The sequence below is a fragment of the Pseudomonas sp. USHLN015 genome (assembly GCF_037153275.1).
Classification (GTDB): Bacteria; Pseudomonadota; Gammaproteobacteria; order Pseudomonadales; family Pseudomonadaceae; genus Metapseudomonas; species Metapseudomonas tohonis.
In genome coordinates this window covers 1-56,974 of record NZ_JBBCKP010000005.1, presented here as the reverse complement: position 1 = coordinate 56,974, position 56,974 = coordinate 1, and the positions used below count along the sequence as shown (strand labels likewise).

Sequence of the window (56,974 nt, the reverse complement as noted above, 5' to 3'; positions counted from 1 at the left end):
GCCCTTCGACCCCACCTTCAACCACGCCCTGGCGCCGCGCCCGCACGACCCGCAGCGTGCCCGCGAACTGCTGCGCGAAGCCGGGCACGAAAACCTCGAAGTGGAACTGGTCACCACCGCCGGCCCCGGCCTCGCCTCGGCCCTGGTGCTGGCCGAACAGGCCAAGCGCGTCGGCATCACCCTCAAGGTGCGCCAGGTCGACCTCGCCACCTTCCAGGGACCGCAGCGCACCGAGTGGGCGCTGAGCACCGGCGGCAGCATCGGCGCGCCCTTCCTCGCCAGCGGCATGCACAGCGACGCCCCCTTCGCCGTGGCCAACAAGACCAACTTCAACGACGCGGAGTTCTCCGAGCTGTTCCTCCAGGCCATGGCCCAGCCCGACCTGGAGCAACGCAAGGCCCTGGTCCATCGCGCCCAGCAGGTCCAGTACGATCGCGGCGGCCTGCTCATCTGGGGCTACGCCGACCTGCTCGACGGCTTCTCCACCCGTGTCGGTGGTGCCCGGGAAGAACAGACCCTGTTCAGCACCTGGCGCTTCGAGAGCCTCTGGTTGAACGGCACCGCCTGAGCCCGTCCGGAGTGCTGCGAGATCAGCACTCCGGCAACAACCGGCTGCGTATCCCCCAGCAACTTTCCTGCGGTATCCGGCGCCACGCGAGCACCCTGTTCGCGGGCCTTTTATCGCCTGTCGAAACTTCGCCGACCCACTGAATAAATCCTTTATTTATCAAATGGATGGATAAATTACAGATTAATTCCGAACACCTGCACCCGGCTGGCACGGGCCGTGCTGTATCCACCTCGACACATTCAATTATTAGAACCACCCGAACCCGCGACGGCGGCTTTCGACAGCAATTACCGGACCTGCGCGTCCGGGCTTTTCAGCCCCTGCCTGAAACCCATCAGCCCACTGGCACGTGCGCATGGCATCCCCATGCGCGCTGGAAAGTCACAGCCCGGAGAATCGCCCAGCATGTTCAGCCTCGCCCCACCGCCTGCCGTCGCCCTGCGCCGCAACACCCTGTCCCTGGCCATCCTGGCCCTGCTCTCCGCCACCGCCCTGGCCGAGGAAAAGCCCGCCGATCCCGAGGCCGAATCCACCCGGGAACAGGCGCAGCAGAAAAAGACCGACGCGCCCGTGCTCGACGTCGTGCAGGTACAGGGCAAGCGCCTCGACGCCGCCACCTCGGTGGTGCCCGTACGCCCGCCCAGCTCGGTGTACGGCGGCACCGCCGCCAGCGTGCTCGACACCCCGCGCTCGGTCACCCAGGTCAACGCCGAACAGCTCGCCAACGACCCCATCCGCAGCTCCGACGACCTGGTCAAGTACGCCCCCGGCATCACCCGTGGCGGCGGCCAGAACGCCGGCATCGCCCCGCAGTTCCGCGCGCAGAACTCCGAAGTGTTCCAGGACGGCCAGCGTGCCTACGCCGTGCGCCACCCGGCCAACTTCAACGCCATCGAAGGCGCCGACATCGTCGCCGGCCCCTCCTCGGTGGTGTACGGCTCGGTCAGCGGCAGCGGCGGCTACGTCAACTACCTGAGCAAGAAGCCCGACTTCGACCAGTTCCGCACCCGCCTCAGCGGCCAGCTCGGCACCTGGGTGCCCGACGGCGAATCGCGCGACTCCACCCGCTTCACCGTCGACAACACCGGCCCCATCAGCGACGACCTCGCCTACCGCGTCAGCATCACCCGCCAGCGCCAGGAGGATTACTACGACAACGTCGAGAACAACTTCGACGCCTTCTATGGCGCCTTCGCCTGGCGCGGCGACGGCATCCGCGTGGACTGGAACGCCGCCTACGACGACTACTTCGACTGGAACATCGCCCACGGCTGGAACCGCGCCACCCAGCAACTGGCCGACAGCGGCAAGTACCATGCCGGCCGTGCCACACCGATCATCCAGAACGGCGGCACCCTGTGGTCGCCGGTGTTCGAATCCGGCGCCGCCGACTCCGCCGTGCTCGGCTGGGTGCGCCGCCAGCGCAACGCCCAGGGCCAGTACGCGGTGGTCAACAACAGCTTCCAGGCCGCCTCCCCCAACACCCAGGCCAGCCCCGGCACCCTGCGCGGCTGGGTCTACGACCCCAGCCTGGCCGGCAACGGCCTGGTCTCCCTCGACCCGCAGAAAGGCCACCGCGCCGAAGACAAGAGCACCTCCACCCGCTTCACCACCCAGCTGCGCGCCGAGCTCGACCTCAGCCCCGGCATCACCCTGGCCAACAGCGCCTTCTACCAGCGCTCCGAAGACACGGTCGACGCGGTCGGCGCCTTCCAGGTGCAATCGAAAGACAACATCTTCGACAACCGCTTCGAATTCCGCTCGCGCAACGAAACCAGCCTGTTCGGCCAGGTGCTGCGCGACGAGAGCAACAGCGGGCTGATCTACCGGCGCGAGAGCAACCAGTCGATCGCCGCCAACAACAGCTTCGGCTCCACCATCAACGCCTACGACCTGACCCAGGACCCCTCCACCAAGAACCCCGGCGACCTGCTCGGCTTGACCGGCGCCAACCCGGCCGGCGGCAACGGCGCCTGGATCGGCCAGCCCGGCGTGCCGCAGTTCTCCAGCTACTACGGCTGGCTCAACCTCGCCGCCATGTACCCGGCCGGGCATGGCCTGTACGCCGAATCCCTGGCGCCCTACACCGCCGAAAGCGTGTGGACCACCAAGACCCTGTTCACCCAGCACAACCTGCGCTTCGCCGAGCGCTACGGCCTCAACGTCGGCGCCAGCCGCAGCTGGATCGACGCGCGCATCGAGAACCCCTTCGTCCTGCGCGCCGGCACCGAGCGCCAGGACAGCGACAGCTACCGCCTGTTCTCCGTGCAGGTCAGCCCCTACATCAAGCCCACCGAGAACAGCACCCTCTACTACACCTTCGACCGCTCCCTGGCGGTCAACACCGGCTTCTTCTCCAACGGCATCGGCTGGGGCAGCGGTGCCGGCGCCAACCTGCTCAACCCGCTGTCGTTCGAAAGCCTCAGCGTGCTCCACGAAGTGGGCCTCAAGGTCGACGCCATCCCCGACCGCCTGTTCCTCTCCCTCGCCGCCTTCAAGCAGGCGCGTGACCAGTCGCCGGACAGCAACAACAACATCGCCCGCCTGATCATCAAGGGCGTCGAGGCCACCGCGCGCTACCAGCCCGACGAACACCTGCGCAGCGGGCTCAACCTCACCCGCCTCACGGCCTACAACGAATTCACCACCCAGACCGGTTTCGCCTCCGCCGGCTTCATCGCCGACAACGGCACCGTGTTCGGCGACAACAACGCCCTCAACCAGCGGCCCTCCGGGCGCTACGACGCCGTGCAGATCCCCGAGTACAGCGTCAGCGGCTTCCTCGACTACAGCTTCGACTCCGGCTTCGGCGCCGAGCTCTCCGGCTGGTGGACCAGCAACTGGTACCTGAACCTCAGCAAGACGGTGAAGGTGCCCGACGAATACAACCTCGACCTCGCCCTCTACTACCGCCAGCCGCAGTGGAGCGCCACGGTGCGCGTGCTCAACCTCACCGACGAGCTGAACTTCGTCAGCGGCCTCGCCGGCTCCACCAACACCTTCCTGCAGCCCATGCCCGGCCGCAGCCTCATGGCCCAGGTGGACTACCAGTTCTGACCCCGCGCGGGCCTGGCCCGCGCAACCCTCAACCCGCAACACAGCCCTCAACCCGCAACGCAATCAAGGAGTGGACGATGTCCATCGAATTCGTCGGCATGATCTTCCCCCGCCAGTGGTCCGAAACACGCGGCCCGCGCACCGGGGACTTCGACCTGGAGTTTCTCCGCAACCACGCCCGCGCCCATGAGCACGCCGGCTTCGACCGGGTGCTCATCGCCAGCGGCCCGGGTAGCGCCGACAGCCTGCAGATCGCCGCCTACGCCGCCGCGCAGACCGAGCGCCTGGGCTTCATGATCGCCCACCGCCCGGCCCTCACCGCGCCCACCGTCGCCGCCCGCGCCTTCGCCACCCTCGACCACACCACCGGTGGCGGGCGCATCCGCCTGCACGCCATCACCGGCATCACCGCCGAGCCCCAGGAAGGCGACACCCTGCTGGACAAGACCGAACGCTACAAACGCACCGACGAATACCTGGAGATCGTCCGCCGCACCTGGACGGCCGAAGAACCCTTCGACTTCGACGGCCAGTACTTCCAGATCAAGGGCGCCTTCAGCCCGGTCAAGCCGCTGCAGCAGCCGCACATCCCCATCTCCTTCGGCGGCTCCTCCGACATCGCCTACCAGATCGCCGTCAAGCACGCCGACCTCTACGCCCTCTGGGGCGAGCCCCTCGGCGGCGTCGCCGAGCAGATCGCCAAGCTCAAGGCCGCCGCCAGGGCCGCTGGCGTCGCCGCGCCCCGGGTCAGCCTCTCGGTGCGGCTGATCCTCGGCGCCACCGAAGAACTGGCCTGGCAGCGTGCCGAACAGATCCTCGCGCAGATCAAGGCCAACCCGCAGTTCGCCGAAGGCAGCCCCTGGCAGAAACGCATCAAGGGCACCGGCTCCGAACGCCTGCTCGCCGCAGCCGCTGCCGGCGACCGCCACGACCGCGCCCTGTGGATGCCCACCGCCACCGCCGTCGGCGCCTACGGCGACACCACCGCCCTGGTCGGCACCCCGGAAACCGTCGCCCAGGCCCTGCTCGACTACGTCGACCTCGGCATCACCACCTTCCTCAACCGCGGCTACGACCCCTACTTCGACACCGTCGACTACGGCCGCTGGATCATCCCCGCCGTCCGCGAAGAAGCCCGCCGCCGCGAACTGCAACGCCAGGCGGCAAGCGCATAACAAGGGAACAGAAAGGGTTGCAGGGCGACCTCGGTCTCGCCCGAAATGTAGGGTGGACCACGCTCCATCGGTCCACCATTCGAGGTCATGCCGAACACCGCTGGTGGATGAAAAAAGCGCCATCCACCCTACCGACCGTGCCACCGCAAACCCCGGCGATGATGGCTGCCCCGTGGGAGCGAATTCATTCGCGATGCTTTATCACCAGCCACCTCGGACTCACCCGAAATGTAGGGTGGACCCCGCTCCACCGGTCCCCCCTTCGGAGTCATGCCGAGCACCGCTGGTGGATGAAAAAAGCGCCATCCACCGACCGTGCCACCGCAAACCCCGGCACCGGGAATGGTTGTAGGGGCGAATTCATTCGCCCGCTTTTACCGTCAGCCCGGAAATACCCCCAGGGCATGGCAGCCTTGCGGGCTGCTTGGCGATTGAAATCGCCCCTACATATCTCCCGGCAACACCCCGCCACCGACAACTCGGTGCGCCAGGGTGGTTGGATGACGCTCTTCTCATCCACCCTGGGCGCCGAGCCAGACGCCGTCGCCCCCATCGCGGATGAATCCGTTCCTACAGTGTGTAGCCCGGGCTTCAGCCCGGGGTGCGGTACATCCACAATTCCGGGAGCACGGCCTGGGTGACCCAGCGTCGCAGGTTGCGATTCTCCGGGTGGTAGCAGTAGTTGAAGAGCAGCGCATGCAGGCCGGATTCGCTGACCACGGTTTCCTCCTCGAAGCCGCCGTTGGCGGTGCGCAGGTGCACGCGCTGGCGCTGGTCGTCGCAGAGGTTGGCGAGCAGGCGTTCGTGGAGGTCGGTGTTGAGCAGGCGGCGCAGGTCGCGGGTGGAGAACCAGGCCTCGTGGCCGATGAGGAAGGCGCGCAGCTGGCGGCGGTAGCGCAGGAAGTGGCGCGGCGTGATCTGGGGAAGCGTCATGGCAATGCTCCGTCCTTAGGGCTGGGGAGCCGCCACCGAATCCGTGAAGGGTGGCGGACCGTGCGAGTGTGGAAGTACCGGGATGTTCCCAAGACCGGTCGGGCCGAAACCCGCTCGCACGGTCCGCCATAGACCGCCGACGCATACACGTCGCTATGGCGGGGGAACATCATCTGTTCGGGCTTCCACACCCGGTTATGCCCCGAGGGGCACAACGGCGGGAACCCTAGCCAAGCCCCTTGTAGGCCGGCAATGCAGTTGCCACGTAGGAATTTTCAGGCTCGCCCGAGATGTGGGTGGACCGCGCTCCATCGGTCCACCATCCGAGGTCATGCCGAGCCCCGCCGGTGGATGAAAAAAGCACCATCCCCCCTACAAAGGCGCCACCGAAAGACACCGAGGATAGGGATGGTGTAGGGGCGAATTCATTCGCCTGCTCTACCCACCGCCCCTCCAACACCCCAGGCCTCAATCCCGCGACAACAGGCTCGGCGAATGCGCCACGAGGTCGCGGGTGTACGCGGTGCGCGGCTGGTCGAGCACCGCGTCCACCGTGCCCTCCTCGATCACCCGCCCCCGGTGCAACACCACCACGCGGTCGGCGATGGCGCGGACGACGCCCAGGTCATGGGTGACGAACAGCAGCGTCAGCCCCTCGGCCTGCAGCTCGCGCAGCAAGGCGAGGATCGAGGCCTGCACCGACACGTCCAGTGCCGAGGTGATCTCGTCGCAGATCAGCAGCTCCGGCTGGCACACCAGCGCACGGGCGATGGCCACGCGCTGGCGCTCGCCACCGGACAGGCTGTGGGGATACAGGTCGGCCACCGAAGCCGGCAGCGACACCCGCGCCAGCACCGCCTCGATGCGCGCACGGCAGGCCTCGCCGCGCAGGCCGAAGAAATGCTCCAGGGGCGCGGCCAGGCTCTGGGCCACGGTGTGCCGAGGGTTCAGCGCGCGGTAAGGGTTCTGGAAGATGTACTGCACCTGGTGGCGCAGCGCCTTGGAGCGGTTGCGCGCGCGCAGGTCCAGCGGCTCGCCGGCATAGCGCACCTCGCCCTGGGCGTTCTCGCCGAGGCCCGCCAGGGCGCGGGCCAGGCTGGTCTTGCCGGAGCCGGATTCGCCCACCAGCGCCAGGCACTCGCCCCGCGCCAGTTGCAGCGACACATCGAACAGCACCTGGCGGTCATAGGCCACGTTCAGCTCGCGCACCGCCAGCAGCAACGGTTGTGCATCCAGCGCACCCGCCGCCAGCGGCGCCTCGGCGACCAGCGCCAAGGGCTCGCGATGGGGCTCCAGGCAGGCCACCCGCTGTTGCCCATCGAGGCTACGCAACGGCGGTTCGGCCAGCTCGCAGGCACTGTGCCGGCGCGGGCAGCGCGCGGCGAAGGCACACCCCTGGGGTCGCTGCCCCGGTGCCGGCGCATGGCCGGGAATGGCCCGCAGCGCCAGGCGCCGGGCGACATCCGGGATCGCCGCCAGCAGCCCCAGGCTGTAGGGGTGCGCCGGCCGCTCGAACAGCCGCTCGCGGGGCGCCGACTCGACGATGCGCCCGGCGTACATCACCACCACGCGGTCCACCAGGTCCTTGATCACCGCCAGGTCGTGGGAGACGTACACCGCCGCCACGCCCTGGCGTTTGCACAGCCCTCGCAAGGTGTCGAGGATGTGCGCCTGGGTGGCCACGTCCAGCGCCGTGGTCGGCTCGTCGAGCACCACCAGCTTCGGCCGCAGCACGAAGGCCAGCGCCAGCAACACCCGCTGCTGCTGGCCACCGGAGAGTTGATGGGGGAAGCGCCGGAGGAACTCCGCATCATCCGGCAGGCCCACGTCGCGCAGCGTCTCGACCAGCCGCTGGCGCTGCGCATCCGCCGGCAAGCGCTCGTGGGCGGCCAGGGTCTCGCCCAGCAGCGCGCCGAGGCGCAGTGCCGGGTTCAGCGCCGTGGCCGGGTCCTGGGGCACGTAGCCGATCAGCCCGCCACGGGCGCGGCGCAGGTCCTCGCCACGCAGCTCCAGCAGCGAGCGCCCGTCCACCTCCACCCGCCCGGACGCGATGCGCGCCCCCCGCCGGGCATGGCCCAGCAGCGCGGTGGCCAGGGTGGTCTTGCCGGAGCCGGACTCGCCCACCAGGCCGAGGATCTCCCCCGGCGCCAGGCTGAAGGAAATGCCATCCACCACATCGGCACCGCCGGCCAGCTCCACCCGCAGCTCGCTGACCCGCAGCGCCGGCGCCAGCGGCGCCCCCTGGGGCAGCAGCGCGTCCACCTGCAGTTCGGCCAGGGCGCTCATGGCTGCTTCTCGCCGATCTGCGCACTGCTGCGGCCGATGCCCTCGGCGAGGATGTTGGTGCCATAGGCGAACACCGCGATCAGCAGCGCCGGCACCAGCACCGCCCAGGGCTGGATCAGCAGGCCCGCCTGGTTCTCGTTGATCATCAGCCCCCAGTCGGCGGCCGGTGGCGCCACGCCGTAGCCGAGGAAGCTGAGGCCGGAAAGGATGCCCACGCCCCAGGTCAGCATGTTGCCGAAGTGCACCAGCAGCGGCGTGAGGATGTTCGGCAGGATCTCGCGGAAGAGGATGCGCGAGCGCGGGTAGCCCATCATCTCCGCCGCCTCGACGAACTCCTGCCCCGCCACTGCCACCGTGCTGCCCCGGGCCAGGCGCACCACGCTGGGAATGAAGGCGATGGCCACGGTGATCACGATCAGCCAGCTCTGGCGGCCGAGCATGGAGACGATCAGCAGCACCAGGATCAGGTCCGGGAAGGCCAGCGCCACATCGGTGGCCCACATGATCGCCTGGTCCAGCCGGCGCCGGGAAAAGCCCGCCAGCAGCCCCAGCGCGCTGCCCACCGCCAGGGCCAGGAAGGCCGCCGCGAGGGACATCCACAGCACCGAGAGACCGCCGGCCAGCAAGCGCGAGAGCACGTCATGGCCGAGGAAGTCATGGCCCAGCGGCGCGGCGGCACTGGGCGCGCCGTATACCGGGCCGACCATGTCGGTGGGCGCATGGGGCGCCAGCAGCGGGCCGAGCAGCGCCAGGGCGAACACCAGCGCCGTCACCACCGCGCCCTTGCGGGTCTGGGGTTCGCGCAGCAGCCGGCGCCAGGAGGAAGAAGTCGCGGTCATGGAAGGGTCCTCAGGGCGCCTTGGCCGGTTGCCGCCGCCACCAGGGCAGGATGCCGCGGCGGTTGCGCTGGATCATCCGCACACGGCGTGCGGTACGGAGCTTCGGGGTGAGCAGGACGGTGAGCAGGTCGGCCAGCAGGTTGATCAGCACCACGCCCAGGGTGGTGACCAGGACGATGGCCTGGATCAGCGGCAGGTCGCGCATCTGGATCGCCGAGTTGAGCGTGGTGCCGATGCCGGGGTAGCTGAAGATCACCTCCGCCAGCAGCGCGCCGCCCACCAGCACGCGCAGGGTCAGGGCCACGCCCTGGATCGCCGGCACCAGCGCATTGGGCAGCGTGTGGCGCCAGACGATGCGCCGCTCGGGGATGCCGCGCAGGCGCGCGGCGATCACGTAGTCGGACTCCAGCGCCTCGATCATCGAGGCACGCACCATGCGCGCCAGGTACGGCAGGGCCGACAGGCCCAGGGCGAGCACCGGCAGCACCAGGTACTCCAGCTGCGCCAGCAGCGGCCGCTCCGGGTCGAGGATCGACACCGCCGGCAGCAGGTCCACCTGGGGCATGGAGAACAGCAGCACCAGGCCGATGGCGAGGAGGAAGCCCGGCGTCGCCTTGAGCAGGATCAGCGCCGACAGGCCCCAGCGGTCCAGCCGGCTGTCGCGGCGCAGCGCCAGGGTCACGCCCAGCAGCAAGGCCAGCGGCACCACCCAGGCGAACACCCCGGCGATCAGCGCCAGGGTATTGCCGAAGCGCGCCCCGAGGATTTCGCTCACCGGCGCGCTGGAGTCCAGCGAGCGGCCCAGGTCGCCTTGCAGGGCATTGCCCAGCCAGCGCAGGTACTGCTCCAGGATCGGCCGGTCCAGCCCCAGCTGGCGCTGCAGGGTGAGGATGCTCTCCAGGGGCGCGTCGGGGCCGAGGATCACCCGTGCCGGGTCCGACGGCAGCGCCTGGGTGGCGATGAACACCACCAGGGTGATCACCCAGGCGGTGAGCAGGCCGGCACCGAGGCGGCCGACGAACCACGACAGCCAGGCCGGCGCGCGACGGCGCTGCTGGCGCGGGGGGCAAGGGATGCGGGGCTCAGACATCGGCGAGCCACAGGTTGTCGAAGCGCCAGGAGGCGAAGGTGGTCTGCTCCGGCACCAGGCCGCCGACGCGCACCGAAGCGGCGTCGAGCACATCGCTGAAACCCCAGATCAGCAGGCCGCCGCGCTCGTGCTGGATGGCCTGGGCCTCGTGCACCAGCGCCTTGCGCTTTTCCAGGTCCGGCTGCGCCAGGGCCTGCAGGAACAGCTCGCTGAAGCGTGGGTCGCGGAAGTTGCTGCGGTTGTAGATGGCCGTCGGCGCGTCGTTGTGCAACGCCGAGGCGAGAAAGCCACGGGCCGGCGTCGAACCCGGCGACAGCTGCCAGTTCTCCCGCTGCGGGCCGTTGAATACCGAGCCGTCCACCTGGGTCACCTTGACCTCCACCCCGGCCTTGCGCGCCTGCTGGGCGAACACCAGCGCGGCGCTGGCCCCGGCGCCCGGGGTGGTGGTCAGCTCCACCTGGAGGTTCTCGTGGCCGGCCTGGCGCAGCAGCGAGCGCGCCAGGTCGGGGTCGTGGGGGCGCTGGGGGATGCCGTGGTTGTAGGTCGGGTCGTGGGGCGAATAGAGGTCGTTGGCCACCCGGCCGAAACCGTTCAGCGCGCGCGCCACCAGTTCCTCGCGGTCGGCCAGCAGGCGCAACGCCTGGCGCACCCGGACATCGTCGAACGGAGCCTTGGCGACATTGATGTTGAAGCCGGTGAAGGCCGTGCTCGGCGAGGCGACCAGCTGCAGGCGCGGGTCGGCCTTGAGCAGCGCGCTGTGCTCGGCCTGTACCCCGCTGGCGAGGTCGATCTGGCCGGCACGCAGAGCCGCCGCGCGGGATACCTGGTCCTTGAACTCGATGATCTCCAGCTCGTCGGCATAGGGCTGGCCGGGCTTGTAGTAGTTCTCGAAGCGCGTGTAGAGCGAGCGCTGCCCGGGCACGAAGGACTTCAGCCTGTAGGGGCCTGCACCCACCGGGTTGGTCACCGGATCGTAGTCGGTGGGGACGATGCCGCCGAAGCTGATCAGCGTCTCGTCCAGGGGGAAGAAGCTCTGGCCCTCCTTGAAGCGGATCTCGATGGTGCGGGCGTCCAGCTTGCGCACCGCGTTGCGGTCGATGGCGCCGACCAGCCCGGCGAAGGGCGAGGCCAGCGCCGGGTCGGTGAGGCGCAGGATGGAGAAGACCATGTCATCCGCGCCAATGGTCTTGCCATGGTGGAACTCCAGGCCCGGCTGGATGCGGATGGTCCAGGCGCTGGCGTCGGCGTTGGGCTCGGCGAACTCGGCCAGGGCCAGGCGCGTGCTGACGTCGGGGTTCCATTCCCAGAACTTGGCGTACAGCGCCCAGCCCCGGATGATCCCGCCGCCCACCGGCTTGTGCGCATCGAGGTTGCCGGCCTGGTCGCCATCGATGATGCCGACCCGCAGGCGCCCGCCATGCACCGGCTTGCCGGGCACCACCCGAGCCGCCGAGGTGGCCGGCGCCCCGCCATCGCAGCCGGCGAGCAACCCGCCCCCCAGCAGCAGGCCGCCGCCCAGGGCCGCACTGCCGCCCAGGAAATGCCGACGGGACAGTTCACGCTTGATCCAGGATTCCATTGCTCGTTGCACTCCGCTTGTCGCTTGCTACCCGTTGCCGGTTCAGCGGCCCACGCGTTGTGCGGGGCCGCCAGGTTCCATCAGGCCAAGGCCGCCTTCGGCGCCCGTGTGGTCACCCCCAGCTGCGGCACCTCGAAGCCGTGGTCCAGGTCCAGCAGCGGGAACAGCAGGTCGGCGACGCGCTGGGCCTCGTCGATCAGCGGGAAGCCCGAGAGGATGAAGGCCGAGGTGCCGTGGCGCTCGTACTCGCGGATGCGCTCGGCCACCTGCTCGGCGCTGCCCACCAGGTAGGTGCCGGCGGCCGGGCCGAGGATGTTGAAACCGAACAGGCTCGGGCCCACCCACACGTTGGGGTAGATCTCCAGGTCGCGGGCCTTGGGCAGGCGCCCGGCGCGGATGGCCTCCAGGTTGCGCTGGATCTGCGGGTCGTCGCTGACGAAGCTCTCAAGGGTCTCGCCCGGTGGCAACTGGCGCTGGATGGCGTTGCGCGCGGTCTCGATGGAGGTGCGCTGCAAGAGCTTCTCGGCGTGGGCCCAGGCTTCTTCCTCGGTCTCGCGGACGATCACCTGCAGGCGCGTGCCGAAGGTCAGCTCGCGGCCGATCTTCGCCGCCTCGGCCGCCACCCTGGCGAACTTCTCGCCCAGCTTGGGCGGGGTGTTGGCGAAGCTCAGGTAGACGTCCAGCAACTGCACCGAATGGGCCACGCCCGGGCCCGAGGTGCCGGCACCCCACAGCGGGATGCCCGGCTTCTGCTTCGGCGGGTGCCAGCCGCCCAGCGGGTGGCTCGCGGCCGCCGCCTGGCGCGGTGCGAGCTTGACGTAGCGGCCGTCGTAGCCGCCGGTCTCGCCGGCGTAGATGCTCTGGAAGGCGCGCCAGTACTCCAGGCTGAAGTCGTAGCGCTCGTCATGCCCGTAGTGGATGCCGTAGGTGGCCAGGCTGGCGTCGTTGCCGTTGACCACGTTGAACAGCAGGCGGCCGTTGGAGAACTGGTCGAAGGTCAGCGCCCACTTCGCCAGCACCGCCGGCGACAGCTCGCCCGGGTGCTGGGCGACGAGGAAGCGCAGGCGCTCGGTGGCGTCGATCAGCGCGGCGGAAACCGCCAGGCTCTCGTTGGGGCTGGAACCCAGCAGGGAGCCGTAGTAGCCCAGGCGGTCGGCGGTCACGGCGATCTGCTTGAGGTGTTGGAAGTCGGTCTTCCAGCGGCCTTCCGCCTCCCAGGGATAGGGGCCGTCGGGGGTGGTGAGGTACCAGAGAATCTTCACAGCCATGTTCGGTGTCCTTGATCGGATGAGGGTGTCGCACGCGTCGGCAGGCGCTTGAACGGGCACTCTGACGGAGCCCTGGAACGGCTCAGCGGCGGTCGATGGCGGGCACCAGGCCCAGTTCGGTGGCCTTCTCGTACAGGCCGCTCATCTTCCATTGCTGGGTCAGCACGCCCGGCCCGTAGGCACGGGAGCCGCCGATGGCTTCGGCGAGCAGCTGCAGCTGCGCGCCCTCCTCCAGCAGCAGGATGAATTCGGCGGTGGCGCGCAGGCCCTGCTTGCCCCACACGGTGGAGCCGCCGTTGGCTTCCAGGATCGCCGGGGTGTAGGGGTTCTCGGCGATGCGCTCGAGGATGAAGTCCACTTCCTGCTGGCGGCGGTCGATGTACACCGGCAGCTCGCGGGCCAGCTGGTAGCGCTGCACCGGCACGTAGTGGAACGGCAGGCTGCGCTGGGTCTGCGCCCAGGCGCCGAGGTAGGGCGAATGCACGTGGGACACGGTGGTGATGTCGGCGTGCTGCTGGAACAGCTTGGTGTAGCGCCCGGCACCACCACGACCGTGGCCGTAGACGACATTGCCGGCGAAATCGGTGACCACCGCCTGCAGGGGCTTGCGGTGATTCCAGGGGCCCGGGTAGTTCACCGAGACCAGCAGCTCCTGCCCCGGCACCCGCTCGATGAAGCCGACGGTGCCGTTGGCGGTGATGGTGCCGGTCTCGCGGTAAACGGCGAAGGCTTCGCCGGCTTCGAGGATGACGTTGTCGACGAAGGCGCGCAGTTCGTCGCTGATGTGCTGTTCGTTGACGAGGATGGTCATGTTCGTGTCTCCGGTTCAGGCGCGGCGCTGGGCCAGCAGGTCATGGGCGGCTTGCAGCGGGCGGGCATCGACCCAGTCGGCGATGTCGAAGTCCCGCTCGAGGAAGCCATGCAGGTTGAGGAAGGTCTTCTGCACGCCGAGGAATTCCAGGCGCTGGGCGGACAGGTCCGGCGCCAGGGTGGTGTGGAAGTCGCCGCGATAGGCCTCGGCCACGCCCTCGCGGCCGGCACGGGTCTCCACCTCGAGGATGGCGTGCAGGTCGTCGCGGTTCTCCGCGGCCCACTCGGCGGCGCGCAGGGTCTGGGCGAGGAAGCGCACCACCAGGTCGAAGTGATCGTCGAGCAGGTTCTGGTGAACGGTGATGGGACGGGGCGTGCCGTTGTTGACGCGATGGCGCGGGTCCACCAGGTCCAGGTCCACCCCCACCACCAGGCCCAGGCGGCGGGCGGCGTCGGCAGCGGCGGCGCCCTTCACGTAGACGGCGTCCAGCTCGCCACGGGCCAGGGGTTCGAGCCCCGACCAGAGGCGCTGCAGGCCCTCCTCCGGGGTGCGCGCGGCGGCCTGGTCCAGCAGCGGCACCTCCACCAGCTGCACGTCGTCGAAGCCCAGCCCGGCCAGCGCCAGGGCGCCCTTGTAGCCGTGCAGGCTCATGGCCCGGGCGATGCTGCCGGGGCGGCTGTCACCCCAGGCCGGCAGGGCCAGGCGCTTGCCCTTGAGGTCGGCCGGGCTGCGGATGCCGGAGTCCGGGCGCACGAGGATGGTCTGCCATTCCTCGATCCAGGTCAGGCCGATCAGCCGGCTCGGCGCACCGGCGGCGCGGGCGGCCAGGGCCGGCACGTTGCCGCCTTCGCGAAAGAGCCCGGGCAGCTCGTGGTCGTAGTGATGGCGGCCGAGCTGGCGGGCCTCCTGCAGGGTGGAAACCGGCAGGCCGTCGGCGGCGAACTCCTCGGCCAGCCAGCCGAGCTTGTAGGCGATGCCGGAGGCGGTGGGCACCGGGCAACGGGTGAACCAGATCTGATCCAGCGGGGCCTTTTCGGCGGAGATCGACGGGGCGGTGGCGGCTAGGGTCATGGGGCGCTCCATTGAGAGAGTCAGGGCGGCCTACACGGGCCGTTTGCCCGGCTATCGCAATGCCCGTGCCAATGCGCAGAGCCCGCTCTCCACGGGGCCTGCAGCGGATCGACCGGAAAAACCAGGGCCCGACCTGCTGGCCAGCCAACAGGGTTGCGCGGCGATTGCTGCCTGCCGAGCAACCGCCTCGCGGCGCTGCTTCCCCAGCAGCAACGCGGCCCCGGGCCGTGCTCGCCGGGCCACCCCGCGAGCCGCGCCACGCAAGGCCTCGACAGCCTTCGCCGGGCCTCTGGCATAGAACCTGCTCAAGCCCCGCCAAGCACCCGGCACAGGCCCGGGACGGAACCGATCGAATCGACAGAGGTGCAAGCATGAGTACGGCCGAACGCAATTTCGCCACGGAGCAGCCCCACGTGGCGGCGAACATCCTGCGCAGCGAGGCGGACGCCATCGCGGTGGCGAAGGAAGTGGCCAGGGAGATCGCCGAGATCGCCGCCGACAGTTCGCAGAACCGCGAGCTGCCGCGTCGCCAGGCGCAACTGTTGTCCGACAGCGGCCTCACCGCCATCGGCGTGCCCAAGGCCTTCGGTGGCCTGGGCGCCTCGGTGGAGACCATCGTCGAGACGGTGCGCATCATCTCCGTGGCCGACGGCGGCGTCGGCCAGTTGCTGCAGATCCACAACGTGATGCTGCGCGGCATCTTCACCGGCTACCCGGACGAGGTCCGTGACCGCCTGGTGGCCGACGTGCTGGCCGGCAAGCGCTTCGGCAACGCCCTGGCCGAGGTCGGCGGCAAGAACAAGTTCGCCCTCAAGACCCGCGTCGAGCGTCGCGCCGACGGCAAGCTGATCCTCAACGGCAGCAAGTTCTACTCCACCGGCTCCTACCTGGCCGAGTGGATCTCCCTCACCGCCGGCTCCGACGATGGCGGCGTCGGCGTGCTGCTCAACCGCGACACCCCCGGCCTGACCCTGGTGGACGACTGGGACGCCTTCGGCCAGAACAACTCGGTCAGCGGCACGGTGATCTTCGACAACATCGAGCTGGACGAGCGCTTCGTCTCGCGCCGCCAGGGCCCGATGAAGCGCACCGGGCTGACCTTCCCGCAGATCCTCCACGCCGCCATCGACACCGGCATCGCCGCTGGCGCGCTGCAGGCCGGCGTGCACTACCTCAACCACAACGCGCGGCCCTGGGTGGAAAGCGGCGTCGAGCGCGCCAACGAGGAGCCGCACATCATCCGCCAGATCGGCGAGTACGCCGTGGCCCTGCGCGCCGCCGAGTCCCTGCTGCGCGACGCTGCGCGGGTGTTCGACCAGCACGAGCAGGACCCGGACAACAAGGAGCTGCAGGACGAGCTGATCCTCTCGGTGGCCACCGCCCGCGCCCACTCCGACGGCGCCTCGCTGAAGATCTCCAGCGACATCTTCTCGCTGCTCGGTGCCAGTGCCTCGCTGACCAAGTGGAACCTCGACCGCTTCTGGCGCAACGCGCGGGTGCACACCACCCACGACCCGATCCGCTGGCGCCTGCACCACGTCGGCAACTACTACCTCAACGGCATCGACCCGGGCGAATACACCGCCATCCTCAACGCCAAGCAGACCGAAGGCGCCACCACGCGCTGAGCCTTCCCACCCCCGCGTTCCAGTTCCCGGCGCCCTGTTCATGCCAGGGCGTACGGGCTTTTTACGGATCAGGAAAATGACCCCCTCACTCGCTCGCGTCATCCGCCAGGGCAACCGCCTGGCCCTCGCTTCCGGCACCGCGCTGCTGCTCGGCGCCGCCCCCTTCGCCCTCGCCGCCGAGGCCCCCAGGGCCGCCGCGCCCGCCCAGCCGCCGCAGCTCGTCGCGCTCAAGGCCGCACGGCTGATCGACGTCACCAGCGGCAAGGTGGTCAAGGACCCGGTGGTGCTGATCGAAGGCGAGAAGATCAAGGCCGTCGGACCCGACGTCGTGATCCCCAGCGACGCCCGCGTCGTCGACCTCGGCGCCAGCACCCTGCTGCCCGGGCTGATCGACTCCCACGTGCACCTCGGCGGCTTCGGCCCGCGCTTCGGCACCGCCCGTGGCGCCCTGGCCGGCGCCAAGCAGGCGCTGGATACCCTCAAGGCCGGCTTCACCACCCTGCGCAACATGGGTGGCCGCGCCTTCACCGGTATCGCCCTGCGCGACGCCATCAACGAAGGCGACATCCCCGGCCCGCGCATCTACGACGCCGGCACCCTGCTCACCACCACCGGCGGCCACTGCTCCGGCCAGCCCACCACCCCCGAGGACGACAAGGACGGCGCCGGCGTGGCCAATGGCGCGGACGCCTTCGAGCGCAAGGTGCGCCAGCAGTTCAAGTACGGCGCCGACTTCATCAAGGTGTGCATCACCGGCGGCTTCATGAGCGGCACCGACCCGCGTGTCACCCAGTTCAGCGAAGAGGAGCTGAAGTCGGTGATCGACACCGCCCACCGCTATCGCAAGAAGGTCGCGGTGCACGCCCACGGCGCCGATGGCATCCGCCTCGCCGCACAGCTGGGCGCCGACACCATCGAGCACGCCTCCCTGGTGGACGACGAAGGCCTGAAGCTGCTCAAGCAGAAGAACATCCCCATCGTGCCCACCCTGGCCATCGGCGGCCTGGCCCTGGACCACGCCATCGAGGCCGGCGCCAGCCCCTACACCCTGGCGATCCTCAAGCAGACCGGCACCATCCACCGGCAGAACATCGCCAAGGCCATCAAGGCCGGCATCCCGATCATCTACGGCACCGATGCGCCCATCACCCCGCACGGCACCAACGCGGTGGAGTTCCACTTCCTGGTGGAAGCCGGCCTCACGCCCCTGCAGGCCATCCAGGCCGCCACCATCACCCCGGCCAAGTGGCTGGAGGCCAGCGACAGCATCGGCAGCATCGAGGCCGGCCGCTACGCCGACATCATCGCCGTGAAGGACGACCCCCTCGCCGACATCAAGGTGCTGGAGAAGGTGCAGTGGGTGATGAAGGGCGGGGTGATCTACAAGGACGAGCTGTAAGACGGGAAACCCGCCGGCAACCCGCGCAGGGAAGCGTCGGGTTGCACCCGACCTACAAACTGAAACGGCCACCGCATGGGTTTCGCTTCGCTCTACGCCATCCTACGAAAGCCGCCACCCCCGGGGGGCGGCGCAGCGGTGACGTGAAGCATGAGCATCGAGGTTGGAGCCGCCGCCAAACGCCCCTTTCAGGAGGCCGAGCGCAATCGTCGTTTCAGGGGTTGAGCGACATGGATGTCGCGAGAGCCGCGATGGGCCAAGGATGGCCCTTCGCGGCGAGCCCCTGAAACGAGGATGGAGCGAGGGAAGTCTGGCGAAGCCAGACCCGTATGCAGGGGCAAGCCTTTTTGGTTTCTTTTTTGGCGATTGAAAAAAGAGACTCGCCCGGGTGGGCGAAATCAAAAGCATCAGCAGAACTCGGCAATCAGCTGGACCGAGGACTCTCTAGCAACACTTAACGCAGACAGATCCCTTCACCTTCCATACCGCGAGCCCCATCGATGCCCCACCGCCACCCCCTGCTCCGCTGCCTGGCCATCTACCGCGAGATGCCCTGGCGCTTCGCCCTCACCGCGTCCCTGTTCATCGCCGTCAACCTGGGCCTGGCCTGGCAGCAATGGCTGGTGGGGCACGCGGTCAACGACTTCAGCGCCGGCCGCGCCGTGGTACGCCAGGCCGACGGCAGCCTCGACGCTTCGCTCGGCTGGTACTGGGTCGCCCTGATCGTCGGCGTCGCCCTGGGCCGGGGCGTGCTGCAGTACGCCGCCGGCGTACTCTCGCTGATCCTCAGCCAGGAACTGCTGACGCGCCTGCGCGAGCGCATCCTCGGCCAGGTCCAGGGCCTGCACCTGGGCTACCACTGGCAGCACGGCATGGGCGAGATGGTCACCCGCACCACCCGCGACGCCGACAAGGTGCGCGACGCGCTCATCAGCTTCTGGCGCCAGCTGGTGGAAACCCCGCTTGTGGTGCTCGCCGCCGTCGGCCTGCTGGGCTGGTACCACCCGCTGCTGGGCCTGGTGCCGCTGCTGCTCACCGCACTGGGGCTGGCCATCTTCGTGGTGCAGACCGAACGCCTGGTGAGCCTCGACCGCGCCGTGGGCGCGGCCTACGACCGCGTCGCCCAGGACCTCGCCGAGGGCATCGGCGGTGTCCGCGTGATCAAGTCCTTCGCCCTGGAGGCCAGCCGCATCCAGGGCTTCGCCAGCCAGGTCGGCCTGTTCGCCGAGCATGCCCGCACCGCCCTCGCCTACGCCGCCTCGCGCATCCCCCTGCCCCAGGCGGTGGTCGCCCTCGGCCACGTGTGGATCCTGGTCTACGGCGCGCACCTGGTGGCCGACGGGCGCATCGGCATCGGCGAACTGGTCACCTCGCTGCTGATCGCCACCACCCTGGTGTTCCGCATCGAAGGCATCGGCCGGGTCATGCAGACCTTCGCCGACGCCCGCTCCTCCGCCGAGCGCATCTGGCAGTTGCTCGACGAGCAGCCGGCCATCCGCAGCGGCACCGCGCCCCTGCCCGCAGGCCCGCTGGGGCTCAGGCTGGAGGCGGTCGGCGTCAGCGCCCCCGACGGCGGCCGCGAGATCCTCCGCGCCTGCTCGCTGCGCATCGAACCGGGCGAGGTCGTCGCCCTGGTCGGCGCCACCGGCACCGGCAAGAGCCTGCTGGCCAGCCTGTTGCCGCGCCTGGTGGACGTCAGCGCCGGGCGCCTGCTGCTGGGCTCCGATATCGCCGGCTGGCAGGACGTGCGCCAGCTCGACCTGGCCCAGCTGCGCCGCCGCGTGCACGTGGTGCCCCAGGAAAGCTTCCTGTTCTCCGACACCCTGGCGGCCAACCTGCGCCTGGCCGCGCCCGGGGCCAGCGACGCCGAGCTGCTCCAGGCCCTGCACCTGGCCGCCGCCGACGATGTGCTGGAGCGCCTGCCCCGGGGGCTGGACACCGCCCTGGGCGATCGCGGGGTGACCCTCTCCGGCGGCCAGCGCCAGCGCCTCAACCTGGCCCGCGCGCTGCTCGGCCAGCCGGACATCCTCTGCCTCGACGACGCCACCAGCGCCCTCGATGCCATCAGCGAGCGCCGCGTGCTGGGCAACATCCGCGACCTGCGCGGCACCACGCTGCTGGTCATCTCCAGCCGGCTCTCCACCATCCTCCTGGCCGACCGCGTGCTGCTGCTCGACCAGGGCGCCATCGCCGACGCCGGCACCCACGCCGAGCTGCTGCAACGCAACCCCGTCTACCGCGACCTGCTGGGGATCGACCATGGCTAACCCACTACCGGGCAAGGCGCTCTCGGACATCGAGATCGAGGAAATGCTCGCCCGCCAGGCACTGGATCGCGGCATGCTGCACCGCCTGCTGCCGCTGCTGCGGCCGATACGCGGCGCCATCCTCACGGTCATCGCGCTGGAGGTGCTGCTGGTGTTCACCGTGTTCCTGCGGCCGCTGTTCGTGCGCGAACTGCTCGACCACGGGCTGGTGCCACAGGGCGACCACTGGCTGCTGGACGAGCGCCTGGTGGCCCTGCTCGGCCTGGGCCTGGCGGCCAGCTGGCTGGGGCGCTTCCTGCTCGCCGGGCTGTCGCAGTTCATCGCCGGCAGCGCCGCCATCCGCGTGCTCAACGACCTGCGCGTGCGCGTGTTCGCCCATGTCCAGGCGCTGAGCGTCGGCTATTTCGACCGGACCAAGGCCGGGCGCATCATCTCCCGCGCCGACCGCGACGTGGACAGCCTCGAACCGCTGCTGATCCAGGGCCCGCCGGAGCTGCTCGGCGCCCTGCTGCGCTGTGGCGTGGCCGGCGTGCTGCTGTGGCTGATCTCGCCGCTGTTCTTCCTCGCCCTGGTGGGCACCGTGCCCCTGCTGTTCGCCGCCACCTGGGCCTTCAAGCGCATCTCCCAGCGCAACTGGGCGCGGGTGGCGGAGAACCGCAGCCGCTTCACCGCGCACCTGGTGGAGAGCGTCAGCGGCGCGCGGATGATCCAGCAATGCGTGCAGGAGGCGCCCAACCGCGCGCGCTACCGGCGCCTGCTGCTGGACTTCAACCAGGCGCTGATCCGCGGCAGCCTGCGCTCCGGCTGGTTCGCCCCCTTCACCGCGCTGCTCGCGGCCGCCGGCATGGCCGCGCTGCTGCTGGTGGGCGGCCACGGCCTGGCCAACGGCACGGTGAGCGTCGGCCAGGTGGCGGAAAGCCTGTTCTACGTGATGATGTTCCTCGGCCCGCTGCAGGAGCTGTCGGACCTCTTCGAGCGCTACGCCACCGGCTCCGCCTCGGCGCAGCGCATCTTCCTGCTGCTGGACACGGCGCCGGAGATCACCGACCGCCACGCGCCGCAGACCCTGCCCGACGCCCGTGGCGAGGTGCGCTTCGAGGCCGTGCGCTTCGCCTACGACCCCAGGGCCGCGCACCCGGTGATCCGCGACCTGGACCTGCACATCCAGGCCGGCGAGGTGCTGGCCATCGTCGGCCCCTCGGGCCACGGCAAGAGCACCCTGGTGCAACTGCTCACGCGCTTCTACGACGTGCAGGGCGGTGCCGTGCGCATCGACGGCGTGGACGTGCGCGACGTCGCCCAGCACGCCTTGCGCCGCCGCGTCGCCGTGGTGCTGCAGGACAACGTGCTGTTCAGCGGCAGCATCCTCGACAACCTGCGCCTGGCCGCCCCCGCCGCCAGCGACGCCGAACTGATCGCCGCCGCCCGCGAGCTGGGCGCCGACGAGGTGCTCGAGCGCCTGCCGCACCGGTACCACAGCGAAGTCGGCCCCCTCGGTGCCCACCTCAGCCACGGCCAGCGCCAGCTGGTGTGCCTGGTCCGCGCCTACCTCGCCGACCCGGCGGTGCTGGTCCTCGACGAAGCCACCTCGGCGGTGGACGTGCACACCGAGCGGCGCATCCAGCGCGCCCTGCGCCGCCTCTGCGAAGGCCGCACGGCGATCATCATCGCCCACCGCCTGGCCACCATCCGCGACGCCGACCGCATCGCCGTGATCCGCAACGGCCAGCTCGTCGAACTCGGCCCCCATGCGCAGCTGATCGAGCGCAACGGCACCTACGCCGCCCTCTACCAGACCTATCTGCGCAGCGCCGAAACCAGCGCCTCCATCGACACCATCCTGGAAAAGGCCGGCGCGGAGGGGTGAATCACACCGCGCACGACACGGCCCGTGGGAGCGGTTTCAACCGCGAAGAGATTCGCGAATGAATTCGCTCCCACAGCCCTATTCCCATGGCCTCGGCGGCACGTTTTGTAGGGTGGATGACGCTCTTTTCATCCACCAGCCCAGTGGCCGGCAGGCACGAAAGGTGGACCGATGGAGCGGGTTCCACCCTACGCCGCACGCACCCCGTTGAAGGTCTCACAAACGGATTCGCCCCCACGTAGCGACATCAGGCTCTGCGCATACGCTCACCAGCTGCTTCGAAAATCCCCACAACCCTTTTGCCTTGCAGCCCTACAAGCTCCAGCGGTAACCCATCGTATTGGCCTAGAGGGAAGCGGGTGCACCGCTAGCCTTCCGGAAAAATATATCCAAATCAGTATATTTTCGATAATGAAACCACTACGCTTCCTGGGCGATGCCCTGAAATGCCTGCGCGGCTTTCCCAGTAGCGCCAAGCAGGACGCAGGCTACCAACTGGACCTATTGCAACGCGGCTGCATGCCAACGGATTTCAAGCCAATGCCGAGCATCGGAACCGGCGTGGAAGAGATTCGGATCAGGGACGAATCCGGGGCCTATCGGGTGATCTACACCACCCGGGTAGCCGACGCCATCTGGGTTCTGCACGCCTTCCAAAAGAAAACCCAGGCCACATCCAGGCGCGACATCGAACTGGCCAAGGCCCGTTACCAGGAACTCATGCGAGGTTTGAAATGAGCGAAATCGAAAGCTTCGACAGCGTGTGGGATGCCATCGCCGACACCCCCGAGCAGGCCGCCAACCTGCGTGCACGTGCAGAGTTGATGCAGCAGATCGCCGCCATCATCGAAGACAGCGGCTGGAAGCAGGCAGAAGCGGCTGCCCGTTGCGGCGTCACGCAGCCACGGATCAACGACCTGCTACGCGGGCGTATCTCGCGCTTCTCGCTGGACGCCCTGGTGAACATCGCCACCGCGCTGGGACGGCGGGTGAGCGTGACCCTGAGCGTGGCCTGAACCAGGCGAACAACGCATTGCGAATGAATTCGCTCCCACAGCCCCAATCTCCAAAACCTTGCGATGGCACGCCCGTAGGATGGGAAGAGCGAAGCGAAACCCATGCTGCCAGGTGCTCGACATAACACCGAACGGTGGACCGATAAAGCGGGGTCCACCCCACGCTGCGGGCACCTCCGTGAGTCGCCGCCGTAAGCCTCGGATTACGCGGCGCCGAGCGGTAGTCGACAAGGTTATCGCGCCGATGTATCAACGGAGGGTTAAGGCCTCGAGTCATTCGCCATGTTGCGTAAAACCTGCCTCGCCCTGCTGGCCCTCGTGCCGCTGTATGCCCTCGCCGATGACGTCAAGGTGCGCAACCTCGCCCTCACCCGTTCCGGGCACGACAGCTACATCAACGGCACCGCAGCCAACACCACCGAGAAGTCGTTCTCCACCGTCACCCTGGTGTTCGACATCTACGAGGGCGGCAAGCTGGTGGACACCGAGACCTTCCGCGCCAAGGGCATCGAGGGTGGCCAGGCGTGGCGCTTCTCGGTGCCGGTGAAGGCACGCAAGTTCGACAGCTACAAGGTGCGCACGGTGCTCATCGACACCGAGTTCAGCGAATCCATCGGCGCGGCGACGCTGCCGCCCGCCGCGCCAGCGTCACCCGCCCCTTAGCGGGCGCCGCTTCAGGCCACTTCGCCCAGCAGCTTCTGCCCTTCGGCCCAGAGGCCGGTCATCTTCCATTGCTGCTCCAGCACGCCGGGGCCGAACTCCCTGGAGCCGCCGAGGTTTTCCGCCAGCGCCTGGAAGTAGGCGCCCTCTTCCACCAGCAGGACCAGCTTGGCCACCTGGAGGATGCCGGTGCCCCAGAAGGTCGCCCCGCCGTTGGCCTCCAGCAGCCCCGGCGTGTGCGGGTTGGCCTCGATGGTCTCGACGATGAACGCCGGCTCCGGCTGGCGACGGTCGATGTACACCGGCAGCTCGCGCGCCAGGGTCACCCGTTGCGAGGCGGCGTAGCGCAGCGGCAGCACGCGGTGCGTACCGGCCCAGCCACCCAGGTAGGGCGTGTGCACGTGGATCACCACGTTCACCTCGGCGCGCTCGCGCAGCACCTGGGCGTAGCGCTTGCCGCTGCCGGCCTCGCGGCTCTCGCTCAGGGTCTGGGCGCCGCCCAGGGTCTCGTCGAGGTGGACGACGCCGTCGTAGCTCACCACCGAGGCGCGGATGGCCGGCTCGTCGTCCCAGGGCGACGGTGCGCGCAGGGCGATCACCAGGTCCGTCCCGGGAACGCGCAGGTAGGCCTGCAGGGTGTTGGTGGCGGTCAGGGTGCGGGTGTCCTGGAGTACGCGGAAGGCCTTGGCGAAATCGCGCTTGGCCTGCTCGACCTGGTCAAGGATGGCGCTGCCGAGGGTGCTGCTGGTCTGGGTCATGGGATCGTCCTTCAAGGGGGTTCACGCAACGAAGCTCCGTTGCCGCCGCGATGCGCGGTCGGAGCGGTGCAGAGCAGGACTTGTGCCGACTCCTTCAACCCCTTGAAACACAAGGCCTGGCGGCAGCGGCCAGGCCGTCCGCCGGCCCACTGCGGGCGATTCTGTTGCGCCCCCAGCAGCCGGCTGCTGGCAGGGTGTTGCTGGAGACGCACCCCGCCCGCCCGGCCTCTCGCGCCCTCTCCTCGCAGGCCTTGCCCCACCTGGCCCGCAGCCATGCCGGCGGGCCGTGGCATGGCCGTTGCACTCGCACCTGGCAGCGTGGCTCGCCGGCCCTGGCGGGAACCACGGCCACCTCATCAGGAGCGAATATGAGCACTGAATTCTTCTGGCGCCTGCCGCTGGGCACCGACGGACCGCAGCTGTCCACCGACAAGCACAACCGTGGCAGCCACGCGCACCGCCCGGGCAACATCGCCCCCGGCCGCCTGCCCAACGGCGAGCCCGATGGTTTCGGCTACATCGACTACATCGCCCAGGTGGCCAAGGCCGCCGAGCTGGCCGGCTTCGAGGGCGCGCTGCTGCCCACCGGCCCCGAGCCGTGGGTGGTGGCCTCGGCCCTGGCGCGGGAGACCCGCCGCATCAAGTTCCTCATCGCCTTCCAGGCCACCTGGACCCTGCCCGCCTACGCCGCCCAGCAGGCCGCCATCCTGCAGAACCTCAGCCGTGGCCGCCTGGAGTGGAACATCATCACCGGCGGCAACCCGGCCAGCCAGCGGGCCAATGGCGACTTCCTCGAACACGACCTGCGCTACAAGCGCACCGGCGAGTTCCTCGACATCATCAAGGGCCTCTGGGAGAACGAGCGCTTCTCCTACGACGGCGACATCTACCAGCTGGAGAACGGCGCGCTGCCGCCCGGCCTGCATGACGAGCGCAAGCCCGGGGTGTACTTCTCCGGCTTCTCCGACGCCGCGCTGGAGGTGGCCGCGCGCCACGCCGACGTCTACCTCAACTGGGCCGAGCCGGTGGACAAGCTCAAGCCGCACATCGACCGCGTGCGCGAGCTGGCCGACAAGCAGGGCCGCAGCGTGCGCTTCGGCCTGCGCGTCGACCTCTTCGCCCGCGAGACCGAGGAAGCCGCCTGGCGCGACCTGCGCGCCCAGTTCGACCGCCTCGAAGGCAAGCCCAGTTCCCTGGTGAAGAACTTCACCAGCGGCTCGGACTCCGTGGGTGGCGCGCGCCAGACCGCCTACCACCAGAACATCGACCGCTTCGACGACCTGATCCTCGGCCCCAACCTCTGGGCCGGCTTCGCCAAGGCCAAGCCCGGCCCGACCGTGGGCCTGGTGGGCAGCCACGAGAACATCGCCGAGCGCCTGGTGGAGTACCGCGACGCCGGCTTCTCCACCTTTATCCTCGCCGGCAACCCGCACCTGGAAGAAGCCCTGCGCATCGGCCAGGAAGTGCTGCCCCTGGTGCACCAGCGCTCGGCGGCGAGCCCGGCCGCCGCTCTCAAGCAAAGCGCCTGAGGAGACCGACCATGAGCCAACTCGAAACCCTCTGGTACACCCGCTGTCCGGTCCCCACCGGGCTCGGCATCGCCGTGCAGAAAGGCTGGCTGGAACAGACCCTGGCCAGCCAGGGCACGCGCATCCAGTCGCTGCGCGAATCCAGCGAGCAGGCGGTGCGCGAATCGCACTTCGACCACAGCCTGCAGAACTCGGTGCGTCACGGCGGCAACATCCCCGCCATCTGGGCCCGCTCCCAGGGCCGCGACACCCGCGTCATCGGCCTGTCCTGGGCGGACGAGGTGCAACTGATCCTCACCCGCCCGGACAGCGGCATCAAAAGCGTCAGGGACCTCAAGGGCCGCCGCTTCGGCCTGCCCGACTGGCACGGCGCGCAGATCGATTTCACCCGCGCCCAGGCCCTGCGCGGCCTGGAGAACGCCCTGCGCCTGGACGGCCTGGAAGTGGCCGACGTGGAGCGCGTGGACTACCGCTACGGCGGCACCTTCAGCGACGAGCCGGTACAGGCCGTGGCCGGCACCCCGGTGAGCTCGCGCCGCGCCGAGGGGCGCAACGCCGAGCTGGTCGGCCTGCTGCGCGGCGAGGTGGATGCCATCTTCCTCAAGGGCGCCAGCGCCGCCCAGCTGGCCCATGACTTCGGCCTGCGCACGGTGATCGACACCGGCTCGCACCCCGAGCCGCTGGTGCGCTCGAACAACGGCACGCCGCGCACCCTCACGGTCGACGCCCACCTGCTGGAACAGCACCCGCAAGCCGCCGCCGGCATCCTCGACGCGGTGCTGCGCGCCGAGCAATGGGCCCACGCCCACCCCGACGACACCCGCCGCTACCTCGCCCGCGAGACCAACAGCAGCGAGTACTGGGTGACGGTGGCCTACGGCGAGGATGCCCACCGCCGCCTGCGCACCGAGCTGGACGAGCAGGCCATCGCCGCGCTGCAGGACTTCACCGCGTTCCTGCACCGCTGGGGCTTCATCCCGCAGCTGTTCGACGTGCGTGACTGGATCGATACCCGACCGCTGGACTCCCTGCGCGCAGCCACTGCGCTGGCAGGCTGATCGGCCGGGCTCTACTGACTTCAACCGAGCCACTTATGAGCAAGCCACTCGATACCCTCTGGTACACCCACAGCCCGGTTCCCACCGGGCTCGGCATCGCGGTGCAGTCCGGCCGCCTGGCCGAAGCCTTCCGCCCCTACGGCACCAGCATCCAGTCGCTGCGTGAATCCAGCGAACGCGAGGTACGCGAAGCCCACTACGACCACCACCTGCGCAACTCGGTACGCCACGGCGGCAACATCCCGGCCATCTGGGCCTACGCCAGCGGCGTGGAGACCCGCGTGCTGGGGCTGTCGTGGAGCGACGAGGTGCAGCTGATCCTCACCACCCCGGAATCCGGCGTGAGAAGCGTGCGCGACCTGAAGAACCGCCGCTTCGGCCTGCCCAAGTGGGCCAACGTGCAGATCGACTTCACCCGCGCCCAGGCCCTGCGCGGCCTGGAGAACGCCCTGCGCCTGGAAGGGCTCTCCGTGCGCGACGTCGAGCTGGTGGACTACCCCTACGGCGGCACCTACAGCGACGAGCAGAAGCACCACCTGTACGGCGCCGAAGTGAGCCTCGGGGTGGACCGCGTCCGGCGCCGCAACAACGAGCTGATCGGCCTGTTGCGGGGTGACATCGATGCCATCTTCCTCAAGGGTGCCCACGCCGCCCACCTGGCCAACGAGTTCGGCCTGCAGGTGGTGGTCGACACCGGCTCGCACCCCGACCCGCTGATCCGCTCCAACAACGGCACGCCGCGGACCCTGACGGTGGACACCCACCTGCTGCACGAGCATTTCGATGCCTCGGTGCGCATCGTCGACACCGTGCTGCGCACCGAGCAATGGGCCTGGGCCAACCCGGACGAGACCCGGCGCTTCCTCGCCCGCGAGCTCAACACCAGCGAGTACTGGGTCGCCACCGCCTACGGCGAGGATGCCCACCGCCGCCTGCGCACCACCCTCGACGAACGCTCGATCGCGGCCCTGCAGGACTTCACCGACTTCCTCCATCGCTGGGACTTCATCCCCCGGCGTTTCGACGTGCGCGACTGGATCGATTTCAGCGTGCTGGAGAAGGTCATCGGCTCCACCTCCCGGGTCGCCGTCTGAGCCCTGTTGCCCGGGCAGCAATGCCCGGGCGACTGCTTCCCCAGCAGCAACTTCCCAGCAACTTCCTGCTGCCAATTACGCACACGCGAATGCCCCTCTACCGGCCTTGCACCCGGCCAACTCCCACGCGCCCTTAGTTGTTGCAATAACACGCCGCCTTTATTAATAAATTCCTTTTAAATCATCTAGTTGCGAATTTAAGAAAATATCCGACAAGCCCACCGAAAGGCTGGCACGACTCCTGCTCTTCCCCTTTTGCTTATTCATGGCACGCCTTGCGAACGCCCACTTGGCGACCCGTGCCTTACTTATAAAAGGGGAGAGAACATGCACACACCCAATCCGATTACCCGGGGCATATGGCTGGCCCTGTTGCTGACCGCCAGCGGTGCCCTGGTCGCCGCCGAGCGGACCGATGCGAAGAAGGCCGAAGACGCCGCCAAGGCGCAGCCCACCACCGCGCTGAAGACGGTCACCGTCACCGCCCAGCACCGCGAGGAAACCCTGCAGGAAACGCCCACCACCGTCTCGGCGGTGAACGGCACCAACATCACCGCCGACGGCGTGCGCGCCATCGGCGACATCACCACCTTCGTGCCCAACGCCGCCGCCAAGAACCCCGACGGCGACGGTCGTCCGCGCTGGTACATCCGCGGCCTGGGCACCGGCGACACCGGCGCCGCCACCGTATTCCCGGTCGGCATCTATGCCGACGACGTCTACCTCAACGCGCCCATCGCCGGTGGCGGCCCGCTCTACGACCTGGAGCGCATCGAGATCCTGCGCGGCCCGCAGGGCACCCTGTACGGCAAGAACACCACCGCCGGCGCCGTGAACATCATCTCGAAGAAGCCCGATTTCGACACCGACGGCTACGGCACCATCGGCTTCGGCAGCAAGAACGAGCGCATCCTCAACGGCGCCATCGGCGGCGCCCTGGTGGACGAGCGCCTGGCCGCGCGGGTGGCGGTCTACTCCGAGGAGCGCGACGGCTTCACCAAGAACCTCACCAACGACCACACCTACGGCGACGTGAACAAGAAGGCCGTGCGCCTGCAGTTCCTCGCCCAGCTGACCCCGGACCTGGAAGCCCTGTGGAAGATCCACAGCCGCGAGCACAAGGGCGACGGCAGCAACGGCTCGCTGCCGGTGGGCCGCTACTACAACGTCGGCTACGTGCGCCCCCATGGCAGCAAGATCCAGCTCAACGTCGACGAGGACTACAAGCTCGACCACGACGGCACCTCGCTGACCCTGAACTGGGACCTGGGCGGCTACAAGCTGACCTCCATCAGCGCCTACGACAGCATTCGCAACCAGGCCCTCACCGACGCCGACTACACCCCCTACGAGGTCAACGGCGTCAGCGACGTCGACAACGAGTACAACCAGTACAGCCAGGAATTCCGCCTCGCCTCGCCCCAGGAAGATGCCCTGCGCTGGCTGGCCGGCGCCCACTACTTCCACGAGAAGCTCGACAGCGACGCCCTGCGCTACGTGCGCCCGGGGACCACCCCGAACGGCACCGGCAGCAACCAGACCGGCACCGTGTACCGCGACCTGGCCTACACCCACAAGACCGACAGCGTCGCCCTGTTCGGCAACGTCACCTACGACTTCACCGAGAAGTTCAGCGTGACCGGCGGCCTGCGCTGGACCCAGGAGAAGAAGGACATCGACCTGACCCTCACCCAGCGCCTGGCCAGCGGTGCCCCCATCGCCGGCGCCGACAACAACGGCACCAGCGAGAAGGACAAGACCTGGGACGCCTGGACCTACGACCTGACCCCGGAATACCGCATCAACGACAACCTGCGGGTGTTCTTCCGCTACGCCCACGGCTTCCGTTCCGGCGGCTTCAACACCGGCCTGTCCGGCGGCCTCTCCGGCCTGACCACGGTGGACCCGGAAGAACTGGATGCCTACGAACTGGGGCTGAAATCGGAGTGGCTGGACGGCCGCCTCACCGCCAACGCCAACGTCTTCTACTACGACTACAGCGACATCCAGGTGAACCTGCTCACCGTCAACAACGGCATCCTCACCACCGCCCTGACCAACGGCGCCGCCGGCGAGGTCAAGGGCGCGGAACTGGAACTGGAAGCCCAGCCCACCGAGTTCCTGCACCTGCGTGCCGCCCTCTCGCACCTGGACACCGAGTACACCGACTTCAAGAACGTCAACCCCAACACCGGCGTGGTCACCGCCGACTACAGCGGCAACCGCTTCGTGCGTTCGCCCGAGCAGGTCATCTCCCTGGGCGCCGACTACACCTTCCCGCTGGAAGTCGGCGGCAAGCTGGTGGCCGGTGGCGATGTCAGCTACCGCGGCAAGGAATACTTCCTGGCCGACCGCCAGAGCAGCGTCGACAGCACCCTGAGCCAGCCCCACTACACCCTGGCCAACGCCCGCCTGACCTGGTTCAACCATGACGAGAAGATCAGCGTCACCGGCTTCGTCAACAACCTCACCGACCGCCGCTACCAGGTCCACGGCCGCCCCAACGGCGCCGTCGGCAGCGGCCAGTACGTGATCACCTACGGCGACCCGCGCACCGTCGGCGTCAGCCTCACCACCCGCTTCTGATTCCAGGCGCGGGACCCACGCGGGAGCCCGAGCGATCGGCCTCCCGCGTTTTCATTCCCGCCACGCCCCGCCCCCTTCCGTGTCCGGCCGCGCGCGCCTCGTAGGAGGGTGTAGAGCGCAGCGAAACCCATGCTGCCAATGCCGCTCCGAACCCCTGTCGATCACCGCCCATACCTCGCCCATTGCTGCCCCGTTGCGGGCCTGCTGCTGCCCCTCCAGCAACCCCGGCACAAGGGCCGTAAACCCGCTCCAATCACTCCAATAACCCATTGATTTACATCGGCTTTAAATAATCTAAAAACCGCAAACCCCCTGGCACAACCGTTGCTCTGGAGGAAGGCGAAAGAGGCGCAGGAAGGGAAAACCCATAAGCGCCCGGGACACGAAAAACCATGCCTTCACTTCCTTCCTACAGGGGTAAACCAGATGTACCGTCCTTCCCTCCTGGCCAGCGCCATCGCCCTGGCCACCAGCAGCCTTGCGTTCCCCGGCCTCGCCGCAGAATCCCCGAGCAAACCCACCGCCAACGGCGAACGCCTCGGCACGGTGGTGGTGGTCGGCACCCGCCGCAGCGACCTCACCGCGCTGGAAAGCGCAGCCCCGGTCGACGTGCTCAGCGGCGAACAGCTGCAGGAAACCGGCGCCCAGGACCTCTCCGGCGCCCTCACCGCGCTCTCGCCCTCCTTCAGCTTCCCGCAATCGCCCCAGGGCGCCTTCTCCGGCTCCATCGCCCAGGGCGCCTCGCTGCGCGGGCTGGCCTCCGACCAGGTACTGGTGCTGGTCAACGGCAAGCGTCGCCACACCAGCGCCAACGTCACCCGCCAGGGCCTGGTCAACGGCCGGGGCGCCGCGGCGGTGGACCTCAGCCTGATCCCCCTGGCGGCGATCCAGCGCGTGGAAATCCTCCGCGACGGCGCCGCCGCCCAGTACGGCTCGGACGCCATCGCCGGGGTGATCAACATCGTGCTCAAGGAAAAGGACGACGGCGGCAACATCGGCTACCGCTTCGGCGGCTACGACAAGGGCGACGGCCTGCAACGCAAGCTCAGCGGCTGGAAGGGCTTCGCCCTGCCCAACGACGGCTTCGTCACCCTGGCCTTCGATGCCGGCAGCCAGGACCCGGCCAGCGACACCAACCCGGACAACCGCATCTTCTACCCCGGCTCCACCAGCACCAACACGCCACGGGAACAGAACAACCCCAACCGCACCTGGCGCTGGGGCTCGGGCAACGTCTCCGACCAGTACAACTTCACCGCCAACGGCGAGGTCGGCCTGGCCGACGGCCTGACCGCCTACGCCTTCGCCACCTACGCCCACAAGAACAGCGACGCCGAAAGCTTCTTCGACCCGCCCACCGCCCTGCGCAACAACTACGGCAGCGTGGCCCTGGCGCGCTTCCCCGACGGCCGCATCCCGATCACCCGCTACACCCTGGAGGACTATGCGCTGACCAGCGGCCTGCGCTACGAGGACGAAGCCCTGGGCAGGTTCGACCTGGCCCTCAACCACGGCGACAACTCGGTGAAGTCCACCGACCGCAACGCCATCAACCCCAGCTGGGGCGCCAGCAGCCCGGAGAAGATCTACACCGGCGAACGCGAGGCCGACCAGACCAACCTGACCCTGGACTGGACCCGCGACTTCCCCACCGACCTGCTGTACAAGCCGCTGACCCTCTCCGCCGGCCTCGCCTGGCGCAAGGAGAACTACGAGCTGAGCGCGGGCGAGGCGGCCGGCTGGCAGAACGGGCCGCTGTTCAACACCCTCGACCCGGTCACCGGGCGGCGCATCCCCGGCTACTACTCGGGCATCACCAACGTCGACGCCGTGTCGCTGGATCGCAAGGTCTGGGGCGCCTATGTCGATGTCGAAGGCCAGGTCACGGAGAAATTCCAGGCCGGCGTCGCCGCACGCACCGAGCACTACTCGGACTTCGGCGACACCACCAACGGCAAGCTCTCGCTGCGCTACGACTTCACCCCCCAGGTGGCCGCGCGCGCCACCGCCAGCACCGGCTACCGCGCGCCCTCGCTGGTGCAGAGCGGCCTGTCGTCGTTCAGCGTGCAGGTGGTCGAGCAGCCCACGGGCAGCGGCAACTGGGTGGAAGTGCAGCAGCGCACCCTGCGCGCCGACAGCCCCGAGGCCGCGTTGCTGGGCGGCAAGGCACTGAAGCCGGAGGAGTCCACCAACTACTCCCTGGGCCTGGTCTGGCGCCCGCTGGACAACGCTTCCTTCACCGTCGACGCCTACCGCATCGACATCGAGAACCGCATCACCCTGTCCGACCAGCTGCCCGCCACCGTGGTCGGGCCGATCTTCGCCGGCACGCCCTACGCCAACATCCAGAGCGCGGCCTTCTACACCAACGTCGCCGACACCCGCACCCGCGGCATCGAGTTCACCGGCAACTACCAGTGGGACCTGGAGCGCGCCGGCCGCCTCAACCTCAGCGCCGGCTACAGCCGCAACCGCACCGAGATCACCAAGCTGCGCGATGTCGGCCGCATCCGCGGCTCGCAGATCGTCGGGCGCAACACCCAGGGCCTGATCGAGGAAGGCACCCCGGACGACAAGCTCACCCTCAGCGCCAGCTGGCTCTACGAGGGCTGGGGCCTGACCCTGGCGCAGCGCCGCTATGGCGAATGGAAGTCGCTCAACGCCAGCAACCCGGCCCTGGACCAGACCTTCAGCGCGCAATGGGTGACCGACCTGGACCTCAGCTACAGCTTCCAGCAGGGGCTCAAGGTCTCGGTGGGGGCGATCAACCTGTTCGACAGCCACCCCGACAAGCTCGAAGGCGCGCAGCTCTATGGCGTGCCCAAGTACAGCATCACCTCGCCCGAAGGCGCGCAGGGGGCGTTCTACTACACCAGCATCAGCTACGACTTCTGACCCAACGCGAGGGCCCCGAACGGGGCCCTTCCTGTAGGAGCGAATTCACTCGCCCAAACCCAACCACCCAACCCACAAGGAGCACCCCGCAGGATGGGTAGAGCGCAGCGAAACCCATGCCGCCTAAGTCCACCCCAACCACGCATGGTGGAGGTAAAAAGCGACCTCCACCCTACACAGCCCCCCGTAGGGGCGAATTCATTCGCCCAACCCAACCACCCAACCCACAAGGAGCCACCCCGCAGGATGGGTAGAGCGCAGCGAAACCCATGCCGCCGTCGCCCACCCCAACCCCGCAGCCGCCCCTGTGGGAGCGAATTCAATCGCGATGGCCGCAACCCCGCAAACTGTTTCCCCAGCAACACCCGATCAGCAGAAGTGTTGCCCACCTGGCAGGTTTTCCTGGCTCAACCCCGCCCAACTGCCCTGTTTCCGCACACTTGGGCTGTTGGTACGGCCCTTGCTCTGTCCCTCTGTACATAGCGCAACATCACAAGGGACAACCCCATGAGCAACGCCATCAACGTGGTCGCCGTCTCCGGCGGCACCTTCCGCCCCTCGCGCACCCTGGTGCTGACCCAGGCCCTGGTGGCCGAGCTGGGCAAACACCTGCCGGTCAACGTGCGCATCATCGAGCTCGGCGATATCGCCCGCCCCGTCGGCGGCGCGCTGTCGCGCAAGGAGCTGCCGGAAACCGTCGAGCACGAGCTGCGCGCCATCGAGACGGCCGACCTGCTGGTGGTGGCCGCCCCGGTCTACCGCGGCTCCTACCCGGGCCAGTTCAAGCACCTGTTCGACCTGATCGACATGAACGCCCTGATCGACACCCCGGTGCTGCTCGCCGCCACCGGTGGCAGCGAGCGCCACGCGCTGGTCATCGATCACCAGCTGCGCCCGCTGTTCAGCTTCTTCCAGGCCCTCACGCTGCCCATCGGCGTCTACGCCTCCGAGGCCGATTTCGTCGACTACCAGGTCACCAGCGAGCCGCTGAAAGCCCGCATCGCGCTGGCCGCCGACCGCGCCGCCAGCCTCTTCGGCAGCCGCACCGACGCCCTCAAGAAGATCGCCTGAAGGACAGCCCCATGAATGTGTTCTGGTTCCTCCCCACCCACGGCGACGGCCACTTCCTCGGCACCAGCCAGGGCGCCCGCCCGGTGTCGCTGCCCTACCTCAAGCAGGTGGCCCAGGCCGCCGACAGCCTCGGCTACTACGGCGTGCTGATCCCCACCGGTCGCTCCTGCGAGGACTCCTGGGTGGTCGCATCGGCCCTGGCGCCGCTGACCGAGCGCCTGCGCTACCTGGTGGCGATCCGCCCCGGGATCATCTCGCCCACCGTTTCCGCGCGCATGGCCGCGACCCTCGACCGCCTCTCCGGCGGCCGCCTGCTGATCAACGTGGTGACCGGCGGCGACCCGGACGAGAACCGTGGCGACGGCATCCACCTGAGCCACGCCGAACGCTACGAAGTGACCGACGAATTCCTGCGCATCTGGCGCCGCGTGCTGCAGGGCGAGTCGGTGGACTTCGAGGGCAAGCACCTGCAGGTGCAGAACGCCAAGGCGCTCTATCCGCCGATCCAGAAACCCTACCCGCCGCTGTACTTCGGTGGCTCCTCCGACGCCGCCCACGACCTGGCCGGCGAGCAGGTGGACGTCTACCTGACCTGGGGCGAACCGCCGGCCGCCGTGGCCGAGAAGATCGCCGACGTGCGCGAGCGCGCCGCCCGCCATGGCCGCAGCGTGAAGTTCGGCATCCGCCTGCACGTGATCGTCCGCGAGACCGCCGACCAAGCCTGGCAGGCCGCGAGCAAGCTGATCGAGCACATCAGCGACGAAACCATCGAGGCGGCACAGAAATCCTTCTCGCGCTTCGACTCCGAGGGCCAGCGACGCATGGCCGCGCTGCACAACGGCCGCCGCGACAACCTGGAGATCGCCCCCAACCTCTGGGCCGGCGTCGGCCTGGTGCGCGGCGGTGCCGGCACCGCGCTGGTGGGCGACCCGCAACAGGTGGCCGAGCGCATCAAGGAATACGCGGACCTGGGCATCGAGAGCTTCATCTTCTCCGGCTACCCGCACCTGGAGGAGGCCTACCGCTTCGCCGAACTGGTTTTCCCGCTGCTGCCCGAGCCCTACGCCAGCCTCGCCGGTCGCGGCGTCACCAATCTCACCGGGCCCTTCGGCGAAATGATCGCCAACGACGTGCTGCCCACCAAGGTCGCCGCCCACTGACCGCACCGCCCCTGCCCCTGCGCAGGGGCGCCACGACAAGAACCCACCTGAAGAGGACCCGAGCGTGAATGCCCCTCAGCATCTCGCCACCCCCACGCCGCTGCAGATCGCCCGCGAGCTGGCCACAGGCTTCGCCCTCAGCGCCGCCGAACGCGACGCACACGGCGGCACCCCCAAGGCCGAGCGCGACGCCATCCGCCAGAGCGGCCTGCTGTCGCTGGTGATCCCCGGCGAATACGGCGGCCTCGGCGCCGACTGGCAGACCACCCTCGCCGTGGTCCGCGAATTCGCCCGCGTCGACAGCTCCCTCGCCCACGTCTTCGCCTTCCAGCACCTGATGCTGGCCACCGTGCGCCTGTTCTCCCGCCCCGAGCAGTGGCAACCCTGGTTCGAGCTCACCGCGCGCAACCGCTGGTTCTGGGGCAACGCCCTCAACCCGCTGGACACCCGCACCACGGTGCGGCGCTTCAACGGCTACCGCGAGTTCTCCGGCAAGAAGAGCTTCTGCTCCGGCGCCCTGGACTCGCAGATGCTGATCGCCTCCGGCCTGGACGAGGAAAGCGGCAAGCTGCTGATCGCCGCCATCCCCACCGCGCGCAGCGGCATCAGCCTGGCCGAGGACTGGGACAACATGGGCCAGCGCCAGACCGACAGCGGCAGCGCCACCTTCGAACGGGTGCGGGTGGAGGAGAACGAACTGCTGCTGGAGCCCGGCCCGCTGAGCACGCCCTTCGCCTGCCTGCGCCCGCTGATCGCCCAGCTGATCTTCAGCAACATCTTCCTCGGCATCGCCGAAGGCGCCTTCGAGGAAGCCCGCGCCTACACCCTGCGCGAAGCCCGCCCGTGGTTCCGTTCCGGTGTCGAGAGCGCCGGCGAAGACCCCTACGTGCTGGCCCGCTACGGTGACTTCTGGGTCGGCCTGGAAAGCGCCCGAGTCCTGGTCCAGCGCGCCAACCAGCTGCTGGATGCGGCCTGGAACCAGGGCACCGCCCTGGGCGAGGCGCAGCGCGGCGAACTGGCCCTGGCCATCGCCACGGCCAAGGTCGCCACCACGCGCAACGGCCTGGAACTGTGCAACCGCATGTTCGAGGTCACCGGCGCCCGCTCCACCCACGCCGCCCTGCGCCTGGACCGCTACTGGCGCAACCTGCGCACCCAGACCCTGCACGACCCGGTGGACTACAAGGTCCGCGAGCTGGGCGACTGGGCGCTCAACCAGAACCTGCCACAGCCGACCTTCTACTCATGAAAGCACCCCGTCCCAGCGGCTCCGGCCTGCTCACCCTGCCCCCCTCCCCGGCCCTGGCGACCTCGGTTCGCGCCACCGCCCAGGTGTTCGAGGACCCGAAATCCCAGGCCCTGCTGGAACACCTGCAGCAGGTGGCGCCGAGCGAGGCCAGCGTGCTGGTGATCGGCGAGACCGGCACCGGCAAGGAGCTGGTGGCCCGCCACATCCACAACCTCAGCGCCCGCCGAGACGGCCCCTTCGTGGCGGTCAACTGCGGGGCCTTTTCCGAGTCACTGGTGGAGGCCGAGCTGTTCGGCCACGAGAAAGGCGCCTTCACCGGCGCCCTGGCGGCCAAGGCCGGGTGGTTCGAGGCGGCCAACGGCGGGACGCTGTTCCTCGACGAGATCGGCGACCTGCCGATGCCCATCCAGGTGAAGCTGCTGCGGGTGCTGCAGGAGCGCGAAGTGGTGCGCCTGGGCTCGCGCACGCCGATCCCCATCGACGTGCGCGTGCTCGCCGCCACCAACGTGCAGCTGGAGAAGGCGATCAACGCCGGGCACTTTCGCGAGGACCTCTACTACCGCCTCAACGTCGTCAGCCTGGAACTCGTGCCGCTGCGCGAGCGCCCCGGCGACATCCTGCCGCTCACCCGCCACTTCATCGGCGAGTACAGCCGCCGCCTGGGCTACGGCCAGAGCGAACTCAGCCCCGAAGCCGCGCACAAGCTGCGCACCTACTCCTGGCCCGGCAACATCCGCGAGCTGGAGAACGTCATCCACCACACCCTGCTGATCTGCCGCGACGGCGTGATCCAGGCCGACGACCTGCATCTCTCCAACCTGCGCATCGACCGTCCGGAAGAACCGCGCGGCCACGACGGCTCGGCCGAAGCGCAGATGCTCCACGCCTTCCAGCGCCTGTTCGAGGAACAGGGCGGCGACCTGCACCAGAAGGTCGAGGACGCACTCCTGCGCGCCGCCTACCGCCATTGCCACTGCAACCAGGTGCACACCGCCAACCTCCTCGGCCTCAGCCGCAACGTCACCCGCAGCCGCCTGATCGCCATCGGCGAACTGGTGGTCAACCGCCGCGGTGCCGACGCCCGCATCGATGGGGAGCGGGTGGTGCAGTTGACGGTTTGACGGCAAGACAACGCGCCGGATCGTGCATCCGGTGCGTTCTCCTGTTTCGGGAGGGTCCGATCGCGAATGAATTCGCTCCCACAGGAGAAATCCCATGCCCGCCAGCGAGCCCGTCCGGTGGATGGAAAGAGCGCCATCCACCCTGCATCCGCCCCTCAGATCCTCTGTGCGGGTGGCGGCGCTGCGCGACGCTGGGCGAATGAATTCGCCCCTACACAGACACCCGTGCGTGCTGTCGTGGGAGCGGATCCATCCGCGATCGTGGGTGGGCTGAAGCAGGTGGACACGAGGAATGACCTGTAGGGGCGACTTCAGTCGCCAAGCAGCCCGAAGGGCTGCCAAGCCCGGCCCCTTCCTCAGATCACATGCGCCAGGTGCAACTCGGTCAGCGCCTCGGCCTTGAGTCGCGCGAGCTCGGGGTCGCGCCGGTCGCGCGGGCGTGGCAGGGGCACGGCGAGTTCCTGGCGCACAGTGCCCGGGCGGGCGCCCATCACCAGCACGCGGTCGCCCAGGTACAGGGCTTCGTCGATGTCATGGGTGACCAGCAGCAGCGCGATGGCATGGCGCTCGGCCAGTTGCAGCAGCAGGTCCTGCAGCTTCATGCGGGTGAAGGCGTCCACGGCGCTGAAGGGCTCGTCCAGCAGCAGCACGCGGGGTTGCGAGTAGAGCCCGCGGGCGATGGCCACGCGCTGCGCCATGCCGCCGGAAAGCTGCTTGGGCAGCGCCTCGGCGAAGCCCTCCAGGCCCACCTCGCGGATCAGCCGCGCCACGCGCTCGCGGTCATAGCCGTTGTCGTCGGCGAAGCCGATGTTCTGCGCCACGGTGAGCCAGGGCATCAGCCTCGGCTCCTGGAACACGAAGGCCACCTCGCCCTCGCCGCGCAAGGTGCGGCCGACGTAGTCGCGCTCCAGCCCGGCGACGATGCGCAACAGGGTGCTCTTGCCGCAGCCACTGGGGCCGAGCAGGCTCACCACCTCGCGCTCGCGCAGCGTCAGGTGCACGTTCTGCAGCACGGTATGGCCGGCGAACTGCTTGCGCTCGACCTGGATGTCCAGCAATGAGTCATTCATGTTCACCCCTCCCCGCCCTGGCCGGCGAAGGCGTCGCGCCAGGCCAGCAGCCGTGTTTCCAGCGCCGCCAGCAGGCCGTCGCTGAGCTTGCCCAGCAGCGCCAGGACGATGATCGAGGCCAGCACCAGGTCGGGCCGCGAGGTTTCGCGGCCGTCGGTGAGCAGGTAGCCCAGGCCCTTGGTGGCGGCGATCAGCTCGGCGGCGACGAGGAACATCCACGCCAGGCTGAGACCGCTGCGCAGGCCCGTGAACAATCCCGGCAGCGCCGCCGGCAGGAGGATGCGCCGCGCCAGGCGCGCCGGGCCGAAGCCGTACATCTGCCCCACCTCCACCAGCTTGCGGTCGATGTTGCGGATGGCCGCGACCCCGTTGAGGTAGACCGGGAAGAAGGCGCCGATGGCGATCAGCACCACCTTGGAACTCTCGTCGATGCCCAGCCAGAGCAGCAGCAAGGGCACCCAGGCCAGGCTGGGAATGGCGCGCAGGGCGGCGAAGGTGGGTTCGAGGTAAGCCTCGGCCTCGCGGCTCAGGCCGACCCAGGCGGCGACACCCAGCGCCAGCACGGCGCCGATGGCGAAGCCCGCCGCCACCCGCGCCAGGCTGACGCCGATATGGGTCCAGAGGGAACCGCCGGCGAGGTCGCGCAGGGTGAGGAAGATCTCGCTGGGCGCGGGCATCTGGTAGGACGGCACCCAGCCGATGCGCACCAGCACTTCCAGCAGGGCGAGGGCCAGCAGCGGGATCGCCAGGCCCTTGAGACGGCGCCGCAGCGCAACGCCGGAGAAGGTCGGTTTCCAGGTGCCGACGGGGTTCGCCGGCAGGGTCTTGCTCTTGCTGTTCATGTCTCTGCTCCCGGCGCCGGGGTGGTCCCGCGTGCGCCAATGCCGGGGTCGCTTGCGCGAGCCCCGGCGGACCTGCGAATCACTGCCTGGCGATGGCCTGGGCGCTGAAGGCCGGGTCGATCAGCTGGTCCACCACCTGCTCGACCTGCACGCCACGGCGCACCAGCTCCTCGGTCACCAGGATCGGCGCGGCGGCCTTGAGCGCGGCGATGTGCTCCGGGCCCGGCTGGGCATTGGAGAAATCGGTGCGCGACAGTTGCAGGCGCGCCACCTCCAGCGGCAGGCCGGATTCCCTGGCCAGCAGCTGGGCCAGCTCCTCGGGGTTCTCGCGGGCCCACTTGCGCGCCTTCTCGTAGGCACCCAGCACGGTGGCGATGGCCTGCGGGTGTTCCTTGGCGAAGCGCTCGGTGACGCTGAGCACGCCATAGCTGTTGAAGGCGACGTTGCGGTAGAGGATGCTCGAGCCGGCCTGGACCTGGCTGGCGGCCAGGTGCGGGTCGAGGCCCGCCCAGGCGTCGACGTCGCCCTTCTCCAGGGCCACGCGGCCATCCGGGTGCTGCAGGTGCACCAACTCGACGTCGTCCTTGCTCAACCCGGCCTGTTCCAGGCTGCGCAGGGTGAAGAGGTAGGGGTCGGTGCCCTTGGTGGCGGCGATCTTCTTGCCCTTGAGGTCGGCGACGCTCTGGATGGGCGAGTCCTTGCGCACGGCCAGCGCGGTCCATTCCGGGCGGCTGGCGATGTACACCGTCTTGATCGGGCTGCCGTTGGCGCGGCTGAGCACGGCGGCGAGGCCGGCGGTGGAGGCGAAGTCGATGCTGCCGCCGTTGAGGTACTCCAGCGAACGGTTGCTGCCCTGGCTCAGCACCCAGCTGACCTTTGTGCCGGCGCCCACGGTCTGCTCCAGCCACCCGAAGTGCTTGAGCACCAGGCTGGTGGGCGAGTAGTAGGCGTAGTCGAGGCGCAGCTCCTTGGGCAGCGCTTCGGCCTGGGCGGCGGATGTGCCGAACGCGAGGACCGCCGAGGCGCCGAGCAGGCCGAACAAGCGGGCCAGTTTGCCGGGCGTGCGGGCCCGCGAGGTGAAGGTGTGCATGGTGTCGCTCCTTGCCGCTGGATGGGTGGGCCTGGCGCGCCGTGCTTATTCTTTCGAGTAAGGTCCGGCTGCGCTTTCGCTTTCTGCAAGGAATATTGCAGCACTCGTGCCAGCAGGCCGGGCGCCCGCCCCACAGGGCTTTGCGCCCTCCTCCCCGGCATTCCACTGTCGCTGCAGCGACAGCCTGCTGATCAAGTGTTCACCCAGCAACAGTTGCCCATTTTACTTATGCGCCCTGGTTATCAGGGCATTGCCATTCATTCCTTTATCCAGGGGTCGGGGCCATGTTTAGCTGACCCGGCAGCAACAGCGACGGCCGCAGAGCGAAAAATCACGTCCAGGCGACGATTGCCCGTTCCTCCACAGGCCCTGCAACTGGTACAACAAGGGCGCGGCCTCGCCAGTGCCGCGCATCACCGAGAGATACGCGTCATCCATGTCAGGCCAGCACGATAGCCACCCGCCCTACCCGCCCCAGCTGGATCAGCCGGTGCGGCTGACCCCCGGCGAATTGCTGGCGTCCCTCGAAGCGACGATGAAGGACCACCGGGGTGGGCCGGTCTGGCTGTTCGCCTACGGTTCGCTGATCTGGCGGCCGGAATGCCCGACAGAGGAAACCCGGCGTGCGCGCATCCACGGCTATCACCGCGGGCTCTACCTCTGGTCGCAGATCCACCGTGGCACCCCGGAATCCCCGGGCCTGGTGCTGGGCCTGGATCGCGGCGGCTCCTGCGCGGGCTTCGCTTACCGCCTGCCCGACGAGCAGTTGCACGAACACCTCTTCGCCCTCTGGCAACGCGAGATGCCCGACGCCGGCTACGAGCCGCGCTGGCTCAGCTGCCACCTGGCCGATGGGCAGCGCGTGCAGGCGCTGGGCTTCGTGCTGCGGCGCAACCTTCCCTGCTACGCCGGCGCCCTGCCGGACCACGTGCTCACCCAGGTATTCGCCGGGGCCTGCGGGCACTACGGCACCACCCGTGACTACGTGGAAAAGACCGTCAACAGCCTGCGGGCCCATGCGATGCCGGACCGCAAGCTGGAGGCGGCGTTGATGAGGTGCTGCAAGCAGGGCAGCCTGAGCCTGGGGTGATTCACCGTGGGATGGGTCCGCAAAGCCCATCCATGCGAGGCCCCGGCATCAGCGTGTGGCGATCCCGACTCCGCCTGGTGGATGAAAAAAAGCGCCACCCCACCCTGCACAGCGGGACGGTGGGTGCCATGCATGGCACCCACCGTTTCGCGATCAGGCGAAGACGAAGTACTTGCGCACCGTCTCCACCACTTCCCAGGTGCCCTTCATGCCCGGCTCGATGACGAACACATCGCCGCCGCGCAGGCGCACCGGCGCCTCGCCTTCGGGGGTGATGATGCAGTAGCCCTCGAGGAAGTGGCAGAACTCCCACTTCTCGTAGTTCACCTCGAATTTGCCGGGGGTGCAGATCCAGGTGCCCATGATCTTGCTGCCGTCGGCTGAGAGGTAGGCGTTGAGGTTGACCGTGTGCGGGTCGCCGCCGATGCGTTTCCACTTGGTGGCGTCGACCACGGGGACGGGGCAGGTTTCACGCAGGACGGTGATGAAATCGGACATGTGAGCTCCAGGCTTGGCGGAATCGAGCGGCCACCATAGGCAAGCCGGCGGGCCGGGGCTTGCCTGGAACCGCCACCCGGGTGTCCAGAAGCGCAGCCGCTGTTTTCTCCTGTCTCCCCGATGCGAGTGAATTGGCTCTGTCTGCGTTGAGTGTTGCTGGAAGGTTTCGAGTGCAGTTGATTGCCGAGCTTTGCTGATGTTTCTGGTTTCGCCCCCCCGGGCGAGTCCCTTTTTTCAGTCGCCAAAAAAAGGAACCAAAAACGCTTGCCCCTGCATACGGGTCTGGCTGAAGCCAGACTTCCCTCGCTCCATCATCGTTTCAAGGGCACGGCGTAACGGGCCATCCATGGCCCGGTACGCCTTTCGCGACATCCATGTCGCTCAACCCCTGAAACGATGATTGCGCTCGGCCTCCTGAAAGGGGCGTTTGGCGGCTGCTCCAGCTCTGACGCTCGATACTTCACATTGATATGCGCATCACCACCCGGTGGACGCCGTGGCTGGCGGCTTTCGTAGGATGGTGTAGAGCGAAGCGAAACCCATGCGGTGGGTGTGCCAGGAATCCAGAGTCGTCCTGTTGAATCCACACAGCTAACGCAGTCAGAGCCAATTCATTCGCCCACTGTCTATCGCCAACCCGTGGGAGCGAATTCATTCGCGAAAGGGCCGCACAGCGGCCCCATTGCCAGCACGGTTGGCGGCTTTCGTAGGAGGGTGTAGAGCGAAGCGAAACCCATGCGGTGGGTGTGCCAGGAATCCAGAATCCCCCTGAAAGAGCCGCTGAGCCTTTTCTTGAATCCACAACAGCAAACGCAGACAGAGCCAATGAAGTCGCGCCCACCAGGCGTCACGCATGCAGGCCGGGTGCGACCCGACGCCGCCGCGCATCGGGTCACGCGGGTTCCACCCGCCCTGGGGGCGATCAGAGGAACATGCCGCCCGAGGCTTCGATGCGCTGGCCGGTGATCCAGCGGCCACCGTCGGAAAGGAGCATGGCGATGGCGCCGCCGATGTCATCCGGCAGGCCGACGCGGCCCAGGGCGGTGTTGCCGGCGATGAAGTCGTTGACCTGGCTGTTGTCGCGCACCACGCCGCCGCCGAAGTCGGTCTCGATGGCGCCGGGTGCCAGCACGTTGACGGTGATGCCGCGCGGGCCCAGCTCCCTGGCCAGGTAGCGGGTCCACACCTCGATGCCGCCCTTCATCGCCGCGTAGGCGCCGTAGCCCGGCAGGGAGAAGCGCGCCAGCCCGGTGGAGACGTTGAGGATGCGCCCGCCGTCGGCCAGCACCGGCAGCAGCTTCTGGGTGAGGAAGAACGGCCCCTTGAGCTGGATGTTCACCAGGGTGTCGAACTGCTCCTCGGTGGTCTCGGCGCAGCTGGCGTGGATGCCGATGCCGGCGTTGTTCACCAAAAAATCGAAGGTCTCGCGGCCGAAGTCCCGCTGCAGGGTCTCGCCCACCTGCGCGGCGAAGGCGCCGAAGCCCGAGCTGTCGCTCACGTCCAGGCGCAGCATGCGGGCGCGGCCGCCTAGGCGTTCCACTTCGCGGGCCACCGCCTGGGCCTCGTCCGCCTGGCTGTGGTAGGTGCCGATGATGTCGACGCCCTGGGCCGCCAGGTGCAGCGCCGCGTTCTTGCCAAGGCCACGGCTGGCGCCGGTGATGAGTGCGATCTTGCGAGTCATGGGGGTGCTCCTGGATGGGTGGGAAGTGGAGCCAGCTTATTGTCCGACCGAATACTGATAAACGCCGTGAAATCGGAAATACTGATCGCCCCAACCGAACAAATGGACGCGCGCCATGAACAAGCTCGAGCTGTTGCGCACCTTCGCCCGGGTCACCGAGCTGTCCAGCTTCACCCAGGCCGGGGAAAGCCTCGGCCTGCCTCGCTCCAGCGTCTCCGAACAGGTGCAGGCGCTGGAGCAGTTGCTGGGCGCGCGCCTGCTGCAACGCACCACGCGCAAGGTGCAGGCGACCCAGGACGGCCTGGCGCTGTATGAACGCAGCAAGGCGCTGCTGGCGCAGATGGACGAGCTGGAAGGCATGTTCCGCCAGGACGGCGAAGTGCTCGCCGGGCGCCTGCGGGTGGACATGCCCAGCCGCATCGCGCGGCAGGTGGTGATGCCGCACCTGGGCGAATTCCTCGACGCCCACCCGGGCCTGGAGCTGGAGCTGAGCGGCACCGACCGCCGCGTCGACCTGGTGCGCGAAGGCTTCGACTGCGTGCTGCGCGCCGGCAACCTGCTGGACGAGACCCTGGTGGCGCGCGCCCTCGGCGCCATGCCCATGGTCAACTGCGCGAGCCCCGAGTACCTGGCCCGCCACGGCACGCCACGCACGCTCGACGACCTCGCCCGGCATCGCCTGGTGCACTACCTGCCGGTGCTCGGCGCACGCCCCGACGGCTTCGAGTACCTGATGGGCGGCAAGGTCCACCGGCTGACCATGGCCGGCAACCTCACGGTGAACAACGCCGATGCCTACGAGGGCGCCTGCCTCGGCGGCCTGGGGCTGATCCAGGCGCCCCGCATGGGCCTGCGCGAGCACCTGGCCAGCGGCGCCCTGGTGGAGCTGCTGCCGGGCTACCCGGCCCCGCCGCTCGCGCTCAACCTCCTCTATGCCCACCGCCACCTGCCCCGTCGCGTGCGGGTGTTCATCGATTGGCTGGAAGGCCTGCTGGAACGGGAGCGCAACCGCTGATGCGCGTCCTCAAATGGCGGATCGCCCGCCGCCGGCAATTTAGGTTGTCCGTTCTAGACCGCAGCGCGGATGCTTCCCCGGCCGATACGCACAACAACAAGGCGCATGCACTGCACCCCAACCCCTGCCTGGTTGAACGGGGCGAGCCCCGGGAGGTTACATGCGACTCCATTGTTTTCTGTTCGGATGCAGCTGGACCGAAGGACACGAAACCGACGTGGGCGCCGAGCCCATGCTCTGCCAGCGCTGCACACGCTGCGGCGCCCATCGCTACGTGAAGCGCGATGCCCCCGAGGAGGAGGCATCGACGGGCTAGCGCTTGTTGAGCAGCCGCGCCAGGCGATCACCACCGAACTGGATCAGGGTCACCAGCACCACCAGCAGGATGATCACCGTGAGCATGATCTGCGTGTCGAAGCGCTGGTAGCCGTAGCGATACGCCAGGTCGCCCAGGCCGCCCGCGCCGATGGCACCGGCCATGGCGGAGGAGTTGATCATGGTCACCAGGGTGATGGTGAAGCCGCCGACGATGCCCGGCCGCGCCTCCGGCAGCAGCACGTTCCAGATGATGTGGCGACGCTGGCAGCCCATGGCCTGGGCTGCTTCCACCAGGCCGAAGTCCACCTCGCGCAGGCTCACCTCGGCGATGCGCGCGAAGAACGGCGTGGCGGCGATGGTCAGCGGCACCACGGCGGCCCAGACGCCGTAGCTGGTGCCGACGATCAGCCGGGTGAAGGGGATCAGCGCCACCATCAGGATCAGGAACGGGATCGAGCGCAGCACGTTGACCACGCTGCCCAGCGAGCGATTGACCAGGCGCGCCTCGAAGATCCCGCCCGGCCCCGTGGTGACCAGCACCAGTGCCAGGGGAATGCCCACCAGGAACACGATCAGCGACGAGGCGCCGATCATCAGCAAAGTGTCGAGGATGCCCTGCAGCAGGCGGTCAAGCATGGGCGACATAGCCGAGCACCTCCGCCTTGTCCGCCAAGTGATGGGCCTGTTCGAGCACCCAGGCACTGCCCTGCCCCACATCGCTGATGCGCACCAGCAGATGCCCCTGGGCGCGGCCCTGGATGCGGTCGATGCCGCCATGCAGCAGGCTCACCCGCGTGCCCAGGGCCTGGGTGATGGCCAGCAGGTCCGGCTCGCGGCCGCTGGCCCCGGTGAAGTGCAGGTCCAGCAGCAGGTCGCCGCCGGCCACCGGCTCGTTGGCCAGGCGGCCTTGCAGGTCGTCCGGCAACTCGTGGCGCAGGGTGCCCAGCAGGGTGCGGGTGACCTCATGTTGCGGGTCGCCGAACACCTGCCAGACCTCGCCCTGCTCCACCACCCGGCCGCGCTCCAGCACCACCACGCGGTCGCAGATCTCGCGGATCACACCCATCTCGTGGGTGATCAGCACGATGGTCAGGCCCAGGCGCTTGTTGATGTCGCGTAGCAGCGCCAGGATCGACTGGGTGCTTTCCGGGTCCAGCGCCGAGGTGGCCTCGTCGCAGAGCAGGATCTGCGGCTGGTGCACCAGCGCACGGGCGATGCCGACGCGCTGCTTCTGCCCGCCGGACAGTTGCGCCGGGTAGGCGTCGCGCTTCTCCGACAGGCCCACCAGGGCCAGCAGCTCGGCGACCTTGCGCTCGATATCGGCCTTGGCCACGCCTGCCACCTTCAGCGGCAGGGCGACGTTCTGCCAGACGGTCTTGGCCGACATCAGGTTGAAGTGCTGGAAGATCATGCCGACGCGGCGGCGCAGCAGCACCAGCTGCTTCTCGTCGAAGGTGCCGATGTCTTCTTCGTCGATCACCACCTGGCCCACCGAGGGCCTCTCCAGGCGGTTTAGGGTGCGGATCAGCGACGACTTGCCGGCGCCGCTGCGACCGATGATGCCGAACACCTCGCCCCGGCGAATTTCCAGGTCGATGCCCTGCAACGCCTGCACCGGCCCCTGGTTGCCCTGGTAGGCCTTGCCCAGCCCCTGCAGGCGGATGTGCGGCAGGTCCAGGCTGATGTTGCGGTTGAAACTGACCATAAGGGCCTCTCTGATTCAAATTGCCGAGTGACGCAAACCTGTAGGGGCGAATGAATTCGCCCCTACAAGGATCAACAGCGTCAGGGCGACCGTCTTCATCCTGTGGGAGCGGATTCATCCGCGATGCAGGCCTCAGGGCTGTCCTGCCGGGGTCACCCTGGGAGCGCTGCGCGCTCCTTTCGCGAATGAATTCGCTCCCACGCCTATCCCTGGGGCGTCACTGCCAGCCGGGCTGGTAGAGCGAGCCATGGGCCTTGTCCAGGGCCGCACGCACCTGCGGCGAGTGCTGGTACAGGTCCACGAACTTGGCCAGGCGGCCGTCGTCCTGGTAATCGCCACGAGTGACGAACTGGATGACGTATTCCTTGTTCTCGATGCCGTCGAAGAGCAGCGCGCTGTTGGGGTCGATCGTGCCGGCCAGGCGGATGTAGTGCGGGTAGCCCTGGGCCAGGTCGACGTCGTCCAGGGCGCGCACCAGCTGCACGGCCTCCAGTTCGATGATGTCGACGTGCCTGGGGTTGTCGACGATGTCGTCCAGGGTCGCCTTGTAGCCCACGCCCTCCTTGAGCTTGAGCAGGCCGGCCTTCTGCAGCAGCTGCAGGCCGCGACCGCCGTTGATGGGGTCGTTGGCGATGGCCACCTTGGCGCCCTCGGGCAGGTCGGCGATGGCCTTGTACTTCTTCGAATACAGGCCGACGTTGTTGATGATCCCGGGGGCGAAGGCTTTCAGCTTGAAACCGCCCTCCTTGTTGGCGTTCTCCAGGAAGGGCGTGTGCTGGAAGTAGTTGGCGTCGATGTCGCCGTTGGCCAGGGTGATGTTCGGCGTGTTCCAGTCGGTGAACTCCACCAGCTCGACCTTGAGGCCCTGCTTGGCGGCCTCTTCCACCGCCACTTCCAGGGGCGGGGCGAAGGCGGCGGTGGTGCCGAGCTTGAGGGGCTGGTCGGCGGCCTGGGCGATGCCGCCGGCCAGCAGCAGGCCGAGGGCCAGGGTCTTGAGGGTGTGCTTGGGCATGGTTTCTATCCTTGGGTAATGGGTTCAGGTCGTGGGAGCGAATTCATTCGCGATGGAAGGCGCAGCCTTCCCCTGGGAGTCCGGGGTCGCCCCTTCGGGCCGATTCGCGAATGAATTCGCTCCCACACGGGCTCCCCGATGGTCCACCGGCAGGTGATCCCCCGCGCCGAACAGCTTGTGGCGCAGGGTGCCTTCGGCGTAGGCGGTCTTGTAGGCGCCACGGGCCTGGAGTTCGGGGATCACCAGGTCGATGAAGTCGGCGTAGCTTTCCGGGGTGACGATGCGGGTGAGGTTGAAGCCGTCCAGCCCGGTCTCGTCGACCCAGGCCAGCAGTTCGTCGGCCACCTGGGTCGGCGAGCCCACCAGCAGGATGTAGCGGCCACCCAGGGCGTGCTGCTCCAGGAGCTGGCGACGGGTCAGGCTGTTTTCGCGCAGCTTGTTGGTGGCCGACTCGATGGCGTTGGTCTTCACCGGGCGGATGGGCTCGTCCAGGCCGTACTCGGCGAAGTCGATGCCCGTGGAGCTGGCGAAGTGGGCGACGCCCGCCTCGGCGCTGGCATGGGCCAGGTACTCGGCGTGCTTGGCGCGGGCCTCGGCCTCGGTGGGCGCGACGATCACGCTGATGCCCATGAACACCTTCACCGCCTGAGGATCACGGCCGGCGGCCACGGCTGCGGCGCGCACCTTGTCCACCTGGGCACGGGTCGCGGCCTTGTTGTTGCCGCTGATGAACACGCACTCGGCGTGCTCGCCGGCAAAACGCAGGCCGCGCGCCGAGGAGCCGGCCTGGAACAGCACCGGCGTGCGCTGCGGCGAGGGTTCGCAGAGGTGGTAGCCCTCGACGTCGTAGAACTCGCCGTGGTGGTGGACCTTGTGCACCTTGTCCGGCTGGGCGTAGATGCGCCGCTGGCGGTCGCCGAGCACCGCGCCCTCCTCCCAGCTGCCCTGCCAGAGCTTGTAGAGCACCTCCAGGTACTCGTCGGCCTGGTCGTAGCGGCGGTCGTGCTCCACCTGCCGGGTCAGGCCCATGGCCCGCGCCGCGCTTTCCAGGTAGCCGGTGACGATGTTCCAGCCCACGCGGCCGTCGCTCAGGTGGTCCAGCGTGCTCATGCGCCGGGCGAACAGGTAGGGCGCGTCGTAGCTGAGGTTGGCGGTGAGACCGAAGCCCAGGTGGCGGGTCGCCCCGGCCATGGCGGAGACCAGCAGCAGCGGGTCGTTGACCGGCAGCTGGATGCTCTCCTTGAGGGTCAGGTCGACGTTGCCCTGGTAGACGTCGTAGACGCCGACGATGTCCGCCAGGAACAGCCCGTCGAACAGCCCGCGCTCCAGCAGCTGCGCCAGCTCCGTCCAGTAGGAGAGCCTGCGGTAGTCCGTGGAGCGGTCGCGCGGGTGGGTCCACAGGCCGTGGTTGATGTGCCCCACGCAGTTCATGTTGAAGGCGTTGAGGAGGATCTGCTTGCGCGCCATCAGATCGTCCCCCGGCGCGGTGGCAGCACGTCGTTGAGGTAGTAGTTGCCCACCGCGTGGTACTTCCAGCGCACCGGGTCGTGCAGGGTGTGCACCCGGGCGTTGCGCCAGTGACGGTCGAGGTTGTGCTCGGCGAGGCTGGCGCGGGTGCCGGCCAGTTCGAACAGCTTGCTGCCGGCACTGAGCGAGACCTCGGTGGTCAGCGCGCGGGCCTCGGCGACGGCGATGGAGGCGGCGGCCACGCTCTCGGCCGTCGGCTCGGCCGTGGCGGCGTCGAGGATGCGCCCGGCGCGGTCGAGGATGGCCTCGGCGGCGTGCAGGCGGATGGCCAGGCGGCCGAACTCGTGGATCGTCAGCGGGTCCTCGCTGGCCTTGTCCACCCCCGAGTCGATCCACGGCCGCGAGCGGGTGCGCACGAACGCCAGGGCGTCCTCGTAGGCTTCGCGGGCGATGCCGGCATCGATGGCGGCGTGGAGGATCTGGGCGAAGGGGCCGACCGTGGTCGGGCGCTCGAAGGCGGCCTGGAACGAGACCACGTCCTCGGCGACCACCGGCACGTTGTCGAAGATCGCGGTGCCGCTGCCGGTGGTGCGCTGGCCGAAGCCGGACCAGTCGTCGACGATCGAAAGCCCCGGCGCGTCGCGTTCGACGAAGGCGAAATGCTGGTGGCCGTCCTCGCCCACCGCCAGGGTCGGCACGCGCTGGGCGTAGAGCGCGCCGGTGCAGTAGAACTTGCGGCCCTGGATGCGGAAGTCATCGCCATCCGCGACCAGTTTGGTGATGCGGTCGTTGGAGGTGCGCGTGCCGATCTCCGCCAGGGCGTTGCCGAAGCGCTCGCCGGCCAGGGCGGCACCGAACAGGCGGCGCTGCTGGGCCTCGCTGCCATTCACCCGCAGCACTTCGAGGGCGTAGAAGTGGTTCTGCGGGATCTGCCCGATGGAGCTGTCGGCGGCGCAGATGATCGCCAGCACGCGGGCCAGGGTGACGCGGGACACGCCGGCGCCGCCGAACTCACGGGGCACGGTGATGCCCCACAGGCCGGAGCGGCTGAAGGTGTCGAGCTCGGCATGGGGCAGGCGCCGTTCGCGGTCGCGCTCGGCGGCGCCGCTGCGGAATTGCCCGGCCAGTTGGCGGGCCACGGCCAGCGCCTCGGCGTCGTCGCGGATGATGGCCACCGCCGGGCCCTGTTGCGGTTGCAGGAGGGTCATGGGCGCTGCCTCATATCCAAGAATGACGCGCCGGGAAGGCGCCATTGAGGTGGTAGTTGCCGACGGCGTGGACCTTCCAGCGCACCGGGTCGTGCAGGGTGTGCACGCGGGCATTGCGCCAGTGGCGGTCGAGGTTGAACTCGGCGAGGGTCGCGCGGCTTCCGGCCAGCTCGAACAGCTTCTCGCTGGCCAGCAGCGCGACCTCGGTGGTGAGCACCTTGGCCTCGGCCACGGCGATGGAGGCGCGCGCGGCGGCCGCGGCGTCGATGGGCGCGGCGGCGACTTCGTCGAGCACCTGGCCGGCGCGTTCCAGCAGTGCGTTGGCGGCGTTCAGCTCGACCTTCAGGCGGCCGATCTCGGCAATGGTGTAGAGCTCCTCGCTGGCCCGCTCGACGCCGGCGTCGACCCAGGGCCGCGAGCGCTCGCGGATGAAGGCGATGGCGTCGTCGATGGCGGCCTCGGCGATGCCGGCGTCGATGGCCGCCTGGATCAGCTGCGACAGCGCGCCCTGGATGCTCGGCACCTCGGCCAGGCGGCCGTTGTGGAACACCAGGTCGTCGGCCACGGGGGCGCGGTCCAGCAGCACGGTGCCGCTGGCGGTGGTGCGCTGGCCGAAGCCGGACCAGTCGTCGACGATGGCAAGCCCCGGCACGCCTCGCTCCACCAGGGAGAGCACGCCGACGCCGCTGTCGTCGATGGCCTTGACCGCCACCCAGTGGGCGAACAGCGCGCCGGTGGAATAGAACTTCTCGCCGCTGACCTCCAGGCCGGCGTCGCCCCGGGTGATGCGCGCCTTGATCTCCAGGGTGTGCCGGGTGTTGCGCTCGGGGCCGGCATTGGCCAGGCGGCGCCCTTCGAGGATGCCGGCGAAGACCTTGCGCTTCTGCGACTCGCTGCCGACGTACTCGATGACGCTGAGCAGGCCGAACTGGTTCTGCGGGATCTGCCCCAGCGCCGGGTCGGCGGCGCAGAGGATGCGGAACACCTCGGCGAGGGTGACGAAGGACACCTCGGCGCCACCGTAGGCGCGCGGGATGCGGATGCCACCCAGGCCGAGCCGGGTGAACAGTTCCAGCTCGCGCCAGGGCAGCAGGCGTTCGCGGTCACGGTGTGCAGCCCCTTCCTTGGCCAGCTTCGCCACTTCGTGGGCGGCGAGCAGGGCCTGGGCATCGTTCTCGATCAGCGCCGCCGGGTGTAGCGGCGGTGCTTCATCACGAAGAACCTTGGGTTCGGTTTCGTTGGTCATGGTGTGGCCTTGGGTTGCGGATTACGCCCCGCGCCGTTCACCCCGGAGGGCGGCCGGCACGGGGCCGGTGAGTCAGAACGCCGGGGCGATCTGGTCCTTGTAGCGGGAGAGGATGAACTGGCGGACCTCCGGCGAATTCAGCGCCTTGGCCAGCTTCTGCACGCCCGGGTCCTCGCGGTTGTCGGGGCGGGCGACGAGGAACTCGGCGTAGAGGTCCTTGCCCTTCTCGACGATCAGCGCGCTGTTGGTGTCGATGCCGGCTTCCAGGGCGTAGTTGGCGAAGACGAAGGCGAGGTCCACCTGGCTCACCGAGCGGGCCAGCAGCGCGCCTTCGAGTTCGCGGATCTTCAGCTTCTTCGGGTTCTCGGCGATGTCGCGCTGGGTGGCCAGGGTGTTGCTCGGGTCCTTCAGCTTGATCAGCCCGGCCTCGTGCAGCAGCACCAGGGCGCGGCCGGTGTTGACCGGGTCGTTGGGGATGGCCACCGAGGCGCCGTCCTTCAGCTCGTCCAGCGACTTGATCTTGGTGGAGTAGGCGCCGAAGGGCTCGATGTGGATGCCCACCACCGGCACCAGGTCGGTGTGGCGGCTCTTGTTGAACTCATCGAGGAACGGGCGGTACTGGTAGTAGTTGGCGTCGAGGTTCTTCTCCGCCAGCTGCACGTTGGGCTGGATGAAGTCGGTGAACACCTTGATGTCCAGGTCGACCCCTTCCTTGGCCAGGGCAGGTTTGACGAATTCGAGGATTTCCGCGTGGGGCACGGGGGTGGCGCCCACCACCAGTTTCTCGCCCGCCTGGGCGGTGAAAGCGACGACGGCGGCCAGTACGGCGATAGCCTTTTTCATGGGTGTTGCTCCTGGGGCAGTGTTGGGTTGGCCGTCGTGGGGCGGACGTGGGGCCGTGTTCGGCAGCGGGACCCGGCTGCCGCGCGGGATAGGGATTCAGCGGCGGCTGTAGCGCACCACCAGGCGGTCGCCGCTCATCTGCAGGGCCTGTACCAGCACCACCAGCAGGGCCACGGTGACCACCATCACGTCGGTCTGGAAACGCTGGTAGCCGAAGCGGATGGCCAGGTCGCCGAGCCCGCCGCCGCCGATCACGCCGGCCATGGCGGTGTAGTCCACCAGCACGATGGCGGTGACGGTGACAGCGGCGATCAGCCCGGTGCGCGCCTCGGGCAGCAGGGTGTGCCAGATGATCTGCCAGGTGCTGGCGCCCATGGACTGGGTGGCCTCCACCAGGCCGCGGTCGACCTCGCGCAGGGCGGTTTCCACCAGGCGGCCGAAGAACGGCGTGCAGCCGGCCACCAGCGGCGGGATGGCCCCGGCAACGCCCAGGGAGGTGCCGGTGAGCAGCGTGGTCAGCGGGATCATCACGATCAGCAGGATGATGAAGGGCAGCGAACGCAGCATGTTCACCAGGGCCGAGGCCAGCCGGTAGAAGCCGGGTTTCTCGTGCAGCTGCTTCTTGCCGGTGAGGTACAGCAGCACGCCCAGCGGCAGGCCCAGCAGCACGGTGAAGCCGAGGGCCAGGGCGAGCATGGTCAGGGTGTCGATGCAGGCCTGGCCGATCTCCACCCAGTCGAGGTTGGCGAGCAGCGCGTTCATGCCTCGCCCCTTCTGCGCAGACGCGCCGCCGGGTGCGGCTCGGCGAGGCGGTCGCCCTGGCCGAACAGCTTGTGGCGCAGGCTGCCGGCTTCGTAGTCGCGCTTGAACAGCCCGCGCGCCTGCAGCTCCGGCACCAGCAGGTCGACGATGTCGACGAAGGTTTCCGGCGCCACGATGCTGGACAGGTTGAAGCCGTCGACGTCGGTCTCCTCGACCCACGCCTGCAGTTCGTCGGCGACGCTCTGCGGCGAGCCCACCAGCAGCGGGCCGTCGCCACCCAGGGCGCAGTAGTCGGCGATCTCGGCGGTGGTCCAGGTGCGGCTCGGGTCGGCGGCGGTGAAGGCGTCCACTGCCGACTGGATGGCGTTGCTCTCGACCTGGCGCAGCACCTGGTCCGGCGCGTACTGGCCGAAGTCGATGCCGGTCCAGCCGGACATCAGGGTCAGCGCGCCGTCCTGGCTGGCGTACTCGCGGTATTCGCGCAGCCGGGCCTGGGCCTCGGCGTCGGTGGGTGCGACGATCACCGTGAGCTGGTTGAACACCAGCAGGTCGCGGCCCTTGCGGCCATGGGCCTCGGCCTGGCGGCGCAGGTCGGCGACCTGGTTGCGCAGGATGTGGCGGGTGGGCGCGGCGACGAACACGCACTCGGCGTTGCCGGCGGCGAAGGCCTTGCCCCGGCTGGAGGCGCCGGCCTGGTAGAGCACCGGGGTGCGCTGCGGCGAGGGCTCGCTGAGGTGGAAGCCGGGCACCTCGAAGTGCGCGCCCTTGTGGGCGATGGGGTGCACCTTGGCCGGGTCGGCGTAGACGCCGCGCTCGGCATCGGCGACCACGGCGTCATCCTCCCAGCTGGCTTCCCAGAGCTTGTAGCAGACCTCCAGGTACTCGGCGGCCAGGGCGTAGCGCTGCTCGTGGTTGAGCTGCTGCTTGAGGCCGATGTTGCGCGCGCCGCTTTCCAGGTAGGAGGTGACGATGTTCCAGCCGGCGCGGCCACGGGTCAGGTGGTCCAGGGTGCTCATGCGCCGGGCGAAGGGGTACGGGTGCTCGAAGGACACCGAGGCGGTGACGCCGAAGCCCAGGTGTTCGGTGGCCGCGGCCATGGCCGGCACCAGTTGCAGCGGGTCGTTGGCCGGCACCTGGGCGGCGTGCTGCAGGGCGTGCTCGGGGCCGCCGTGGTAGACGTCGTAGACGCCCAGCACGTCGGCGATGAACAGGCCGTCGATCTTGCCGCGCTCCAGGGTGCGCGCCAGCTCGATCCAGTAGTGGATGTCGGTGTAGCGCCGCGCCTGGTCGCGCGGGTGGCGCCAGAGGCCCGGGGACAGGTGGCCGACGGTGTTCATGGCGAAGGCGTTGAGGCGGATCTGCTTGCTCATGTGGCGCCTCAGGACCAGTCGTGGCGCGGCGGCTTGACGCCGTTGAGCAGCCAGTTGCCGACGATGTGGTACTTCCAGCGCACCGGGTCGTGCAGGGTGTGCACGCGGGCGTTGCGCCAGTGGCGGTCATGGTTGTGCTGCTGCAGCGTCGAGCGGGTACCGCCCAGTTCGAACAGGCGGTTGGCGGCCTCGATGGCGATCTCGGTGGTCAGCACCTTGGCCTTGGCTACGGCGATGGAGGCCAGGGCGACGTTGTCGGCATCCGGCGCCGGGCGCGCCGCGTCCATCACCTTGCCGGCGCGCTCCAGCAGGGCTTCGGCGGCCTCCAGGCGGATGCCCAGGTTGCCGATCTGGATCAGGGTCAGCGGGTCTTCGCTGGCCTTCTCCACCCCGGCGTCGATCCAGGGGCGGGCGTGCTCGCGGACGAAGGCCAGGGTGTCGCGCAGCGCGGCGCGGGCGATGCCGGCGTCGATGGCGGCGGTGGTGATCTGGGCGAAGGGCCCGGCCAGGGTCGGGCTCTCGTAGGAGCGGTAGGTGGGGAACAGGTGTTCGGCCGGCACCCGCAGGTCCCTGGCCAGCACCGTGCCGCTGGAGGTGTTGCGCTGGCCGATGCTGGACCAGTCGTCGACCACCACCAGCCCCTCGCTGCCACGCTGGACGAAGGCCAGCTGGCCCTTGTCGTCCTCGTCCACGGCCAGCACCGCCAGCCAGTGGGCGTAGAGCGAGCCGGTGCAGTAGCCCTTGCGGCCGTTGATCACATGGGCGTCGCCATCGCGGCGGATGCGCGTCTGGATGTCCTGCACGTTCTTGCCGCCGGTTTCCGACAGGGCGTTGGCGAAGCGGTTGCCCTTGAGCGCCAGGCCGAAGAACACGCGCTTCTGCTCGTAGGTGCCCTGCAGGCGGATGTCTTCCAGCAGGCAGTAGTGGTTCTGCGGGATCTGCCCGAGGGAGGCGTCGGCGGCGGAGATGATGGCGATCACCTCGGCCAGGGTGGCGTAGCTCACCTCCGCGCCACCGAACACCTTGGGCACGGTGATGCCCCAGAGGCCGCTGTTGGAGAAGACGTCCACCACCTCCGGCGGCACCTCGCGGGTACGGTCGCGCTCGGCGTCGCCCTCCAGCAGGAAGGCCGCCACACGGTGGGCGACCTCGATGGCCTCGGCATCGCTGCGGATGATGTGGGCGTCCGGAATGCCCAGGGCATAGGGGGCGGAAATGACGTCTTGGGACATGGCTCTCTGCTCGTGCTGTTGGATCGCGAACACCCGCGACCTTGCTTGCAAAGAGACAAAGCACAAGCCGTGCCTGATTTTTATTTCCTTATAAATCAATGATTTGAATATTCTTCCCAACAGTTTGCGGCTGCCGGAGCAGGCAATCTGTTGGTCAGGTGTTGCTGGAGCAACAGTTGATGAGCGAGAACCTCACCCGTAGGAGCGAGCTCTGCTCGCGAAGCTTTTGTGCGGGGCTGGTGGGCTGAAGCCCACCCTACGACGATGCCACCCGTCTCCAGAGTGTTGCGGAGGCACGCCCGTAGGGTGGATGGCGCTTTTTCCATCCACCAGCGGCGTCCGGCATGACCCCGATTGGTGGACCGATGGAACGGGGTCCACCCTTGTATCTCGACTAAATACCTCCACAGGGGTAATAGTCCCCGACTGATCATCGGGGGAGGGGCTGGAAGTCGTGTCCACCCTTAGGCCTCGAGCCTGCAACGTA

The 56,974-nt window shown here is 68.7% G+C and carries 46 protein-coding genes (1 of these 46 cut by a window edge); 22 read left to right on the top strand and 24 right to left on the bottom strand.

Annotated features, from left to right (window positions below):
* The 3 genes from WFQ67_RS11300 to WFQ67_RS11290 form a co-directional block, all read left to right on the top strand.
* On the top strand, positions 1-568 hold the 3' end of the coding sequence (locus WFQ67_RS11300) for an ABC transporter substrate-binding protein (RefSeq protein ID WP_337056917.1). Its footprint begins 1,004 nt before the window's first position; 568 of the gene's 1,572 nt are visible here — the last part of the coding sequence; its start codon lies off the left edge, out of view; it ends in the stop codon at positions 566-568.
* Between the two features lie 408 nt (positions 569-976).
* Entirely contained in the window at positions 977-3,628 is a 2,652-nt protein-coding gene (locus WFQ67_RS11295) for a TonB-dependent receptor (RefSeq protein WP_337056916.1), read from the top strand.
* Between the two features lie 77 nt (positions 3,629-3,705).
* Positions 3,706-4,803 (top strand): LLM class flavin-dependent oxidoreductase, encoded by a 1,098-nt coding sequence (locus tag WFQ67_RS11290; protein ID WP_337056915.1) that lies wholly within the window; start codon positions 3,706-3,708, stop codon positions 4,801-4,803.
* Between the two features lie 591 nt (positions 4,804-5,394).
* On the opposite strand, the gene WFQ67_RS11285 is transcribed toward WFQ67_RS11290, so the two are convergent.
* From WFQ67_RS11285 to WFQ67_RS11250, 8 genes are all read right to left on the bottom strand, one after another.
* A complete protein-coding gene (locus WFQ67_RS11285; RefSeq protein ID WP_337056914.1) occupies positions 5,395-5,736 on the bottom strand; it encodes a BRO-N domain-containing protein in 342 nt (113 codons plus the stop codon).
* A 468-nt stretch (positions 5,737-6,204) separates the two neighbouring features.
* The gene (locus WFQ67_RS11280; RefSeq protein ID WP_337056913.1) at positions 6,205-8,022 is read right to left on the bottom strand and encodes an ABC transporter ATP-binding protein; all 1,818 of its coding nucleotides are present in this window, start codon (positions 8,020-8,022) and stop codon (positions 6,205-6,207) included.
* Positions 8,019-8,861, bottom strand: coding sequence for an ABC transporter permease (locus tag WFQ67_RS11275; RefSeq protein ID WP_021220646.1), 843 nt, complete (start codon positions 8,859-8,861; stop codon positions 8,019-8,021). The genes WFQ67_RS11280 and WFQ67_RS11275 overlap by 4 nt, the downstream gene beginning before the upstream one ends.
* Before the next feature lie 10 nt (positions 8,862-8,871).
* Positions 8,872-9,951, bottom strand: a complete 1,080-nt coding sequence (locus tag WFQ67_RS11270) for an ABC transporter permease (protein ID WP_337056911.1) — start codon at positions 9,949-9,951, stop codon at positions 8,872-8,874.
* Entirely contained in the window at positions 9,944-11,530 is a 1,587-nt protein-coding gene (locus tag WFQ67_RS11265) for an ABC transporter substrate-binding protein (protein ID WP_213625495.1), read from the bottom strand. The genes WFQ67_RS11270 and WFQ67_RS11265 overlap by 8 nt, the downstream gene beginning before the upstream one ends.
* A gap of 80 nt (positions 11,531-11,610) precedes the next feature.
* Positions 11,611-12,798 (bottom strand): LLM class flavin-dependent oxidoreductase, encoded by a 1,188-nt coding sequence (locus WFQ67_RS11260; RefSeq protein ID WP_337056909.1) that lies wholly within the window; start codon positions 12,796-12,798, stop codon positions 11,611-11,613.
* Positions 12,799-12,880: 82 nt separating this feature from the next.
* Positions 12,881-13,609, bottom strand: a complete 729-nt coding sequence (locus WFQ67_RS11255) for a class II aldolase/adducin family protein (protein ID WP_173180007.1) — start codon at positions 13,607-13,609, stop codon at positions 12,881-12,883.
* A gap of 15 nt (positions 13,610-13,624) precedes the next feature.
* Positions 13,625-14,680, bottom strand: a complete 1,056-nt coding sequence (locus WFQ67_RS11250; RefSeq protein ID WP_173180005.1) for an ABC transporter substrate-binding protein — start codon at positions 14,678-14,680, stop codon at positions 13,625-13,627.
* A 371-nt stretch (positions 14,681-15,051) separates the two neighbouring features.
* On the opposite strand from WFQ67_RS11250, the gene WFQ67_RS11245 reads away from it, so the two are divergent.
* The 7 genes from WFQ67_RS11245 to WFQ67_RS11215 all read left to right on the top strand — a co-directional run bounded on the left by WFQ67_RS11245 (position 15,052) and on the right by WFQ67_RS11215 (position 23,520).
* Positions 15,052-16,308, top strand: a complete 1,257-nt coding sequence (locus WFQ67_RS11245) for an acyl-CoA dehydrogenase family protein (protein ID WP_173180003.1) — start codon at positions 15,052-15,054, stop codon at positions 16,306-16,308.
* Positions 16,309-16,384: 76 nt separating this feature from the next.
* Entirely contained in the window at positions 16,385-17,707 is a 1,323-nt protein-coding gene (locus WFQ67_RS11240) for a metal-dependent hydrolase family protein (protein WP_337056907.1), read from the top strand.
* Between the two features lie 500 nt (positions 17,708-18,207).
* Positions 18,208-19,974, top strand: a complete 1,767-nt coding sequence (locus WFQ67_RS11235; protein ID WP_337056906.1) for an ABC transporter ATP-binding protein — start codon at positions 18,208-18,210, stop codon at positions 19,972-19,974.
* Positions 19,967-21,841, top strand: coding sequence for an ABC transporter ATP-binding protein (locus tag WFQ67_RS11230; RefSeq protein ID WP_337056904.1), 1,875 nt, complete (start codon positions 19,967-19,969; stop codon positions 21,839-21,841). The genes WFQ67_RS11235 and WFQ67_RS11230 overlap by 8 nt, the downstream gene beginning before the upstream one ends.
* Before the next feature lie 411 nt (positions 21,842-22,252).
* On the top strand, positions 22,253-22,579 hold the full coding sequence (locus tag WFQ67_RS11225; RefSeq protein ID WP_213625502.1) for a type II toxin-antitoxin system RelE/ParE family toxin: 327 nt from the start codon (positions 22,253-22,255) through the stop codon (positions 22,577-22,579).
* Entirely contained in the window at positions 22,576-22,857 is a 282-nt protein-coding gene (locus WFQ67_RS11220; protein WP_263150319.1) for a helix-turn-helix domain-containing protein, read from the top strand. Before WFQ67_RS11225 ends, WFQ67_RS11220 begins: the two co-directional genes overlap by 4 nt.
* A gap of 282 nt (positions 22,858-23,139) precedes the next feature.
* Positions 23,140-23,520: an FxLYD domain-containing protein gene (locus tag WFQ67_RS11215; protein WP_213625504.1), complete on the top strand. Its 381-nt coding sequence runs from the start codon at positions 23,140-23,142 to the stop codon at positions 23,518-23,520.
* Between the two features lie 11 nt (positions 23,521-23,531).
* Here WFQ67_RS11215 and WFQ67_RS11210 read toward each other — a convergent pair whose 3' ends face one another.
* Positions 23,532-24,275, bottom strand: a complete 744-nt coding sequence (locus WFQ67_RS11210; protein WP_111264345.1) for a class II aldolase/adducin family protein — start codon at positions 24,273-24,275, stop codon at positions 23,532-23,534.
* A gap of 368 nt (positions 24,276-24,643) precedes the next feature.
* Here WFQ67_RS11210 and WFQ67_RS11205 point away from each other — a divergent pair, with 368 nt between their 5' ends.
* The 9 genes from WFQ67_RS11205 to WFQ67_RS11165 all read left to right on the top strand — a co-directional run bounded on the left by WFQ67_RS11205 (position 24,644) and on the right by WFQ67_RS11165 (position 38,038).
* A complete protein-coding gene (locus WFQ67_RS11205) occupies positions 24,644-25,804 on the top strand; it encodes an LLM class flavin-dependent oxidoreductase (protein WP_213625505.1) in 1,161 nt (386 codons plus the stop codon).
* A gap of 11 nt (positions 25,805-25,815) precedes the next feature.
* A complete protein-coding gene (locus WFQ67_RS11200) occupies positions 25,816-26,862 on the top strand; it encodes an ABC transporter substrate-binding protein (protein WP_337056902.1) in 1,047 nt (348 codons plus the stop codon).
* 35 nt (positions 26,863-26,897) lie between these two features.
* Complete coding sequence (locus WFQ67_RS11195) at positions 26,898-27,956, top strand: ABC transporter substrate-binding protein (protein ID WP_263150327.1); 1,059 nt, start codon at positions 26,898-26,900, stop codon at positions 27,954-27,956.
* 327 nt (positions 27,957-28,283) lie between these two features.
* Complete coding sequence (locus tag WFQ67_RS11190; protein WP_285961232.1) at positions 28,284-30,542, top strand: TonB-dependent receptor; 2,259 nt, start codon at positions 28,284-28,286, stop codon at positions 30,540-30,542.
* 426 nt (positions 30,543-30,968) lie between these two features.
* A complete protein-coding gene (locus WFQ67_RS11185) occupies positions 30,969-33,437 on the top strand; it encodes a TonB-dependent receptor plug domain-containing protein (RefSeq protein ID WP_337056900.1) in 2,469 nt (822 codons plus the stop codon).
* Between the two features lie 507 nt (positions 33,438-33,944).
* Positions 33,945-34,508 (top strand): FMN reductase, encoded by a 564-nt coding sequence (msuE, locus tag WFQ67_RS11180; RefSeq protein ID WP_213625510.1) that lies wholly within the window; start codon positions 33,945-33,947, stop codon positions 34,506-34,508.
* Between the two features lie 11 nt (positions 34,509-34,519).
* On the top strand, positions 34,520-35,668 hold the full coding sequence (gene ssuD, locus WFQ67_RS11175; protein ID WP_213625511.1) for an FMNH2-dependent alkanesulfonate monooxygenase: 1,149 nt from the start codon (positions 34,520-34,522) through the stop codon (positions 35,666-35,668).
* 64 nt (positions 35,669-35,732) lie between these two features.
* Positions 35,733-36,917 carry an acyl-CoA dehydrogenase family protein gene (locus WFQ67_RS11170; protein WP_213625512.1) on the top strand — a complete coding sequence of 395 codons (1,185 nt, stop codon included), beginning with the start codon at positions 35,733-35,735 and terminating at the stop codon, positions 36,915-36,917.
* Positions 36,914-38,038 (top strand): sigma-54 interaction domain-containing protein, encoded by a 1,125-nt coding sequence (locus WFQ67_RS11165; RefSeq protein ID WP_173179973.1) that lies wholly within the window; start codon positions 36,914-36,916, stop codon positions 38,036-38,038. The genes WFQ67_RS11170 and WFQ67_RS11165 overlap by 4 nt, the downstream gene beginning before the upstream one ends.
* Positions 38,039-38,394: 356 nt before the next feature.
* Here WFQ67_RS11165 and WFQ67_RS11160 read toward each other — a convergent pair whose 3' ends face one another.
* From WFQ67_RS11160 to WFQ67_RS11150, 3 genes are all read right to left on the bottom strand, one after another.
* Positions 38,395-39,108: an ABC transporter ATP-binding protein gene (locus WFQ67_RS11160; protein ID WP_337056897.1), complete on the bottom strand. Its 714-nt coding sequence runs from the start codon at positions 39,106-39,108 to the stop codon at positions 38,395-38,397.
* Between the two features lie 2 nt (positions 39,109-39,110).
* Positions 39,111-39,950 (bottom strand): ABC transporter permease, encoded by an 840-nt coding sequence (locus WFQ67_RS11155; protein WP_213625515.1) that lies wholly within the window; start codon positions 39,948-39,950, stop codon positions 39,111-39,113.
* A gap of 79 nt (positions 39,951-40,029) precedes the next feature.
* Positions 40,030-41,040 carry an aliphatic sulfonate ABC transporter substrate-binding protein gene (locus WFQ67_RS11150; RefSeq protein WP_337056896.1) on the bottom strand — a complete coding sequence of 337 codons (1,011 nt, stop codon included), beginning with the start codon at positions 41,038-41,040 and terminating at the stop codon, positions 40,030-40,032.
* Between the two features lie 436 nt (positions 41,041-41,476).
* On the opposite strand from WFQ67_RS11150, the gene WFQ67_RS11145 reads away from it, so the two are divergent.
* Positions 41,477-42,130, top strand: a complete 654-nt coding sequence (locus WFQ67_RS11145) for a gamma-glutamylcyclotransferase (RefSeq protein ID WP_337056895.1) — start codon at positions 41,477-41,479, stop codon at positions 42,128-42,130.
* A 153-nt stretch (positions 42,131-42,283) separates the two neighbouring features.
* On the opposite strand, the gene WFQ67_RS11140 is transcribed toward WFQ67_RS11145, so the two are convergent.
* Together WFQ67_RS11140 and WFQ67_RS11135 are read right to left on the bottom strand one after the other, a co-directional pair.
* Positions 42,284-42,628, bottom strand: a complete 345-nt coding sequence (locus WFQ67_RS11140; protein WP_337056894.1) for a cupin domain-containing protein — start codon at positions 42,626-42,628, stop codon at positions 42,284-42,286.
* A 922-nt stretch (positions 42,629-43,550) separates the two neighbouring features.
* A complete protein-coding gene (locus WFQ67_RS11135) occupies positions 43,551-44,309 on the bottom strand; it encodes an SDR family NAD(P)-dependent oxidoreductase (RefSeq protein ID WP_213625518.1) in 759 nt (252 codons plus the stop codon).
* Positions 44,310-44,424: 115 nt separating this feature from the next.
* Here WFQ67_RS11135 and WFQ67_RS11130 point away from each other — a divergent pair, with 115 nt between their 5' ends.
* Both WFQ67_RS11130 and WFQ67_RS11125 read left to right on the top strand, forming a co-directional pair.
* Positions 44,425-45,324 (top strand): LysR family transcriptional regulator, encoded by a 900-nt coding sequence (locus WFQ67_RS11130; RefSeq protein WP_213625519.1) that lies wholly within the window; start codon positions 44,425-44,427, stop codon positions 45,322-45,324.
* A 160-nt stretch (positions 45,325-45,484) separates the two neighbouring features.
* The gene (locus WFQ67_RS11125) at positions 45,485-45,640 is read left to right on the top strand and encodes a PSPA7_2676 family Cys-rich small protein (protein WP_280527437.1); all 156 of its coding nucleotides are present in this window, start codon (positions 45,485-45,487) and stop codon (positions 45,638-45,640) included.
* Here the strand turns inward: WFQ67_RS11125 and WFQ67_RS11120 are convergent.
* The 10 genes from WFQ67_RS11120 to WFQ67_RS11075 form a co-directional block, all read right to left on the bottom strand.
* On the bottom strand, positions 45,637-46,287 hold the full coding sequence (locus tag WFQ67_RS11120) for a methionine ABC transporter permease (protein ID WP_111264390.1): 651 nt from the start codon (positions 46,285-46,287) through the stop codon (positions 45,637-45,639). The genes WFQ67_RS11125 and WFQ67_RS11120 overlap by 4 nt on opposite strands.
* On the bottom strand, positions 46,271-47,347 hold the full coding sequence (locus WFQ67_RS11115; RefSeq protein WP_213625520.1) for a methionine ABC transporter ATP-binding protein: 1,077 nt from the start codon (positions 47,345-47,347) through the stop codon (positions 46,271-46,273). Before WFQ67_RS11115 ends, WFQ67_RS11120 begins: the two co-directional genes overlap by 17 nt.
* Before the next feature lie 217 nt (positions 47,348-47,564).
* Entirely contained in the window at positions 47,565-48,359 is a 795-nt protein-coding gene (locus WFQ67_RS11110) for a MetQ/NlpA family ABC transporter substrate-binding protein (RefSeq protein ID WP_213625521.1), read from the bottom strand.
* 24 nt (positions 48,360-48,383) lie between these two features.
* On the bottom strand, positions 48,384-49,826 hold the full coding sequence (locus WFQ67_RS11105; RefSeq protein WP_213625522.1) for an LLM class flavin-dependent oxidoreductase: 1,443 nt from the start codon (positions 49,824-49,826) through the stop codon (positions 48,384-48,386).
* Positions 49,826-51,034 carry an SfnB family sulfur acquisition oxidoreductase gene (locus tag WFQ67_RS11100; protein WP_337056893.1) on the bottom strand — a complete coding sequence of 403 codons (1,209 nt, stop codon included), beginning with the start codon at positions 51,032-51,034 and terminating at the stop codon, positions 49,826-49,828. Before WFQ67_RS11100 ends, WFQ67_RS11105 begins: the two co-directional genes overlap by 1 nt.
* A 10-nt stretch (positions 51,035-51,044) precedes the next feature.
* Positions 51,045-52,280 carry an SfnB family sulfur acquisition oxidoreductase gene (locus WFQ67_RS11095; protein WP_337056892.1) on the bottom strand — a complete coding sequence of 412 codons (1,236 nt, stop codon included), beginning with the start codon at positions 52,278-52,280 and terminating at the stop codon, positions 51,045-51,047.
* A gap of 72 nt (positions 52,281-52,352) precedes the next feature.
* Positions 52,353-53,123, bottom strand: a complete 771-nt coding sequence (locus WFQ67_RS11090; RefSeq protein WP_337056891.1) for a MetQ/NlpA family ABC transporter substrate-binding protein — start codon at positions 53,121-53,123, stop codon at positions 52,353-52,355.
* Positions 53,124-53,219: 96 nt separating this feature from the next.
* Complete coding sequence (locus tag WFQ67_RS11085) at positions 53,220-53,885, bottom strand: methionine ABC transporter permease (protein ID WP_173178937.1); 666 nt, start codon at positions 53,883-53,885, stop codon at positions 53,220-53,222.
* A complete protein-coding gene (locus tag WFQ67_RS11080) occupies positions 53,882-55,255 on the bottom strand; it encodes an LLM class flavin-dependent oxidoreductase (RefSeq protein ID WP_213625525.1) in 1,374 nt (457 codons plus the stop codon). Before WFQ67_RS11080 ends, WFQ67_RS11085 begins: the two co-directional genes overlap by 4 nt.
* A gap of 8 nt (positions 55,256-55,263) precedes the next feature.
* Complete coding sequence (locus WFQ67_RS11075; RefSeq protein ID WP_213625526.1) at positions 55,264-56,487, bottom strand: SfnB family sulfur acquisition oxidoreductase; 1,224 nt, start codon at positions 56,485-56,487, stop codon at positions 55,264-55,266.
* Between the last annotated feature and the right edge of the window lie 487 nt (positions 56,488-56,974).

Bases quoted from the DNA above. Each gene is read 5' to 3' on its own strand.
- WFQ67_RS11295 (WP_337056916.1), top strand. From the start codon at position 977: ATGTTCAGCCTCGCCCCACCGCCTGCCGTCGCCCTGCGCCGCAACACC.
- WFQ67_RS11290 (WP_337056915.1), top strand. From the start codon at position 3,706: ATGTCCATCGAATTCGTCGGCATGATCTTCCCCCGCCAGTGGTCCGAA.
- WFQ67_RS11285 (WP_337056914.1), bottom strand. From the start codon at position 5,736: ATGACGCTTCCCCAGATCACGCCGCGCCACTTCCTGCGCTACCGCCGC.
- WFQ67_RS11280 (WP_337056913.1), bottom strand. From the start codon at position 8,022: ATGAGCGCCCTGGCCGAACTGCAGGTGGACGCGCTGCTGCCCCAGGGG.
- WFQ67_RS11275 (WP_021220646.1), bottom strand. From the start codon at position 8,861: ATGACCGCGACTTCTTCCTCCTGGCGCCGGCTGCTGCGCGAACCCCAG.
- WFQ67_RS11270 (WP_337056911.1), bottom strand. From the start codon at position 9,951: ATGTCTGAGCCCCGCATCCCTTGCCCCCCGCGCCAGCAGCGCCGTCGC.
- WFQ67_RS11265 (WP_213625495.1), bottom strand. From the start codon at position 11,530: ATGGAATCCTGGATCAAGCGTGAACTGTCCCGTCGGCATTTCCTGGGC.
- WFQ67_RS11260 (WP_337056909.1), bottom strand. From the start codon at position 12,798: ATGGCTGTGAAGATTCTCTGGTACCTCACCACCCCCGACGGCCCCTAT.
- WFQ67_RS11255 (WP_173180007.1), bottom strand. From the start codon at position 13,609: ATGACCATCCTCGTCAACGAACAGCACATCAGCGACGAACTGCGCGCC.
- WFQ67_RS11250 (WP_173180005.1), bottom strand. From the start codon at position 14,680: ATGACCCTAGCCGCCACCGCCCCGTCGATCTCCGCCGAAAAGGCCCCG.
- WFQ67_RS11245 (WP_173180003.1), top strand. From the start codon at position 15,052: ATGAGTACGGCCGAACGCAATTTCGCCACGGAGCAGCCCCACGTGGCG.
- WFQ67_RS11240 (WP_337056907.1), top strand. From the start codon at position 16,385: ATGACCCCCTCACTCGCTCGCGTCATCCGCCAGGGCAACCGCCTGGCC.
- WFQ67_RS11235 (WP_337056906.1), top strand. From the start codon at position 18,208: ATGCCCCACCGCCACCCCCTGCTCCGCTGCCTGGCCATCTACCGCGAG.
- WFQ67_RS11230 (WP_337056904.1), top strand. From the start codon at position 19,967: ATGGCTAACCCACTACCGGGCAAGGCGCTCTCGGACATCGAGATCGAG.
- WFQ67_RS11225 (WP_213625502.1), top strand. From the start codon at position 22,253: ATGAAACCACTACGCTTCCTGGGCGATGCCCTGAAATGCCTGCGCGGC.
- WFQ67_RS11220 (WP_263150319.1), top strand. From the start codon at position 22,576: ATGAGCGAAATCGAAAGCTTCGACAGCGTGTGGGATGCCATCGCCGAC.
- WFQ67_RS11215 (WP_213625504.1), top strand. From the start codon at position 23,140: ATGTTGCGTAAAACCTGCCTCGCCCTGCTGGCCCTCGTGCCGCTGTAT.
- WFQ67_RS11210 (WP_111264345.1), bottom strand. From the start codon at position 24,275: ATGACCCAGACCAGCAGCACCCTCGGCAGCGCCATCCTTGACCAGGTC.
- WFQ67_RS11205 (WP_213625505.1), top strand. From the start codon at position 24,644: ATGAGCACTGAATTCTTCTGGCGCCTGCCGCTGGGCACCGACGGACCG.
- WFQ67_RS11200 (WP_337056902.1), top strand. From the start codon at position 25,816: ATGAGCCAACTCGAAACCCTCTGGTACACCCGCTGTCCGGTCCCCACC.
- WFQ67_RS11195 (WP_263150327.1), top strand. From the start codon at position 26,898: ATGAGCAAGCCACTCGATACCCTCTGGTACACCCACAGCCCGGTTCCC.
- WFQ67_RS11190 (WP_285961232.1), top strand. From the start codon at position 28,284: ATGCACACACCCAATCCGATTACCCGGGGCATATGGCTGGCCCTGTTG.
- WFQ67_RS11185 (WP_337056900.1), top strand. From the start codon at position 30,969: ATGTACCGTCCTTCCCTCCTGGCCAGCGCCATCGCCCTGGCCACCAGC.
- msuE (WP_213625510.1), top strand. From the start codon at position 33,945: ATGAGCAACGCCATCAACGTGGTCGCCGTCTCCGGCGGCACCTTCCGC.
- ssuD (WP_213625511.1), top strand. From the start codon at position 34,520: ATGAATGTGTTCTGGTTCCTCCCCACCCACGGCGACGGCCACTTCCTC.
- WFQ67_RS11165 (WP_173179973.1), top strand. From the start codon at position 36,914: ATGAAAGCACCCCGTCCCAGCGGCTCCGGCCTGCTCACCCTGCCCCCC.
- WFQ67_RS11160 (WP_337056897.1), bottom strand. From the start codon at position 39,108: ATGAATGACTCATTGCTGGACATCCAGGTCGAGCGCAAGCAGTTCGCC.
- WFQ67_RS11155 (WP_213625515.1), bottom strand. From the start codon at position 39,950: ATGAACAGCAAGAGCAAGACCCTGCCGGCGAACCCCGTCGGCACCTGG.
- WFQ67_RS11150 (WP_337056896.1), bottom strand. From the start codon at position 41,040: ATGCACACCTTCACCTCGCGGGCCCGCACGCCCGGCAAACTGGCCCGC.
- WFQ67_RS11145 (WP_337056895.1), top strand. From the start codon at position 41,477: ATGTCAGGCCAGCACGATAGCCACCCGCCCTACCCGCCCCAGCTGGAT.
- WFQ67_RS11140 (WP_337056894.1), bottom strand. From the start codon at position 42,628: ATGTCCGATTTCATCACCGTCCTGCGTGAAACCTGCCCCGTCCCCGTG.
- WFQ67_RS11135 (WP_213625518.1), bottom strand. From the start codon at position 44,309: ATGACTCGCAAGATCGCACTCATCACCGGCGCCAGCCGTGGCCTTGGC.
- WFQ67_RS11130 (WP_213625519.1), top strand. From the start codon at position 44,425: ATGAACAAGCTCGAGCTGTTGCGCACCTTCGCCCGGGTCACCGAGCTG.
- WFQ67_RS11125 (WP_280527437.1), top strand. From the start codon at position 45,485: ATGCGACTCCATTGTTTTCTGTTCGGATGCAGCTGGACCGAAGGACAC.
- WFQ67_RS11120 (WP_111264390.1), bottom strand. From the start codon at position 46,287: ATGTCGCCCATGCTTGACCGCCTGCTGCAGGGCATCCTCGACACTTTG.
- WFQ67_RS11115 (WP_213625520.1), bottom strand. From the start codon at position 47,347: ATGGTCAGTTTCAACCGCAACATCAGCCTGGACCTGCCGCACATCCGC.
- WFQ67_RS11110 (WP_213625521.1), bottom strand. From the start codon at position 48,359: ATGCCCAAGCACACCCTCAAGACCCTGGCCCTCGGCCTGCTGCTGGCC.
- WFQ67_RS11105 (WP_213625522.1), bottom strand. From the start codon at position 49,826: ATGGCGCGCAAGCAGATCCTCCTCAACGCCTTCAACATGAACTGCGTG.
- WFQ67_RS11100 (WP_337056893.1), bottom strand. From the start codon at position 51,034: ATGACCCTCCTGCAACCGCAACAGGGCCCGGCGGTGGCCATCATCCGC.
- WFQ67_RS11095 (WP_337056892.1), bottom strand. From the start codon at position 52,280: ATGACCAACGAAACCGAACCCAAGGTTCTTCGTGATGAAGCACCGCCG.
- WFQ67_RS11090 (WP_337056891.1), bottom strand. From the start codon at position 53,123: ATGAAAAAGGCTATCGCCGTACTGGCCGCCGTCGTCGCTTTCACCGCC.
- WFQ67_RS11085 (WP_173178937.1), bottom strand. From the start codon at position 53,885: ATGAACGCGCTGCTCGCCAACCTCGACTGGGTGGAGATCGGCCAGGCC.
- WFQ67_RS11080 (WP_213625525.1), bottom strand. From the start codon at position 55,255: ATGAGCAAGCAGATCCGCCTCAACGCCTTCGCCATGAACACCGTCGGC.
- WFQ67_RS11075 (WP_213625526.1), bottom strand. From the start codon at position 56,487: ATGTCCCAAGACGTCATTTCCGCCCCCTATGCCCTGGGCATTCCGGAC.